52 protein-coding genes (1 of these 52 running past the window's edge) are annotated in these 56030 nt (G+C 59.9%); 22 read left to right on the top strand and 30 right to left on the bottom strand.

Going from position 1 to position 56030, the window contains the following annotated elements; genetic code table 11:
• Positions 1 to 340 precede the first annotated feature (340 nt).
• Together rpmB and rpmG are read left to right on the top strand one after the other, a co-directional pair.
• Positions 341 to 574: a 50S ribosomal protein L28 gene (gene rpmB, locus AC1Q6Y_RS01805; RefSeq protein WP_007975166.1), complete on the top strand. Its 234-nt coding sequence runs from the start codon at positions 341 to 343 to the stop codon at positions 572 to 574.
• An 11-nt stretch (positions 575 to 585) separates the two neighbouring features.
• Positions 586 to 741 (top strand): 50S ribosomal protein L33, encoded by a 156-nt coding sequence (gene rpmG, locus AC1Q6Y_RS01800; protein ID WP_003177274.1) that lies wholly within the window; start codon positions 586 to 588, stop codon positions 739 to 741.
• A gap of 142 nt (positions 742 to 883) precedes the next feature.
• Here the strand turns inward: rpmG and AC1Q6Y_RS01795 are convergent, their stop codons facing one another.
• Together AC1Q6Y_RS01795 and AC1Q6Y_RS01790 are read right to left on the bottom strand one after the other, a co-directional pair.
• Positions 884 to 1096: a hypothetical protein gene (locus AC1Q6Y_RS01795; RefSeq protein ID WP_057712749.1), complete on the bottom strand. Its 213-nt coding sequence runs from the start codon at positions 1094 to 1096 to the stop codon at positions 884 to 886.
• A gap of 189 nt (positions 1097 to 1285) precedes the next feature.
• Positions 1286 to 1648 (bottom strand): cupin domain-containing protein, encoded by a 363-nt coding sequence (locus tag AC1Q6Y_RS01790; protein WP_057712750.1) that lies wholly within the window; start codon positions 1646 to 1648, stop codon positions 1286 to 1288.
• Between the two features lie 257 nt (positions 1649 to 1905).
• Between AC1Q6Y_RS01790 and AC1Q6Y_RS01785 the strand changes: the two genes are divergently transcribed.
• Positions 1906 to 3399, top strand: a complete 1494-nt coding sequence (locus AC1Q6Y_RS01785) for an aldehyde dehydrogenase (RefSeq protein WP_429521721.1) — start codon at positions 1906 to 1908, stop codon at positions 3397 to 3399.
• A gap of 186 nt (positions 3400 to 3585) precedes the next feature.
• Positions 3586 to 4728 (top strand): MFS transporter, encoded by a 1143-nt coding sequence (locus AC1Q6Y_RS01780; protein WP_150815261.1) that lies wholly within the window; start codon positions 3586 to 3588, stop codon positions 4726 to 4728.
• Between the two features lie 141 nt (positions 4729 to 4869).
• On the opposite strand, the gene AC1Q6Y_RS01775 is transcribed toward AC1Q6Y_RS01780, so the two are convergent.
• The gene (locus tag AC1Q6Y_RS01775) at positions 4870 to 6303 is read right to left on the bottom strand and encodes an aminotransferase-like domain-containing protein (RefSeq protein WP_492623957.1); all 1434 of its coding nucleotides are present in this window, start codon (positions 6301 to 6303) and stop codon (positions 4870 to 4872) included.
• Between the two features lie 179 nt (positions 6304 to 6482).
• On the opposite strand from AC1Q6Y_RS01775, the gene AC1Q6Y_RS01770 reads away from it, so the two are divergent.
• The gene (locus tag AC1Q6Y_RS01770) at positions 6483 to 6728 is read left to right on the top strand and encodes a DUF1127 domain-containing protein (RefSeq protein ID WP_492623956.1); all 246 of its coding nucleotides are present in this window, start codon (positions 6483 to 6485) and stop codon (positions 6726 to 6728) included.
• 143 nt (positions 6729 to 6871) lie between these two features.
• Here AC1Q6Y_RS01770 and AC1Q6Y_RS01765 read toward each other — a convergent pair whose 3' ends face one another.
• Entirely contained in the window at positions 6872 to 8179 is a 1308-nt protein-coding gene (locus AC1Q6Y_RS01765) for an NAD(P)/FAD-dependent oxidoreductase (protein ID WP_492623955.1), read from the bottom strand.
• A gap of 147 nt (positions 8180 to 8326) precedes the next feature.
• Between AC1Q6Y_RS01765 and AC1Q6Y_RS01760 the strand changes: the two genes are divergently transcribed.
• The gene (locus AC1Q6Y_RS01760) at positions 8327 to 8680 is read left to right on the top strand and encodes a YkgJ family cysteine cluster protein (protein ID WP_007975156.1); all 354 of its coding nucleotides are present in this window, start codon (positions 8327 to 8329) and stop codon (positions 8678 to 8680) included.
• A 152-nt stretch (positions 8681 to 8832) separates the two neighbouring features.
• Here the strand turns inward: AC1Q6Y_RS01760 and AC1Q6Y_RS01755 are convergent, their stop codons facing one another.
• A complete protein-coding gene (locus tag AC1Q6Y_RS01755) occupies positions 8833 to 9321 on the bottom strand; it encodes an Lrp/AsnC ligand binding domain-containing protein (protein ID WP_007975155.1) in 489 nt (162 codons plus the stop codon).
• Positions 9322 to 9478: 157 nt separating this feature from the next.
• On the opposite strand from AC1Q6Y_RS01755, the gene dadA reads away from it, so the two are divergent.
• The 6 genes from dadA (at position 9479) to AC1Q6Y_RS01725 (ending at position 15757) form a co-directional block, all read left to right on the top strand.
• Positions 9479 to 10783 (top strand): D-amino acid dehydrogenase, encoded by a 1305-nt coding sequence (dadA, locus tag AC1Q6Y_RS01750; RefSeq protein WP_218494623.1) that lies wholly within the window; start codon positions 9479 to 9481, stop codon positions 10781 to 10783.
• Positions 10755 to 11108 carry a RidA family protein gene (locus AC1Q6Y_RS01745; protein WP_057712756.1) on the top strand — a complete coding sequence of 118 codons (354 nt, stop codon included), beginning with the start codon at positions 10755 to 10757 and terminating at the stop codon, positions 11106 to 11108. Before dadA ends, AC1Q6Y_RS01745 begins: the two co-directional genes overlap by 29 nt.
• Positions 11109 to 11207: 99 nt before the next feature.
• The gene (gene alr, locus AC1Q6Y_RS01740; protein ID WP_090452148.1) at positions 11208 to 12281 is read left to right on the top strand and encodes an alanine racemase; all 1074 of its coding nucleotides are present in this window, start codon (positions 11208 to 11210) and stop codon (positions 12279 to 12281) included.
• Positions 12282 to 12408: 127 nt separating this feature from the next.
• Positions 12409 to 12957, top strand: coding sequence for a cupin domain-containing protein (locus tag AC1Q6Y_RS01735; RefSeq protein ID WP_008023455.1), 549 nt, complete (start codon positions 12409 to 12411; stop codon positions 12955 to 12957).
• A gap of 183 nt (positions 12958 to 13140) precedes the next feature.
• The gene (locus AC1Q6Y_RS01730) at positions 13141 to 13563 is read left to right on the top strand and encodes a c-type cytochrome (protein ID WP_150815265.1); all 423 of its coding nucleotides are present in this window, start codon (positions 13141 to 13143) and stop codon (positions 13561 to 13563) included.
• Between the two features lie 271 nt (positions 13564 to 13834).
• Positions 13835 to 15757: an acetyl-CoA hydrolase/transferase C-terminal domain-containing protein gene (locus AC1Q6Y_RS01725; protein WP_492623954.1), complete on the top strand. Its 1923-nt coding sequence runs from the start codon at positions 13835 to 13837 to the stop codon at positions 15755 to 15757.
• A 129-nt stretch (positions 15758 to 15886) separates the two neighbouring features.
• Here AC1Q6Y_RS01725 and AC1Q6Y_RS01720 read toward each other — a convergent pair whose 3' ends face one another.
• Together AC1Q6Y_RS01720 and rep are read right to left on the bottom strand one after the other, a co-directional pair.
• Positions 15887 to 16459, bottom strand: a complete 573-nt coding sequence (locus AC1Q6Y_RS01720; protein ID WP_057712760.1) for a xanthine phosphoribosyltransferase — start codon at positions 16457 to 16459, stop codon at positions 15887 to 15889.
• 57 nt (positions 16460 to 16516) lie between these two features.
• The gene (rep, locus tag AC1Q6Y_RS01715) at positions 16517 to 18526 is read right to left on the bottom strand and encodes a DNA helicase Rep (RefSeq protein WP_349735818.1); all 2010 of its coding nucleotides are present in this window, start codon (positions 18524 to 18526) and stop codon (positions 16517 to 16519) included.
• 264 nt (positions 18527 to 18790) lie between these two features.
• On the opposite strand from rep, the gene AC1Q6Y_RS01710 reads away from it, so the two are divergent.
• Positions 18791 to 20464 carry a putative bifunctional diguanylate cyclase/phosphodiesterase gene (locus AC1Q6Y_RS01710; RefSeq protein ID WP_349735817.1) on the top strand — a complete coding sequence of 558 codons (1674 nt, stop codon included), beginning with the start codon at positions 18791 to 18793 and terminating at the stop codon, positions 20462 to 20464.
• A 122-nt stretch (positions 20465 to 20586) separates the two neighbouring features.
• Here the strand turns inward: AC1Q6Y_RS01710 and AC1Q6Y_RS01705 are convergent, their stop codons facing one another.
• The gene (locus tag AC1Q6Y_RS01705; RefSeq protein ID WP_057716538.1) at positions 20587 to 21984 is read right to left on the bottom strand and encodes a NorM family multidrug efflux MATE transporter; all 1398 of its coding nucleotides are present in this window, start codon (positions 21982 to 21984) and stop codon (positions 20587 to 20589) included.
• A gap of 158 nt (positions 21985 to 22142) precedes the next feature.
• On the opposite strand from AC1Q6Y_RS01705, the gene AC1Q6Y_RS01700 reads away from it, so the two are divergent.
• Entirely contained in the window at positions 22143 to 23063 is a 921-nt protein-coding gene (locus tag AC1Q6Y_RS01700; RefSeq protein WP_057712762.1) for a LysR substrate-binding domain-containing protein, read from the top strand.
• 32 nt (positions 23064 to 23095) lie between these two features.
• Here AC1Q6Y_RS01700 and AC1Q6Y_RS01695 read toward each other — a convergent pair whose 3' ends face one another.
• From AC1Q6Y_RS01695 to AC1Q6Y_RS01645, 11 genes are read right to left on the bottom strand one after another with little or no spacing between them, the layout of a single operon-like run.
• A complete protein-coding gene (locus AC1Q6Y_RS01695) occupies positions 23096 to 24559 on the bottom strand; it encodes a VWA domain-containing protein (protein ID WP_492623953.1) in 1464 nt (487 codons plus the stop codon).
• Between the two features lie 56 nt (positions 24560 to 24615).
• Positions 24616 to 25122, bottom strand: a complete 507-nt coding sequence (locus tag AC1Q6Y_RS01690) for a hypothetical protein (protein WP_492623952.1) — start codon at positions 25120 to 25122, stop codon at positions 24616 to 24618.
• 4 nt (positions 25123 to 25126) lie between these two features.
• Positions 25127 to 25864, bottom strand: a complete 738-nt coding sequence (locus tag AC1Q6Y_RS01685; protein ID WP_057712765.1) for a hypothetical protein — start codon at positions 25862 to 25864, stop codon at positions 25127 to 25129.
• A 34-nt stretch (positions 25865 to 25898) separates the two neighbouring features.
• Entirely contained in the window at positions 25899 to 27443 is a 1545-nt protein-coding gene (locus AC1Q6Y_RS01680) for an SUMF1/EgtB/PvdO family nonheme iron enzyme (protein WP_492623951.1), read from the bottom strand.
• Positions 27433 to 28656: an ABC transporter permease gene (locus tag AC1Q6Y_RS01675; protein ID WP_090452132.1), complete on the bottom strand. Its 1224-nt coding sequence runs from the start codon at positions 28654 to 28656 to the stop codon at positions 27433 to 27435. Before AC1Q6Y_RS01675 ends, AC1Q6Y_RS01680 begins: the two co-directional genes overlap by 11 nt.
• Positions 28640 to 29341, bottom strand: coding sequence for an ABC transporter ATP-binding protein (locus tag AC1Q6Y_RS01670; protein WP_057712768.1), 702 nt, complete (start codon positions 29339 to 29341; stop codon positions 28640 to 28642). The genes AC1Q6Y_RS01675 and AC1Q6Y_RS01670 overlap by 17 nt, the downstream gene beginning before the upstream one ends.
• Before the next feature lie 10 nt (positions 29342 to 29351).
• Entirely contained in the window at positions 29352 to 31331 is a 1980-nt protein-coding gene (locus AC1Q6Y_RS01665; RefSeq protein ID WP_057716539.1) for a vWA domain-containing protein, read from the bottom strand.
• An 11-nt stretch (positions 31332 to 31342) separates the two neighbouring features.
• Positions 31343 to 32365 carry a hypothetical protein gene (locus AC1Q6Y_RS01660; protein ID WP_154909803.1) on the bottom strand — a complete coding sequence of 341 codons (1023 nt, stop codon included), beginning with the start codon at positions 32363 to 32365 and terminating at the stop codon, positions 31343 to 31345.
• A gap of 3 nt (positions 32366 to 32368) precedes the next feature.
• Positions 32369 to 35080 carry a putative virulence factor gene (locus tag AC1Q6Y_RS01655; protein WP_492623950.1) on the bottom strand — a complete coding sequence of 904 codons (2712 nt, stop codon included), beginning with the start codon at positions 35078 to 35080 and terminating at the stop codon, positions 32369 to 32371.
• Positions 35077 to 38142 (bottom strand): virulence factor SrfB, encoded by a 3066-nt coding sequence (locus AC1Q6Y_RS01650; protein WP_492623949.1) that lies wholly within the window; start codon positions 38140 to 38142, stop codon positions 35077 to 35079. Before AC1Q6Y_RS01650 ends, AC1Q6Y_RS01655 begins: the two co-directional genes overlap by 4 nt.
• A gap of 17 nt (positions 38143 to 38159) precedes the next feature.
• Positions 38160 to 39548, bottom strand: coding sequence for an SrfA family protein (locus AC1Q6Y_RS01645; protein WP_429521730.1), 1389 nt, complete (start codon positions 39546 to 39548; stop codon positions 38160 to 38162).
• Between the two features lie 267 nt (positions 39549 to 39815).
• Between AC1Q6Y_RS01645 and AC1Q6Y_RS01640 the strand changes: the two genes are divergently transcribed.
• Positions 39816 to 41030, top strand: coding sequence for an aldose 1-epimerase family protein (locus AC1Q6Y_RS01640; RefSeq protein ID WP_492623948.1), 1215 nt, complete (start codon positions 39816 to 39818; stop codon positions 41028 to 41030).
• Positions 41031 to 41036: 6 nt separating this feature from the next.
• Here AC1Q6Y_RS01640 and AC1Q6Y_RS01635 read toward each other — a convergent pair whose 3' ends face one another.
• The 4 genes from AC1Q6Y_RS01635 to AC1Q6Y_RS01620 all read right to left on the bottom strand — a co-directional run bounded on the left by AC1Q6Y_RS01635 (position 41037) and on the right by AC1Q6Y_RS01620 (position 44821).
• Positions 41037 to 42530, bottom strand: coding sequence for a YifB family Mg chelatase-like AAA ATPase (locus AC1Q6Y_RS01635; RefSeq protein WP_057712774.1), 1494 nt, complete (start codon positions 42528 to 42530; stop codon positions 41037 to 41039).
• Between the two features lie 221 nt (positions 42531 to 42751).
• A complete protein-coding gene (locus AC1Q6Y_RS01630; protein WP_489339443.1) occupies positions 42752 to 43552 on the bottom strand; it encodes a hypothetical protein in 801 nt (266 codons plus the stop codon).
• Positions 43553 to 43652: 100 nt separating this feature from the next.
• Entirely contained in the window at positions 43653 to 44099 is a 447-nt protein-coding gene (locus AC1Q6Y_RS01625) for a hypothetical protein (protein ID WP_492623947.1), read from the bottom strand.
• 461 nt (positions 44100 to 44560) lie between these two features.
• Complete coding sequence (locus AC1Q6Y_RS01620; protein WP_046038993.1) at positions 44561 to 44821, bottom strand: accessory factor UbiK family protein; 261 nt, start codon at positions 44819 to 44821, stop codon at positions 44561 to 44563.
• Positions 44822 to 45242: 421 nt separating this feature from the next.
• Between AC1Q6Y_RS01620 and glnK the strand changes: the two genes are divergently transcribed.
• From glnK to sutA, 4 genes are all read left to right on the top strand, one after another.
• A complete protein-coding gene (gene glnK, locus AC1Q6Y_RS01615) occupies positions 45243 to 45581 on the top strand; it encodes a P-II family nitrogen regulator (protein ID WP_002555808.1) in 339 nt (112 codons plus the stop codon).
• Between the two features lie 35 nt (positions 45582 to 45616).
• Entirely contained in the window at positions 45617 to 46954 is a 1338-nt protein-coding gene (locus AC1Q6Y_RS01610) for an ammonium transporter (protein WP_057712776.1), read from the top strand.
• A 213-nt stretch (positions 46955 to 47167) separates the two neighbouring features.
• Entirely contained in the window at positions 47168 to 47593 is a 426-nt protein-coding gene (locus AC1Q6Y_RS01605) for a secondary thiamine-phosphate synthase enzyme YjbQ (RefSeq protein ID WP_150724915.1), read from the top strand.
• A gap of 101 nt (positions 47594 to 47694) precedes the next feature.
• On the top strand, positions 47695 to 48018 hold the full coding sequence (gene sutA / locus AC1Q6Y_RS01600) for a dormancy-specific transcriptional regulator SutA (protein WP_008050867.1): 324 nt from the start codon (positions 47695 to 47697) through the stop codon (positions 48016 to 48018).
• A 186-nt stretch (positions 48019 to 48204) separates the two neighbouring features.
• On the opposite strand, the gene AC1Q6Y_RS01595 is transcribed toward sutA, so the two are convergent.
• From AC1Q6Y_RS01595 to lptM, 6 genes are read right to left on the bottom strand one after another with little or no spacing between them, the layout of a single operon-like run.
• Positions 48205 to 48912: an HAD family hydrolase gene (locus AC1Q6Y_RS01595; RefSeq protein ID WP_492623946.1), complete on the bottom strand. Its 708-nt coding sequence runs from the start codon at positions 48910 to 48912 to the stop codon at positions 48205 to 48207.
• Positions 48909 to 49808 carry a tyrosine recombinase XerC gene (gene xerC / locus AC1Q6Y_RS01590; RefSeq protein ID WP_429521734.1) on the bottom strand — a complete coding sequence of 300 codons (900 nt, stop codon included), beginning with the start codon at positions 49806 to 49808 and terminating at the stop codon, positions 48909 to 48911. The genes AC1Q6Y_RS01595 and xerC overlap by 4 nt, the downstream gene beginning before the upstream one ends.
• A gap of 2 nt (positions 49809 to 49810) precedes the next feature.
• The gene (locus AC1Q6Y_RS01585; RefSeq protein ID WP_015097340.1) at positions 49811 to 50536 is read right to left on the bottom strand and encodes a DUF484 family protein; all 726 of its coding nucleotides are present in this window, start codon (positions 50534 to 50536) and stop codon (positions 49811 to 49813) included.
• A 13-nt stretch (positions 50537 to 50549) separates the two neighbouring features.
• On the bottom strand, positions 50550 to 51380 hold the full coding sequence (dapF, locus tag AC1Q6Y_RS01580; protein WP_008015513.1) for a diaminopimelate epimerase: 831 nt from the start codon (positions 51378 to 51380) through the stop codon (positions 50550 to 50552).
• A gap of 4 nt (positions 51381 to 51384) precedes the next feature.
• The gene (gene lysA / locus AC1Q6Y_RS01575) at positions 51385 to 52632 is read right to left on the bottom strand and encodes a diaminopimelate decarboxylase (protein WP_057712781.1); all 1248 of its coding nucleotides are present in this window, start codon (positions 52630 to 52632) and stop codon (positions 51385 to 51387) included.
• A gap of 12 nt (positions 52633 to 52644) precedes the next feature.
• Positions 52645 to 52821 carry an LPS translocon maturation chaperone LptM gene (gene lptM / locus AC1Q6Y_RS01570; protein WP_007980804.1) on the bottom strand — a complete coding sequence of 59 codons (177 nt, stop codon included), beginning with the start codon at positions 52819 to 52821 and terminating at the stop codon, positions 52645 to 52647.
• Between the two features lie 209 nt (positions 52822 to 53030).
• Here lptM and cyaY point away from each other — a divergent pair, with 209 nt between their 5' ends.
• The 3 genes from cyaY to rnk all read left to right on the top strand — a co-directional run bounded on the left by cyaY (position 53031) and on the right by rnk (position 54264).
• A complete protein-coding gene (gene cyaY, locus AC1Q6Y_RS01565; protein ID WP_057712782.1) occupies positions 53031 to 53363 on the top strand; it encodes an iron donor protein CyaY in 333 nt (110 codons plus the stop codon).
• Positions 53364 to 53367: 4 nt separating this feature from the next.
• Complete coding sequence (locus tag AC1Q6Y_RS01560; protein ID WP_079246817.1) at positions 53368 to 53586, top strand: DUF1289 domain-containing protein; 219 nt, start codon at positions 53368 to 53370, stop codon at positions 53584 to 53586.
• 267 nt (positions 53587 to 53853) lie between these two features.
• Positions 53854 to 54264, top strand: coding sequence for a nucleoside diphosphate kinase regulator (rnk, locus tag AC1Q6Y_RS01555; protein WP_057712783.1), 411 nt, complete (start codon positions 53854 to 53856; stop codon positions 54262 to 54264).
• A 7-nt stretch (positions 54265 to 54271) separates the two neighbouring features.
• Here rnk and AC1Q6Y_RS01550 read toward each other — a convergent pair whose 3' ends face one another.
• A protein-coding gene (locus tag AC1Q6Y_RS01550) for a class I adenylate cyclase (RefSeq protein WP_492623945.1) crosses the window boundary here: on the bottom strand, positions 54272 to 56030 show its 3' portion. Its footprint extends 1085 nt past the window's final position; 1759 of the gene's 2844 nt are visible here — the last part of the coding sequence; its start codon lies off the right edge, out of view — the gene reads right to left on this strand; its stop codon occupies positions 54272 to 54274.

Here is a 56030-nt window from a genome sequence, read left to right as displayed (position 1 = left end):
GGACTATAGGCGACTGATTTTGCTGTGCAGCGGTTGAGCAAACCCCCTGGATGGCTCGCTGAACGATTTTCTGCGACGAGCGGTCGCCATCGACGATAGCCTTTGTCCAAGGCGCTCGGAGCCAGAAAAACGGGGTTTTTGTGAATTCAACGCACACTGAATGTTGTTGCTCTCTAGTCTTTCTGGTATAAAGCAGCGCTCTTTTCTAGGGGCCCGGTTCCTTCACTGTAGGTGTAGCCGGTAAGACCTCTAAAGAAACGCGGCGCCTGGCGCCAAATGACTGAGAGATTAAGCGGCCAACCCATGCCGGGTTGGGCATGTGGTTTTAGAGGGCTGAGGCATGTCTAGAGTCTGTCAAGTTACCGGTAAGGGTCCGGTGACTGGGAATAACATTTCCCACGCAAACAACAAAACCCGTCGTCGTTTCCTGCCGAACCTGCAGCATCACCGCTTCTGGGTTGAAGAAGAGAAACGTTTTGTGCGTCTGCGCGTATCTGCCAAAGGCATGCGTATCATCGACAAGCGTGGCATCACTGTCGTGCTGGCCGAACTTCGCCGCGATGGCAAGGTTTAAGGGAGCTAATCATGCGTGAATTGATTCGTTTGATTTCGAGCGCCGGTACTGGTCACTTTTACACTACCGACAAGAACAAGCGTACTACTCCGGACAAAATCGAGATCAAGAAATATGATCCGGTTGTTCGCAAGCACGTGATCTACAAAGAAGGCAAAATCAAGTAATTGATTTTTCCCTCTTACGAAAAAGGCCCGTATCGCGAGATACGGGCCTTTTTTGTTGTGCTTGAAAAAACGGACAGCTTTTCAGCCTGATCAAGTCATTGCGCTTCAGTGCTGAGTAGAGCGATGCATGGTTTGGCGCAAATCAATTGCCCATGGTGACATGGGTGATGATTTCGTTTTCAACCAGCAGATTGATCCGTGCGGGATTGTAGTCTTTGGTCATGATGAACCCGATGCCCCTCGGACGTACCGCCAGCCCGGTCTTGTTGGCGAGCTCTCCACGCAGCTCTTCGGAGTATTGTCGGCCGATGTACTGAATGGCTGTATCCAGGTGTTGTTTCAAATCAATGGTCATTTACCGCTTCCTTGCAATTGGTGAGTGAGCGAAATTGCTCCCGTCATCCGTCTTGGATGCCGTGAAGAAATACTGGAGCAGCTCCGGTCATTTATCACCTGTTGTACTGTGTCGCGATGTTTGCCGGGGCCCGCCCGTGAAAAAGCCCGTCACCGGGGACGGGCTTTGGGGTATCTCGATGATCTTGCTTCAAGCCTTCTGTTCAAACGCCACATAGATCTTGCGGCATGGCTCCAGCACTTCCCAGGTGCCGCGAAAGCCTGCCGGGATCACGAAGCGATCACCCACACGCAGTGTCTTGGCGTTGCCGTCGAGGTCACGTATCACGGAAACCCCCTGCACGATTTCGCAGTATTCGTGTTCGGTGAAGTTTACCGTCCACTGGCCGACAGCCCCTTCCCACACGCCGGCGTTCAATTGGCCGCAAGGGCTGTTGTAGTGGTTGTACACCGCTTGCTCGGGATCACCCTTCAGTACTTTGGTCGGATCCGGGCGATAGCGTTCGGCGGCGGTGGTGGCCTGGCTGAAGTCGACGATATTCTGGATGCTCATTGTTGTATTCCCCCGTCATTGCGGTGCGAGTGGTGGGTGTCCGGTCATACCGGACACGGGTATCGCCAAAGTCTATGTTTATTAAAATGAACATCGCAAGGCCGTTTGCCGGTGTTATGTCAAATATATTGAAACTTCACCTGCCGCTGGTTTAGGGTGGTGGATGCCTTGGGCCGAAAAGCAGGCTGGCCGGGCAGAATTCCTGACAGCGCCCGCGAAGAACGCGGGTGTCGTATCAATAAGAGGAGGACACTCGCATGACCACCCTGACCCGTGCCGACTGGGAACAACGTGCCCGCGACCTGAAAATCGAAGGCCGCGCCTATATCAATGGCGAATACACCGACGCCGTTTCCGGCGAGACATTCGAGTGCATCAGCCCGGTCGATGGCCGTCTGCTCGGCAAGATTGCCAGTTGTGACGCCGCCGATGCCCAGCGCGCCGTGGAAAATGCTCGCGCCACGTTCAATTCCGGTGTCTGGTCGCGTCTGGCGCCGACCAAACGCAAGTCCACCATGATCCGTTTTGCCGGCCTGCTGAAACAGCACGCCGAAGAGCTGGCCCTGCTTGAAACCCTGGACATGGGCAAGCCGATCAGCGACTCCCTGTACATCGACGTTCCCGGCGCGGCGCAAGCCCTTAGCTGGAGCGGCGAAGCCATCGACAAGATCTACGACGAAGTGGCAGCCACTCCGCACGATCAGTTGGGTCTTGTGACCCGTGAGCCGGTGGGTGTTGTGGGCGCCATCGTGCCGTGGAACTTCCCGCTGATGATGGCGTGCTGGAAACTCGGTCCTGCGCTGTCCACTGGTAACTCGGTGATCCTCAAGCCGTCCGAAAAATCCCCGCTGACCGCCATCCGCATCGCTGAACTGGCTGTCGAAGCCGGCATCCCGAAAGGCGTGCTGAACGTGCTGCCGGGTTACGGTCACACCGTCGGCAAGGCCTTGGCCCTGCACAACGACGTCGACACCCTGGTATTCACCGGCTCGACCAAAATCGCCAAGCAATTGCTGATCTACTCCGGCGAGTCGAACATGAAGCGAGTCTGGCTCGAAGCCGGCGGCAAGAGCCCGAATATCGTGTTCGCCGATGCGCCGAACCTGCAGGATGCTGCCGAAGCCGCTGCTGGCGCCATCGCCTTCAACCAGGGCGAAGTCTGCACCGCCGGTTCGCGCCTGCTGGTGGAGCGTTCAATCAAGGATAAATTCCTGCCGCTGGTGATCGAGGCGCTGAAGGCCTGGAAGCCGGGCAATCCGCTGGATCCAGCGACCAATGTTGGCGCGCTGGTCGATACCCAACAGATGAATACCGTACTGTCTTACATCGAGTCCGGTCATGCCGACGGCGCCAAGCTGGTGGCCGGTGGCAAGCGTACGCTCCAGGAAACTGGCGGCACTTACGTTGAACCGACGATTTTCGATGGCGTAAGCAACGCGATGAAAATCGCCCAGGAAGAAATCTTCGGGCCGGTACTGTCGGTCATCGCATTCGACAGTGCCGAAGAAGCCATCGCGATTGCCAACGACACACCGTACGGCCTGGCCGCTGCGGTCTGGACGGCCGACATTTCCAAGGCCCACCTCACCGCCCGCGCACTGCGTGCCGGTAGCGTGTGGGTCAACCAGTACGATGGCGGCGACATGACCGCTCCGTTCGGTGGCTTCAAGCAGTCCGGCAACGGCCGCGACAAGTCCCTGCACGCGTTCGACAAATACACCGAGCTGAAGGCGACCTGGATCAAGTTGTAAGCCGTTAAGGGAGGTCTGTTGTAGAGCAGGCCTCCCGAACGACACAGATCCCTTGTGGGAGCGAGCTTGCTCGCGATAGCGGTGTAACAGTCGACTTCAATGTTGAATGTTGCTCCGTCATCGCAAGCAAGCTCGCTCCCACAATGTTTTGTGTTGTACATAAAAATATCCACAGGAGCGTGGAACATGCGTTGGGCGACTTATTTCGCCGTTTTGGCATCTGTCCTGAGTGTCGGCCTGGCCCTGGGTGTCAGCATGCCGCTGGTGTCGTTTCGCCTGGAAAGCTGGGGCTACGGCTCGTTTGCCATTGGCGTGATGGCCGCGATGCCAGCCATCGGCGTCCTGCTGGGGGCGAAAATCTCCAGCCATCTGGCGGCGCGATTCGGCACGGCCAATCTGATGCGCCTGTGCCTGTGGGCCGGGGCGGTTTCGATCGGTTTGCTGGCGCTGTTGCCGAGCTATCCGATCTGGTTGGTGCTGCGGCTGATGATCGGGGTGATCCTGACCCTTGTATTCATCATCGGTGAAAGCTGGATCAATCAACTGGTGGTCGAGCAATGGCGCGGGCGGCTGGTGGCGCTGTATGGCAGCAGCTACGCATTGAGTCAGCTGGCGGGGCCGGTGTTGTTGGGCTTCCTCGGTACCGAGCATGACTATGGCTTTTGGGTGGGCGTCGGCTTGCTGATGGGGGCTCCGTTCCTGTTGCTGGGCCGCAGTGGCGCGCCGAGCAGTGAAGCCAGCAGCGTGACCCTGCGTGATTTGCTTGAGTTTTGTCGTGGCCTGCCGGCGATTGCCTGGGCGGTGTCGCTGTTCGCCGCGTTCGAGGCGATGATTTTGACGCTGTTGCCGGTCTACTGCCTGCGCCAGGGCTTCACCACGGAGATCGCTCTGGCGATGGTCAGTACGGTGGTCGTCGGCGATGCGGTGCTGCAATTGCCGATTGGTGCGTTGGCCGATCGTTTGTCGCGCCGGGCGTTGTTTACCGGCTGCGCAGTCGTCTTGCTGGTGTCGAGCCTGGCGATTCCGATGCTGATCGACACACTGCTGATCTGGCCGCTGTGGGTCTTGTTTGGCGCCAGTGCCGGTGGCTTGTTCACCTTGTCACTGATCCTGATCGGCGAGCGTTATCGCGACGATGCACTGGTGCGGGCCAACGCGCATATTGCACAGCTGTGGGGGATTGGTTGCTTGGTCGGGCCGCTGCTGGCGGGTGCCGGCAGCCAGTGGATCAACGGCCATGCGTTGCCGTTGCTGATGGCAGTGGGGGCCTTGGGCGTGCTGATTGTGGTGTCGAGGCAAGGGGCGTTTGGCGCCGCTCAGCCAGCCTGATGAGCATCGCAGAACTGTGGCGGTCGAGTCTTACAACATCTTCCTCAGCCAACCGAATTGCTCAGCCAGGCATTGAAACGCCGCCGCCAACTCCGTTTGGCGGCGCAGATAGGCATATGGACGCTGATTCCCGAAGAAAGCTCAGTCGCTGAGCTGATCGTTTTCCGCCAGCAGTTTGATCGCTGTCGTACCGACCTTGCGTACTGCGTTTTCGATCTGCGGTGTTGGCTTGGCAGCGTAGTTCATGCGCAGGCAATTGCGGTACTTGCCCGAGGCGGAAAAAATACTGCCCACGGCAATCTGTACGCCCTGGTCGTGCAATGCACGATTCAGTTTCAGGGTGTCGAAACCTTCCGGTAATTCGACCCACAGCATGAAGCTACCCTGTGGGCGACTGGCGCGGGTGCCGGCCGGGAAGTAGCGGGTCACCCAATCAATCATCATGTCGCGATTGCGCTGGTATTGCGTACGCATCCGCCGCAAATGCGGTTCGAAGTGGCCACCTTTAAGGAATTCGGCGATGGCGATCTGCGGTTGTGGCGCGGTGGATCCGGTGCTGATGTATTTCATATGCAGTACCCGTTCCAGATAGCGACCGGGCGCGACCCAGCCGATGCGCAGGCCGGGTGCCAGGGTCTTGGAAAACGAACTGCACAATAGGACGCGACCGTCCTCGTCGAAGGACTTGATCGTGCGCGGACGCGGGTAGGTGTAGGCCAGTTCGCCATACACATCGTCCTCGATGATCGCCACGTCATAGCGCTGCGCAAGCGTCAACAACGCGCGTTTGCGCGACTCCGGCATGATGTAGCCCAACGGGTTGTTGCAGTTGGGGGTCAACTGTATGACCTTGATCGGCCACTGTTCCAAGGCCAGTTCCAGCGCTTCGAGGCTGATGCCGGTCAGTGGATCGGTGGGGATTTCCAGGGCCTTCATGCCCAGGCCCTTGAGGGTCTGCATCGCGCCGTGAAAGCTCGGCGAGTCCACCGCGACAATGTCGCCGGGCTCGCAGGTCGCGCGAATACTGGTGGACAGCGCTTCATGGCATCCAGTGGTCACCACCAGTTCGCTGGCACTCAACTGGCAGCCGGAATCGAGCATCAGGCGAGCGATCTGTTCGCGCAGTTCAAGGTTGCCGTGGATGTTGTCGTAATACAGGCCGGGCATGTCCTGCCGACGGCTGATTCGCGCCAGGTCACGCAGCAGCGGTTTCATGGTCGCACTGGTGATGTCCGGCATGCCGCGACCCAGTTGCACCACGTCTTTGCGCGGAACGGCGCGAATCAACTCCAGCACTTGATCCCATTGGGAAATGTCCACCGGCCGTTGGGCCGGGCGGCCGACTGCCGGCAAATCCGGCAGTTCGCGGCTGGCCGGGACGAAGTACCCGGACTTGGGCCGAGGCATGGCCAGCCCGCTGTCCTCCAGCACCCGATAGGCCTGCTGCACTGTGCTCAGGCTGACGCCGTGCTCGACGCTCAGCGCCCGAACCGAAGGCAGCCGGTCACCGGGGCGATAGAAGCCCTGCTCGATACGTGTGCCGAGCAATTCGGCGAGGTTGACGTAAAGGGTCATGGTGCAGCCTCGATAAGGGTGATTCGGTTAACCAGTACAGATCGGGCGAAAAATCGGGATTCAGTGGCGGAATCGGCAAAACTGTATGGAGTTAATACAGTTGTTTTGAATCTGTAATGCTCTTGCGCGCCCACGCATCATGGAACCTCTGGCTACCCAAGTAAACAGGAGCATCCAAGATGAACGGTTTGAGCGATGTGCGGCTGACGTTACACAGTCAGGAGCTGGCGACCGGGCAGAACAACGGCACGCGGGAGGGGGGCATGGGCAATGCGTCGTCCGGCCTGAGTCGCTGGGACCGGTTCTGGCGTCGCCTGCACACGCGCAAGGCGTTGCTGGCCCTGACGGCTGACCAGCTCAAGGACGTCGGGCTGACGCGGGAGCAGGCGCGAGAGGAGGGGCTGAAGCCTTTCTGGCGGATCTGAGTTTTGCTGTGTTCTTCAGGGCCTCATCGCGAGCAAGCTCGCTCCCACAAGGAACGGTGGTGAACACAAATTTTGTGAACACTGCCAAACACTGTGGGAGCGAGCTTGCTCGCGATGGCGTCGGTACAGGCCCAGCTAAACCTTCAGACCAACTCTTTAAACCGATGCCACAACATCCCCAATGCCAGCAACGGTGAACGCAAATGCTTGCCACCCGGGAATGTGATGTGCGGCACCTTGGCAAACAGATCGAAGCCGCCGCTGTGCTGGCCGCTGATGGCTTCGGCCAACAGCTTGCCGGCCAGGTGTGTGGCGTTCACGCCATGACCGGAATAGGCCTGGGCGTAATACACATTCGGCTGGTCCTTGAGTCGCCCGATCTGCGGCAGGCGGTTGGCGCCGATACCGATCATGCCGCCCCATTGGTAATCGATCTTCACGGCACTCAATTGCGGGAAGACCTCCAGCATTTTCGGACGCATGTACGCAGCGATGTCTTTCGGGTCGCGGCCGGAGTAATGGCAGGCACCGCCAAACAGCAGGCGCCGGTCCGCCGAGAGCCGGTAGTAGTCCAGCGCCACGCGCTGGTCACAGACCGCCATGTTCTGCGGCAGCAGGGCGTGGGCCTGTTCTTCGCTCAGTGGTTCGGTGGCGATGATGTAGCTGCCGGCGGGCAGGACTTTGCCGCTGAGTTCCGGGTTGAGGTCATTGAGGTAAGCATTGCAACCCAGTACCAGGGTCTTGGCGCGCACCGAGCCCTCGGCGGTATGGACCTTAATCTCTGGGCCATAGTCGATGCGGGTCACGGCCGAGTGCTCGAATAACTGGACCCCCAGTCGTTGTGCCGCGGATGCTTCGCCCAAGGCCAGGTTCAGTGGATGCAGGTGCCCCGAGCCCATGTCGATCAGGCCGCCGACGTAACGCGTAGAGCCAACCACGGTGTGCATCTCGTTGGCTTGCAGCAAACGGGTCTCGTAGCGATAACCGAGGCTGCGCAGTTCTTCGGCATCCTCGGCGAAACCTTCCAGGTCTCGGGGTTTGTTGGCGAGGTCGCAGTAACCCCAGGTCAGGTCACAGGGGATCTGGAAGTGCTCGACCCGTTGCCGGACGATTTCCACGGCTTCCAGGCCCATGAGTTTCATTTGCCGAACACCTTCGACACCGATGACGTTGGTGAACTGATCGAGGCCGTGGCCGACGCCGCGAATCAGTTGCCCGCCATTGCGTCCACTGGCGCCCCAGCCGATTCGATGGGCTTCAAGCAACACTACGCTGAGGCCGCGTTCGGCCAGCTCAAGCGCCGTGTTCAACCCCGAAAACCCACCGCCCACCACACAGACATCGGCCAGCACTTCGCCTTTGAGCGCCGGAAGTTCGGGCTGCGGCAGGCTGCTCGCGGCGTAGTAGGAGGCGATGTGGTCCGGAGCAGGCTGCTGAGCACGAGGGTTCATGTGCGTGATCCTGGTGTTGATGTTTAGAAAACTTGACGGAGCATAAGCCGGACCTTCCCGGACGGGCAACATTGGTCGGCTGGTGCTGTCTGGATCGGGGCTTTTGCGTCAGAATCGCGCTCTATTCCGCTATTGGTCACCGCTTCAATGAGCTGCAACAGTCAGACAATCCGCACATTGCGACAGCAGATTCCCTCGTTCGAGTGCGTTCCCGGCTGCCATGACTGCTGCGGCCCGGTGACCACCTCGCCGGAAGAAATGTCACGCCTGCCGCGCAAGACCCGCGCCGAGCAGGATGCCGCCATGGAAGAACTCAACTGTGTGCACCTGGGGCCCAATGGTTGCACGGTGTATGACGAACGGCCGCTGATCTGCCGGTTGTTCGGCACCACCAAGACCCTGCCGTGCCCCAATGGGCGGGGGCCAGTGGAGTTGATTCATCCGCGGGTGGAGAAGCAGGTGTTCGAGTACATGGCCAGTACCCGGCAGGTGTTGGTTTAAAACAGCGGGTCTTCAGGTGGACCGAGTTGCCTCAATCGCGAGCAAGCTCGCTCCCACAGGTATTTGAGTCTGCCTGAATTTTGTGTTCAAAACCGGTTCATTGTGGGAGCGAGCTTGCTCGCGATGGGGTCGGAACAGACACCGGAAAATCTTCAATCCGGAATCGGCAGAGTCAGGCTCTCTTTCACCTCTTCCATCACGATGTAACTCTTGGACTCGCGCACGTGGGGCAGCTTGAGCAGGATGTCGCCCAGCAATTTGCGGTACGAGGCCATCTCGGAAATCCGCGCCTTCACCAGGTAGTCGAAATCCCCTGACACCAGGTGGCACTCCAGCACATGGGGCAATTTCAGCACCGCACGCCGGAACTCTTCGAAAGTATCGCCGGATTTGTAGTCCAGGCTGATCTCGACGAACACCAGCAGACTACCCTTCAGATGCTGCGGATTGAGCCTGGCGTTGTAGCCCATGATGATCCCTTCGCGCTCCAGACGCCGGACCCGCTCGGTACAGGGCGTGGTCGAGAGCCCGACCTTCTCCCCAAGCTCGGTAAAGGAAATCCGCCCGTCCGCTTGCAGGATCCGCAGGATGTTGCGGTCGATCTTGTCCAGCTCACGTTTGGTCTGAGTGTTGGTACGCATAGGGGATGCGCCTCCGTGAAAAGGGTTTTTGCCGAGAATTGTCGCCAAATATAGGCGCTTATATAGTGAAATGCACTGGCAAATCTTTTTTACACTGCGCACATCTAAAGCTCTGAATAACAAACGTCAGCGGTTAGCCGCGATGAGGGATATGAAAATGCGCGTCATGGTCTTGGGTAGCGGCGTCATCGGTACCACCAGTGCTTATTATCTGGCCCGTGCCGGGTTTGAAGTGGTGGTTGTGGACCGGCAGCCAGCCGCTGCCATGGAGACCAGTTTCGCCAACGCCGGGCAAGTCTCGCCGGGTTATGCCTCGCCGTGGGCCGCGCCGGGCGTGCCGCTCAAGGCCATCAAGTGGCTGTTGCAGCGCCACGCGCCACTGGCGATCAAGGCCACGGCCGACATCGACCAGTACCTGTGGATGGCACAGATGCTGCGCAATTGCACTGCCAGCCGTTACGCGGTGAACAAGGAGCGCATGGTCCGTCTCTCCGAGTACAGCCGCGACTGCCTCGATGAACTGCGTGCCGAAACCGGCATTGCCTACGAAGGCCGTAGCCTCGGTACCACCCAACTGTTCCGCACCCAGGCTCAACTGGACGGCGCCGCGAAAGACATCGCCGTGCTGAAAGAGTCCGGCGTGCCGTTCGAGTTGCTCGACCGCGAAGGTATTGCCCGCGTTGAACCGGCGCTGGCCAGCGTCACTGACATTCTCGCCGGTGCCTTGCGCCTGCCGAACGACCAGACCGGCGACTGCCAGATGTTCACCACCAAGCTCGCCGAGATGGCCGCGAACCTCGGTGTGCAATTCCGTTTCGACCAGGACATTCAGCGCCTCGACTTCGCCGGTGACCGCATCAACGGCGTATGGATCGACGGCAAGCTGGAAACCGCCGACCGCTACGTCCTGGCGCTTGGCAGCTACTCGCCGCAACTGCTCAAACCATTGGGGATCAAGGCGCCGGTGTACCCGCTCAAGGGCTACTCCCTGACCGTGCCGATCACCAACCCGGCAATGGCCCCGACTTCGACCATTCTCGACGAGACCTACAAGGTCGCGATCACCCGTTTCGACAACCGCATCCGCGTTGGCGGCATGGCGGAGATCGCCGGTTTTGACCTGTCGCTGAATCCGCGCCGGCGCGAAACCCTGGAGATGATCGTCAACGACCTTTATCCTCAGGGCGGCAATCTGGCCGAAGCGAGCTTTTGGACCGGCCTGCGCCCGACCACTCCAGATGGCACGCCAATCGTAGGCGCCACACCGTTCAAGAACCTGTTCCTGAACACCGGTCACGGCACGCTGGGCTGGACCATGGCCTGTGGCTCCGGTCGCTTGCTGGCTGACCTGATGGCCAAGAGAAAGCCGCAGATCAGCGCCGAAGGCCTCGATATTTCCCGTTACGGCAACAAAACCCAGGAGTCTGCAAAGCATGTCAGTCCAGCGCCAGCTCACCAATGAGCGCATGAGTCAGATCGTCACCCATAACGGCACGGTTTACCTGGCCGGACAGGTGGGCGACGACATGAACGCCGGGATTGAACAGCAGACCCGTGAAACTCTCGCCAACATCGAGCGGTTGCTCGATCTGGCCGGCACCGACAAGCACAATCTGCTGTCGGTGACGATTTACCTGAAGGACATCGACGCGCATTTCGAAGGCATGAACGCGGTGTGGGACAAGTGGCTGCCAAAAGGCGTCGCTCCCGCCCGAGCCACCGTTGAAGCGAAATTGTGCGAACCGGAAATCCTGGTCGAGCTGTCGGTTGTCGCCGCTCTGCCATAAGCCTGTCAGAAAAGATCCCTCTCCCGGCGCTGTTGGCGGTTCACGCTACCAGCCAGCGCCGGTTTTTCTTCCCGATAACCCGACCAGAAGTCTGCCGCCATGCGTCCTGCCCGTGCCCTGATCGACCTTCAAGCCCTGCGTCACAACTACCGGATCGCCCGTGAACTCACGGGGGCTCGTGCCCTCGCGGTGATCAAGGCCGATGCCTATGGCCATGGCGCGGTGCGTTGCGCCCAGGCGCTGGAAGCCGAGGCGGACGGGTTTGCCGTGGCCTGCATCGAAGAGGCGTTGGAGCTGCGGGCGGCGGGCATTCGTGCGCCGGTCCTGCTGTTGGAAGGCTTTTTCGAAGCCGACGAGCTGGCGCTGATCGTCGAGCATGATTTCTGGTGCGTGGTGCATTCGCTGTGGCAGCTCGAAGCCATCGAGAAAGCAGCGTTGAGCAAACCGATCACCGTGTGGCTGAAGCTCGATTCGGGCATGCATCGCGTGGGGCTGCACCCGACGGATTATCAAGCGGCCTATCGACGGCTGCTTGCCAGCGGCAAGGTCGCGAAAGTGGTGCTGATGAGCCACTTTGCGCGTGCCGATGAACTGCACGAACAGGCCAGCGCCGAACAGGTGGCGGTATTTGAAGCGGCGCGCAAAGGCTTGTCCGCCGAGGTCAGCCTGCGTAACTCGCCGGCGGTGCTCGGTTGGCCGCAGATACCGAGTGACTGGGTGCGCCCAGGCATCATGCTCTATGGCGCCACGCCGTTCGAAGAGGCCAACGAAGTAGCATCGCGGCTGCAACCGGTCATGACCCTGGAATCGAAGGTGATCAGTGTGCGCGAGTTGCCGGCCGGCGAGCCCGTCGGTTACGGCGCCAAATTCATCACCCCCAAACCGATGCGCATTGGCGTGGTGGCCATGGGTTACGCCGACGGCTACCCACGACTGGCACCGACCGGCACGCCAGTGCTGGTTGCCGGGCAGCGCAGCCAGTTGATCGGCCGGGTATCGATGGACATGCTCTGTATCGACCTGACCGATGTGCCGCAGGCCGGTCTCGGTTCGACCGTCGAGTTGTGGGGCAAAAACATCCTCGCCAGTGATGTGGCCATGGCTGCCGGCACGATTCCTTACCAGATCTTCTGCAACCTGCGCCGAGTGCCACTGCTCTATTCCGGGGCTTAGTGAGCAGGGCTCCAGACCGGAAGTCGCCTCGCTGAGCAGGATTCAGGTCAAGGTGTTGTAAATACTGAACGCTGTCGCCATGATAACGCTCAATATTCCAACAATCTGAATCCTGGAGGCGCAAGCTTTGGACGTCGGTGAACGACTGCAATCCATCCGTAGGCTCAAAGGCCTTTCCCAGCGTGAGCTCGCCAAACGGGCGGGGGTCACCAACAGCACGATTTCGATGATCGAGAAGAACAGCGTTAGCCCTTCGATCAGTTCGCTGCGCAAGGTGTTGGGCGGGATTCCCATGTCCATGGTCGAGTTCTTTTCCGAAGAAATCCTGCAGGAAAAACCGACCCAGATCGTCTACAAGGCCAACGAGCTGATCGATATTTCCGATGGTGCCGTGACCATGAAGCTGGTCGGTCGGGCGCACCCGAGCCGGGCCATCGCATTCCTCAATGAAATCTATCCGCCAGGCGCCGATACCGGTGACGAGATGCTCACCCATGAGGGCGAGGAAACCGGCATCCTGGTCGAAGGAAAACTGGAACTGGTGGTCGGTCTCGAAACTTTTGTCCTCGAAGCCGGCGATAGCTACTACTTTGAAAGTACCAAGCCACACCGTTTCCGTAATCCGTTCGATGTGCCGGCGCGACTAATCAGCGCAGCCACACCAGCGAATTTCTAAGAAAAGAGGCGTCCTGCCAGCATCGCAGAGGTGCCCCGGGCTGTTTTTCCGTCGCGGCCTAAGACCCCTCCGACTTTGGGGTTGTTTCAGTGCGGCGGGCTTACCGCTATACTTGCGCCCGCCTGCGAACCGTGGCCGTAGGCGTGACTAGCCACCATTGAGGGTGAACGCGTGAACCTAATTATGAAAATGCTGGCTGCACCAGCAACCGTATTGGCCCTATGGGCTGTCAGTGTCAGCGCTCAGGCTGCGACCAACGACGATATTGCCAAACGCCTTGAGCCAGTCGGCCAGGTTTGTGTTCAGGGTAAAGAGTGCAAGGGCATGGAAGTGGCCGCTTCCGCTGGCGGCGGTGGTGGTGCGAAAACCCCGGATGAAGTGATTGCAAAACATTGCAACGCTTGCCACGGTTCAGGCCTGTTGGGTGCGCCGAAAATCGGTGATGCCGCTGCTTGGGGCGAACGTGCCAAGAAAGAAGGTGGTGTTGACGGCTTGCTCGCCAAGGCGATCTCCGGCATCAACGCGATGCCGCCAAAAGGCACCTGCGCCGATTGTGCAGACGCCGAGCTCAAAGGCGCCATCCAGAAGATGTCCGGCCTGAAATAAGGCGCCGCATCGTTTGCAAAAAACCGTCCCAGGACGGTTTTTTTGTGCCTGCAATTCCGCGCTGACCCTTGTAGGAGCGAGCTCGCTCGCGATGGTCGTCAACGATAACGCTGGAAACCTGGCACCCCGCGGTGCTCTCAGGTTCTTCGCGAGCGAGCTCGCTCCTACAAGGTTTTTGTGGCAGCCGATTGGCATTAACGGGCTGTTCATTGCAGCGAATCCCCGGCAAGCTCGGTCTAACCCCACGTCATGGAATGTAAGGGAGGACCTGATGGTGCAGCTGTGTTCAATCGGGCAAGCGGTCGATGACGTCTTGGCACGGTTGCCGACGCATATCCACATGGGCCTGCCTCTGGGGTTGGGCAAACCTAATCACTTCGTCAACGCGCTGTATCGACGAATCGCACAGTCGCCCGAGCGACGACTGACGATCTACACCGCGTTGTGTCTGGGGCGCCCACCCTTGGGCGATGGTTTGCAAAAGCGATTTCTCGAACCCTTTGTCGAACGGGTGTTCGGCGATTATCCGGAGCTGGAATTTCTCGCCGACCTGCGTCGCGACGGTTTACCGGGCAACATCCACATCCAGCAGTTCTTCATGCAGCCTGGCAGCCTGCTCAACAGTGCTACGGCGCAACAGGATTACGTCAGCAGCAACTACAGCCATGCGGCCCGGGACATCAACACCGCCGGGTTGAATCTGGTGGCGCAACTGGTGGCCAGCCATGCCGAGCATCCCGACCGCTTGAGTCTGAGCTGCAACCCGGACATCACCCTCGACCTATTGCCGATGATCGCCAAGCGCCGCGCCGCCGGAGAAACCATCCTGATGGTCGGCCAAGTACACAACGATCTGCCTTACATGCCCGGCGATGCGGAACTGGGCATCGACACCTTTGACCTGCTGATCGATGAGAAGGACAACACCACGCTGTTTTCCACGCCAAACATGCCGGTGGGCTTTCAGGACCATTTCATCGGCCTGCACGCCAGCACTCTGGTGCGTGACGGCGGCACCTTGCAGATCGGCATCGGTTCCATGGGTGATGCGCTGACGGCGGCGCTGCTGGCGCGGCAAGCCGACAACGACGGATACAGGGCATTGCTGGCAGACGTAAACCTCAGCCACTGGGCGCAACTGATTGAGCGCGAAGGCGGCATCGAGCCCTTCGCCAGAGGCCTGTATGGCTGCAGCGAAATGTTCGTCAACGGCTTGTTGGTGCTGGCCGATGCCGGGATCGTGCGGCGTAAGGTTTATCCGGACGCGGCGACCCAACAGCAGGCGAATGTCGGCACCCTCGACGAGGCTGCGCAAGCCGATGGCATCTCGGTGCATGGCGGATTCTTCCTCGGGCCGCGCAGCTTCTATGAACGCTTGCGTGAGTTGCCGCAGAGCAAGCGGCTTGAATTCAACATGACCCGCATCAGCTACATCAACGAGCTCTACGGCCAGGAAGAACTCAAGCGCTTTCAACGTCTCGATGCGAGGTTCATCAACACCGCGTTCACCGTGACCTTGCTCGGTGCCGCGGTGGCGGATCAGCTCGAAGACGGACGTGTGCTCAGCGGCGTAGGCGGGCAATACAACTTCGTGGTGCAGGGGCATGCGTTGCAAGACGCGCGTTCGGTGTTGCTGCTGCGCAGTTGGCGAGAGTCTGGAGGCGACGTCAGCTCGAACATCGTCTGGGAGTATGGTCACTGCACGATTCCGCGGCATCTGCGGGACATCGTGGTCACCGAGTACGGCATTGCCGATCTGCGGGGCAAGACCGATGCGGCGGTGATTGAAGCACTGTTAAATATCAGCGACTCACGTTTTCAGTCGGGGCTGATCGCGCAGGCACAGAAAGTCGGCAAACTGCCCAAGGACTTCCGTCTCGATCCGCGCTTTACCGATAACAGCCCGCAGCGTTTGCAGGAGATTCAGGCGCGGCATCCGCAGTTGTTTCCAGAGTATCCGCTGGGTTGTGATTTCACCGAGGTCGAGCGGGATGTGTTGCGGGCGCTGAACTGGCTCAAGAGCAAATTCAAGCTGAGCGAGGTGCTGGAGTTGGGCAAGGCAGCATTGGATGCGCCGGAGCCTGCGTTGTTTCCAGAACATCTGGAGCGCATGCAGTTGGCCAGTCCGGAAGGGCTGAAGGAAGACTTGTATCAGCGCTTGCTGCTCACTGGCCTCAAGGCGACTGCGCAGTAACTGCCCCCCCAAAACAACTGTGGGAGCGAGCTTGCTCGCGATAGCGGTGTATCAGTCAACGAAGATGTCGACTGACGCTATGCAATCGCGAGCAAGCTCGCTCCCACAGGGGGATGTGCAGTGTGGCCTTTATTCGATGAAGGTTACGACGCCACCGGCCAGCGACTTCACACGCGCCAGGGACTCTACGCGATAACCCTGCGAATCCAGCTCTGCACGGCCGCCCTGGAACGATTTCTCGATCACGATACCCAGGCCTGCCACGGTGGCGCCGGCCTGCTTGATGATCGAAATCAGTGCCTGGGACGCCTTACCGTTGGCCAGGAAGTCATCGATGATCAGCACGCGGTCGCTGCTGGTCAGGTGGCGCGGAGAGATGGCCACGGTGCTTTCGGTCTGCTTGGTGAACGAGTACACGGTCGCCGACAGCAGGTTTTCGGTCAGGGTCAGGGACTGGTGCTTGCGAGCGAAGATCACCGGCACGCCCAGGTTCAGACCGGTCATGATCGCCGGAGCGATGCCCGAGGCTTCGATGGTGACGATCTTGGTGATGCCCGAATCCTTGAACAGTGTGGCGAATTCGTCGCCGATCAGCTTCATCAGGGCCGGGTCGATCTGGTGGTTCAGAAAGGCGTCGACTTTCAGGACCTGGTCGGAAAGCACGATGCCTTCTTCGCGAATTTTCTTGTGCAGGGCTTCCATGAAGCTGTCCTCTGTTGGCGCCTTGTGCGCCCTAAGGTTTTAAAAAAGTGGTCAATTCTAGCGCTTTAACATCGCGCGTATATCCGCCAATGCGTTGTTGCCTCGCACGGCTTTGACTTCGGTCGGTGTGTCGTCGTTGCCTTCCCAGGCCAGGTCGTCCGGCGGCAACTCATCGAGGAAGCGGCTCGGCGCGCAATCGATGATCTCGCCGTACTGCTTGCGCTTGGCGGCGAAGGTGAAGGCCAGGGTCTGGCGCGCACGGGTAATGCCCACATAGGCCAGGCGACGTTCTTCTTCGATGGTGTCGGCTTCGATGCTTGAGCGGTGCGGGAGGATTTCCTCCTCCATGCCCATGATGAACACGTAGGGGAATTCCAGGCCCTTGGACGCATGCAAAGTCATCATCTGCACGCCTTCGGCGCCGTCTTCCTCTTCCTGCTGGCGCTCGAGCATGTCGCGCAGGACGAGTTTGCCGATGGCGTCCTCGACGGTCATCTCGCCTTCTTCGTCTTTTTCCAGGGTGTTCTTCAGCGCCTCGATCAGGAACCAGACGTTACCCATGCGGTAATCTGCGGCCTTGTCGCTGGAGCTGTTGGTGCGCAGCCAGTTCTCGTAGTCGATGTCCATGACCATACTGCGCAGGGCCGAGATCGGGTCTTCGCCGGCGCACTGCTCGCGCACCCTGTCCATGAAGCGCTTGAAGCGCGACAGGCGATCGGTGAAGCGGCTGTCGAGATGCTCGCCCAGGCCGATTTCGTCGGTGGCGGCGTACATCGAGACCTTGCGCTCGGTGGCGTAGTTGCCCAGCTTCTCCAGCGTGGTCGAGCCGATCTCGCGGCGCGGCACGTTGATTACCCGCAGGAAGGCGTTGTCGTCGTCCGGGTTCACGATCAGGCGGAAGTAGGCCATCAGGTCCTTTACTTCCTGGCGACCGAAAAAGCTGTTGCCGCCGGACAGGCGATACGGCACCTGGTGGTGCTGCAATTTCAGCTCGATCAGCTTGGCCTGGTAGTTGCCGCGATACAGGATCGCGAAATCGCTGTACGGGCGGTCGGTGCGCAAGTGCAGGCTGAGGATTTCCATGGCCACGCGCTCGGCCTCGGCGTCCTCGTTGCGGCACCGGATCACGCGGATCTCGTCGCCGTGGCCCATTTCACTCCACAACTGTTTTTCGAATTCGTGGGGGTTGTTCGAGATCAGCACGTTGGCGCAGCGCAGGATGCGGCTGGTGGAGCGATAGTTCTGCTCCAGCATCACCACTTTCAAGGAGGGGTAGTCGTCCTTGAGCAGCATCAGGTTTTCCGGGCGCGCGCCGCGCCAGGCGTAGATCGACTGGTCGTCGTCGCCCACCACGGTGAACTGGTTGCGTTTGCCGATGAGCATTTTCACCAGCAAATACTGGCTGGCGTTGGTGTCCTGGTATTCATCGACCAGCAGGTAGCGCACTTTGTTCTGCCACTTTTCCAGGATGTCGGCGTGTTCTTCGAACAGCTTCACCGGGAGCAGGATCAGGTCGTCGAAATCCACCGCGTTGAACGCCTTGAGCGTGCGCTGGTAGTGGGTGTAGACGATGGCAGCGGTCTGCTCCTTGGGGTTGCGCGCATTTTCCAGGGCCTGGGCCGGCAGGATCAGGTCGTTTTTCCAGGCGCCGATCATGTTCTTGATCTCGTCGACGCCGTCGTCGCCCGAGTATTCCTTCTGCATGATGTCGGTCATCAGGGCCTTGACGTCGGTCTCGTCGAAGATCGAGAAGCCCGGTTTGTAGCCCAGCCGCACGTGTTCCTTGCGGATGATGTTCAGGCCCAGGTTGTGGAAGGTGCAGACCGTCAGGCCACGGCCTTCGCCGGCGCGCAGCAGGGTGCCAACCCGTTCCTTCATCTCGCGGGCGGCCTTGTTGGTAAAGGTCATGGCGACGATGTACTGGGCGCGGATGCCGCAGTTCTGGATCAGGTGCGCGATTTTGCGAGTGATCACGCTGGTCTTGCCGGAGCCAGCACCGGCGAGCACCAAAAGAGGGCCGCCGACGTAGCTCACGGCTTCTTGCTGCCGGGGATTGAGTCGGGACATAGGTAAATTCAGGAGTCAGTCACGAAATGGGCCGGCATTTTAACAGGCTCAGCGAATTGTGCTGCTCTGTCCGACTTGTGACGTACCACGCTATCTGTAATTGCCGGTTTTGTTACTTTCACGCAGGATGCGCAACGAATTTGCGGCTAATGTTCGTAATTCCGGATACAAAGGTCTCGTTTTGCTCACCGATGTCATTGTCATTGGTCATCGGAACGGCATAATGCCCGTCGCCTACATCTTTGCAGAGTCTAGGGAGCTAGCTTGTCTACGCCTGTCGAACCCTTGCGTTTGCTGCTACTGGCCGAAGAGCCAGCGTGGGCAGCGTTGTTGCGCGAGTGTCTGGCTCCTATGGGGAGCTCGGTCGTGCTCATCAGCGCGCCGAGTTGGGAGTCGGTCAGCAGCCTGTTCGATGACAACCGCAGCGCGGTGTTATTGACCATCCCGCAACTTCAGCCGGCGCCGGGCCGTTGCAGCCTGCCGACGGTGTTGTTGCTCGACCATGAGCCGCTGATCCCGCCCGACGGTGTGAGTGACTGGTTGGTGCGCGATCATCTCGATCCCGGCATGTTGCGCCGTTGCCTACGCCATGTGCGCGAACGTGGCGTTCTGGAAAACACCCTTCAACGTCTGGCCGAGCAAGATCCGCTGACCGGCATCGCTAACCGCCAGGGCTTCCAGACTCTGCTGACGGCGCGCCTGGCGGAAAACGACGGTCGCGGCCTGGCCCTCGGTCATCTCGACCTCGACAACTTTCGTTATGCCAACGACGCCCTCGGCCATCAGGCCGGTGATCGCCTGATCCTGCAAGTGGTGGCGCGGCTCAAGAGTCAGCTTGAGGCCGGCGATCAACTGGCGCGCCTGGGCAGTGATGAATTCGCTCTGCTGATCGACACCCGTCGTGCTCCCCAGCGTGCCGAGTGGATGGCCGAGCGCATCAGCGAAGTACTGGCCGAGCCTTATTGGGTCGATGGCGAAAGCCTGTTGATCGGTTCCAGCCTGGGCATTGCCTACGCCCGGGCCCAGGCTGGTGCGGATCCGCTGATGTGGCATGCGCACATCGCCATGCAGCAGGCCAAAAGCACCCAAGGCTGCACCTTTCACATTTTCAACGAGCGCATCAACCGCAATGCCCGCAGCATCGCCGACCTCGAAACCGAGCTGCGTCGGGCACTGCGCCGCGATGAGCTGGAGCTGCATTACCAGCCACGGCTGAACCTCGAAGACGGGCAGATCGTCGGCCTCGAAGCTTTGGTGCGCTGGCGGCATGCCGAGCGCGGCTTGCTTCCACCGAGTGAATTCGTGCCGCTGGCCGAGCAAAGTGGTCTGATCGTGCCGCTGGGCTACTGGGTAATTTCCCGGGCCTTGCGCGACATGCAGGCGCTGCTCGAGCTGGGATTGCCACCGTTGCACATGGCGATCAACCTGTCATTCCGGCAGTTCCAGGACAGCCAGTTGCTTTCGACCCTCAGTCGCCTGATTGCCGAGCGCGGTGTCGAGGCGCAGTGGCTGGAGTTCGAACTGACCGAAACCGCTGTGATGCGTCGCAGTGATCTGGTCAAGCAGACCATGGACGCCCTCGGGCGCCTCGGTGTGCGCTTCTCCCTCGACGACTTCGGCACCGGGTTCTCGTCGTTCGTGCACCTCAACAGCCTGCCGATCACCTTGCTGAAGATCGACAAGAGCTTTGTCGGCGGCATGGAGCAGCGTGAGGAAAACCGAAAGCTGGTCCACGCGATGATCAACCTGGCGCACAACCTCAACCTCGAGGTGGTCGCAGAAGGCGTGGAAACGCTGGAGCAACTGGAGCTGCTGCGTGGGTTTGAATGCGATCAGGTGCAGGGGTATTTGATCAGCAGGCCATTGCCGCTGGCCGAACTGGTGGAGTATCTGACGTTTGGCAGCAATCAGCAGCCGATGCTGGAAATCGTGGGCTGAGGTTGCCACAGAGCCCTGTAGGAGCGAGCTTGCTCGCGATAAACCTGAGAACCCCGCGGGGCACCTGCCAACCAGCGTTATCGTTGACGACCATCGCGAGCGAGCTCGCTCCTACAGGGGGCTCAGTCAGGCTGAGCAACCTCGAAACGCTGCACTGACGTCGTGTCGCGCTTGATCATCCGCTTCATCTTCCACTCAAATCCCAGCGTCAGGCTCACCGCCGCACACGCCAGCCCCAGCGCCAGGCCCCACCAGACGCCCGTTGGCCCCCAGTCCAGGTGGAACGCCATCCACCACGCCGCCGGTGCGCCAATCAGCCAATAGCAACCCAGGCCGACCAGGAAAGTGGTCTTGGCATCCTTGAGTCCGCGGATACAGCCCATGGCAATGGTTTGCGTGCCGTCGAACAGTTCGAACCATGCCGCCACCGCCAACAGGCTCACGGCAAGGTTGATGACATCGCGAAACGCCGGGTCGTTGTGGTCGAGGAACAGGCCGACCAACTGGTTTGGCAATAGCCAGAAGACCATGGCGAAACACAGCATCGCCGCCGCCCCGAAGGCAATGCCGACCCGCCCGGCCAGCCGCGCATCCAGCAATTGCCCGGCGCCGTAGTGCTGGCCGATGCGCATGGTGATCGCATAAGAAATCCCCGCCGGGACCATGAACGCCACCGAAACGATTTGCAGGGCAATCTGATGAGCCCCCAGCTGTGTGCTGCCCATGGTGCCCATGCACAGCGCGGCGAAGGCAAACAGCCCGACTTCCACCGCGTAGGTGCCGCCAATCGGCAGGCCCAGACGCCACAGCTCCTTCAGGTACTGGCGGTTCAGCCGCGACAGGCCCTGGCGCAGCGGATAGGCCTCATAAGCCGGATGCCGACGAATGTGCCACGCCAGCGCAAGTGCCATCAGGTTGGCGACAATCGCCGTGACCAGCCCGATGCCCGTCAGCCCCAGTTTCGGCAGGCCGAACATGCCGGTAATCAGCGCATAGTTGAGCAGGAAGTTGGCGACCGTACCGCCAACACTGATGACCATCACTGGCGTTGCACGGCCAATGGCGCTGGTGAACCCGCGCAGGGCCATGAAGCTCAGGTAGCCGGGCAGGGCGAACGGCAGGAAGATCAAAAACTGCCCGGCTGCGTTGACGTTGCTTTCAGTCTGGCCGAACAGCAGCAGCACCGGTTTGAGGTTCCACAACAGCAAACCGGCGACCAGCGCCATCAGCCACGCCAGCCACAACCCGGCCTGGGTCAGTCGAGTGGCCCCGACAATATCGCCGGCACCCTGACGGATCGCCACCAGGGTGCCGACCGCCGCAATCACGCCGATGCAGAAAATCGACACGAACGAATAGGTCGCCGCACCGAGCCCGCCACCGGCCAGGGCCTCGGGACTCAGGCGTGCCATCATCAGGGTGTCGGTGAGGACCATCAGCATGTGCGCCAACTGCGAGGCAATCAACGGCCCCGCCAGCCGCAGGATGGCCCAGAGTTCAGTACGTGCTGGATGCTGCATGGTCATCACGCTCGATTATCAAAGGGAACAGGAAAGCACCGATTCTCGGCGCTCTGCACGGTTTTCACAAAGGGATAAAAAGGATGGATGGCATGATTCAAACTCATGCTGGAGAGTTTCTGCTAGGGTAGGCGAACCCCGCAGTAGGAGCTTTCCCAATGTCCCGTCGTCTTCCTCCCTTGTATGCCCTGCGCGCATTCGAAGCGGCGGCGCGGCACAGTTCGTTTACCCGCGCGGCCGAAGAGCTGTCGATTACCCAAAGTGCGGTCAGCCGGCATATTCGTACGCTCGAAGAGCATTTTGCCTGCCGCTTGTTTCATCGCAGTGGCCGCAACCTGCAACTGACCGAGTCGGCCCGGTTGCTGTTGCCGGGCATTCGCGAAGGCTTCACCGCGCTTGAACGTGCCTGCAATACCTTGCGCGCCGAAGACGACATCCTGCGCATGAAAGCCCCGTCGACCCTGACCATGCGTTGGTTGCTGGCGCGCCTCAGCCGCTTCCGTCATCTGCAGCCGGGCAACGAAGTGCAATTGACCAGTGCGTGGATGGACGTCGATTCAGTGGATTTCAATGACGAACCGTTCGACTGCGCCGTCATCCTCAGCAATGGGCATTTTCCACCGGACTGGGAGGCGACTCTCCTGTTCCCCGAAGAGCTGATTCCGGTGGGCGCGCCGAATCTTCTGAAGGATCAACCATGGGACGTCGCGCGCCTGGCCAGTACCGAGCTGCTGCACCCGACACCGGACCGCCGTGACTGGCGCAACTGGCTGGAGCGCATGGGCCTGACCGATCAGGTCTCGCTCAAGGGCGGTCAGGTGTTCGACACGCTGGAACTGGGCATGATTGCAGCCGCCCGTGGCTACGGCGTGTCCATGGGCGATTTGCTGATGGTCGCGGAGGATGTCGCGCAGGGACGTCTGAGTTTGCCGTGGCCGACAGCCGTCGCCAGCGGTGAGAATTATTTCCTGGTCTGGCCGAAAACCCGCCCCGGAGGCGAGCGTTTGCGCCGCCTCAGCGATTTTCTTTTGGGTGAGGTTCGGGCCATGGAGTTACCGGCGGTCGAGCACTTGAGATGAATCATCGCAGGCAAGTCGGATCAGTCCCCAAGCTAATCGCACTTGGCATTGCTGGATACTTCCTTGCTCGCCTGTTTCAACAGGTTACCCAACTCAGCCGCATTGGTGCTGTTGTAAACCCGACCTCCGGTGTTTTCAGCGATACAGCGTGACGGGCCGCCAGCACCGATTTTCACCACGTTGACCCGCAGGCGCGGTTGTTCCCTGGCGATTTGACGGGATACCGCGCAAACGTCCTGCCCGCAACCGTCTTCTCCGTCGACGAACATCACGATAACCGCATCGTTATTGCGCCCGTCGACGGTACTCGCCGCGTGGGCCAGGCTGTCGGCCAGCGGTGTGCCGTCGTCGGGAACCAGGCCTCGAATCCCGTTGATCAGCCGCGGGCGGTCGCCGAACTTGAACAAACCCTGGTCCGGTGTTCTTTCGCAGCCGGCGAAGGTGATCAGGCGTGTGTCGATCTTCGGGTCCAGCCCGTTGATCATGCCGGCCAGCGAGTCCTTGGCGACGTCCATGCGGCTGGGTTTGGCGGTAAGCCGCATGGTGCGGTTCGGGTCCAGGAGCTTGTTGATGTCAGGACCGAAGAACCAGTCCTCGTCGGATTTCACTGACTTGATGTTCAAATCCATCGAACCCGAGGTGTCGAGCACCACCACGAACTGCGGGACCTCTGACTTCGGCGCTGTTTTGCGGCATGCGAAGTTGTCCAGCGTCGGGGCGGGTGGCGGGGCAGCCACTACCGGTTTTGGTGGTGGAACCGGTTTGGGTGGCGGGGTCGGCTTGGGTTCCGGTGCCGGTGCCGGCTTTGGTGGCGGGACCGGCTTGGGTTCCGCTACCGGCTCTGGCGTTGGTTCTGGTGCCGGAACAGGTTTCGGTTCCGGTTCCACGACAGGTTCGGGGACAGGTTCAACCGGTTTCTCAACAGGCGTCACTACCGGTGCCACAGGCGCTACAGGCGGAACCACGACAACCGGCTCACGGTGCAGGAACCACCAGAGCCAGAGCGCCAGAAGCAGCAACAGCAGCGCGAGCAAGGCTGCCGCGATCCACCAGCCACGACGCGACGGCGGTAGGACGGGCACCACTGGCGGCACGATCGGTTTGGGCGGACGCTGGTTCCACCGCACCACCAAAGGCTCACCGTTGAGGCTGTAGAGTTTGTCCAGCTCAGGCGTACCGAGCAGGCTGCGCAGGTCATTCGCTTCCGTCGGTTGACCGCGTTTTTGCAGTTCATCCGCCAGCTGTCCGAGGGACGTCTGACGCACTTCATAGGTCTCCAGCAAACGTCGTTGCGCGTCCTCGTTGAGATCGGCATAAGGCGTGGGTTGACCACCCAGTTCGGTCCACCATTCCAGCACGTCGCCGCTGCCCATCCGCGGGATAGCAAACAGACTGGCGACGGTCGGCGGAAAGTGTTTCTGGATGAGGGCGACTTTGGCTTGCAGCGCACTCATCCCCTCCGATGTGGCTTGCGCATCCCTGATGACCCGCTGCATGACGACGATTCCTGAAAAAGTGCAGGCATCCATCGGGACGCTTGCGGGGTGAAAAGTTACTCTTCGTAGCCGAGGCTGAATTGCAGTTGATTGACCTTCTTCTGCAACGTTTTCAGCTCTTGCTGCTTGGCCGCGAGTGTTGCGGGTGTTGATTTGGCCGTTGGCGCCGATTGCGAAGCCTTGAGCTGCTTCTCGAGGTCGGCAATCTGCTTCTGCACCTGGGCCTCATTGCCACGCCGAGCCTTGAGCGAGGTCAGCAGTTGCGCCAGCGACTGATTCAGCGCCGCCTGGGATTTCTGCTGGCTGGCCAGATCGGTCTTGGTGCTGAGCTGCTGGGCCTGAATGTTCTCGTACACCTGACGGAACATTGCGTTTTGCTGTCGGGACTCGCTCAGTGCCGTTTCCTTCTGCTTGACCTGATCGCTGTAACCACCGGAGTAGTCGCAGTTCATCTTGGTCAGCATGCTGCTGTCGCGATTGGTCGCATCGCATTCGCCGGGCTGGCTCGCGCAACCGCTCAGGGCCAGGACGGCAGTGATGACCATTAGTTGTCGTAGCGTCATGTGCTTAACCCAGGGTGATTGCGGAGCGTTGGCTGTACAGAGCGTCGACTTCCTTCTGCAGGCTGACGACTTTCTGGTTCATTCTCTGAATGTTCATGTCCACCTGTCGGATCTCGGCGCTGGTGCCTTGCGAACGCTCGGCGTCTGCCACTTTTCTGTACTCGGTGACCTTGGTACGCATGTTGGCAAGGTCTTTGCGCAGGCGTGCGATGTCCGAGTCGATCCCGGCGATTTGCGCCTGAGCCCTGCTCTTGTCGACTTTCTTGTTGGCGATGTCCTTTTTGATCTGGGCAATTTGCGCATTGTCATCATTGATCACTTGCTGAGCGGTCGCAGTCCGGGCGATCACGTTCTGCGTGTCTTGTTCGACGTCGCTGTTCATCTTCGCCAAGCGGGTGGTGGTGTCGGCGTATTGGGCGCGACGTTGATCCAGGTAATAGTTCGCACCCATGGCCACGCCACACGCGGTAATACCGGCGGCGATGACGCACACGGTTTTGTTGCTGCTGTTGGACAGCGCGCAAGCGAGGATGCCGACACCGGCGCCGACGGCGCAGGCCTGGTAACCGGACTTGCTGAAGAACTCTGCGTCATTGCCCTGGGTCAGGCGCGGGTCGGCACCGTCGCCTTCGCCTTCGCCCAACATGGAGCTGCCGGTGTTGGCGCAACCGCTCATTAGCAGGCTGCCGGCGACTACGAAAGCGATCTGTAGCTTGAAGCGAGTCCAAAGGCTGCGCGACATGGTGAAACTCCTACGTAACGGTGTTGACGCGTTGTTATTGAGTGACGGTTTTGCAGCTGGTCAGCCAGGCTTCAGTGTCGATTTTCTGCTTTTGCAGGAACGCCTTCTGATTGGCCCAGTGGGTGCGCAAGTAAGGTTTGAGGTCTTGCAGCTGTTTGTTGCGGGTGATGATTTCTTCCATCACCGGGACTTGCGATTCAAGCAGTGGCTGGCCGTACAAGGTAGCCGATTCCACCAGGCTGCTGGCGTAGTAGCGGCTGAGTTTGTGCAGGCGATCCTTTTGCTCGTTGAGCTTGCCTTTACGCATGTCGCAACTGGCATCTATGTCTGCGCTTTCGCAGTTGAGCTTGTAGTTCTTTTGCAGGAAGTCGACGTACTGGCCGTCGTCGAGCATCTTGGTGCACAGGAACGCACCCAGGTTGAGGCTGGCGCGGATCGCTTGGTCGCGGGTTTCTTCCTGCTGCTGGTTGCTGGCGCGCAGCTGGTTCTCCAGGGCCTGGAGCTTTTCCTTGAGCGCTTTGTCTTCGACACCCGAGGCGAGGCTGTTCAGCGATTGTACGGTGCCTTTGTCGGCGGATTCGGTTTCCTTGCTGCCGGTGCCGAGTTTCTTCCAGCTGCTTTCGATGCTGGCGACCCGTTCGCGAGAGGTTAGGGTCGGGGAGACCAGCACCAGTCGCAGGCCGGTGGTCTTGTTTTTCACCTGGCCTTCGGCGTTGTAATACGGCTCTTCCTTACGCAATGCCGTACGCAGGTCGGCCTGGGCGGTCAGGTAGTTGCCGCCACGGACGACATAGCCGCCGGCCTGACCGTGCTGGCGGTCGAGTTTGTTCAGGCGAAACGGCTCGAACATCATTTCGTCGACGTTACCGAGCATGTCATGCAGGCCCAGCGGGTTGGGCTTTTGCAGGCCGGTCAATTGCACTTTGCCGTTGGACGATTGCGCCCCGGCGAACCACTCGTAGGCGTTGATGCCTTCTGGCATCGGGTAGTGCGTGTCGCGGAATTCAGCAGCACCGACTTCCAGCCCGCCGCGCGCGGCGAACTCCCACTCGACCTCGGTCGGCAGGCGCAGGAATCCTAGGGCGCCGTCTTCCTTTGGCAGCTTGCCGGCGGCGTTTTTGCGCAGCCACAGGTTGTACTTGTCGGCGGCGTCGATGGCTTGCACCCAGCTCACCGCCGTTTGCGGCAAGCGCATTTTGGTGGCAGCGGTGGGGCAGGTCGCTTCGGTCAGCGCGGCGTATTGCAACTGACTCATCTCGTACTTGGCCATCAGGTAGTAGCGGGACTTGTCGTTCCTGGCCCCGGTAAAACTGCCGGCGATAAAGGTCGGGCGGGTCTGCTCGACATAGCCGTATTCCGCGCCGTCCTGACCGATGTTGATCGGGTAGTCATCCAAGGGACCTGCGACCGGAATGAACACTTTGCGAAACACCATCGAACCTTCGCAGGGCATCGGCAGCACGACGTCGCCAGCATCGGGCATCGGGTTGTAATACTTCTCTTCCCAGCCCGCCGCCGAGGCGTCGAGCAAGTAGCCGAGGCTCAGGGGTAACAGCAAGCCAAAACGTTTATAGCTCACGCAGACTCTCCGCAGGTTGGATGTTGATGGCTCTCAGCGCGCCGATCATGGCCACCAGGGCAGCGACCAGAAAGGTCAGGAGCAGGGCGGCAACGCCGTGCCAGACCGTGATGTGGCAAACGAAGGTACCGGTGGCCTGGCTGCTGCCGAGCAGGGAGTCGAACAAATGACTGCCCACGGTATAAAACCCCAGCCCGCCCACGTAGCCGGCCAAACTCAGCACCAGCGCTTGCAGGACCACGAAACCGCCGACGGACCTGCGCTTGAAGCCCAGCAGACGCAGGACCGCCAGGCTTTTGCGTTTACGATCGATGTTGGCCAGGAACGCGCCAACCATGGACGCCACGCAGCCGATCAGTGCCGCCATGGCGATCACACCGAAGATCAACCCCAGCACATGGTTGATGGCTTTGACGTTGTCGATGTCGGCCAGTCGGCTCGACGTTTCGATGTGTTGTTCGTTGAGCCAGTGTTCCAGCGGCGCGACCTGGTCGATGTCGCGCGCATACACGCGGGCGCGGGCATACAGCGGTTGTAGATTCCCCTGAGGCTTGCCGGTGGTAACGCCGAACTCACTGACCTGATAACCGTCGCGAAAGCGCTCCAGATCCAGTAACAGCGGCGGGGCGACGAACCCGGCCGCGCGACCGAAGCGGGCACCGTCGAGCACGGCCAGTACCGTCAGCGTCATCTCGCCGCGTTCATTGACACCTTCCAGGCGGCGCAAGGCCCGTAGCTGCACGCTGTCGCCGGCCTTGGCCTGCAAGCGTTGCGCTGCGCTGGCGCTGAGGATCACCTGATTGCCGACGGGGTTGAGGGACGCCAGATTCAGCTGTGGGTCGCCGGGCTCGGTGGCGATGATTTCCGCGCCTTCGACAAAGCGTTGCATGCCGATCAGCAGGTCCGCCTGGGTATTGAGCGAGCGGGTCTGGCCGAGGGCAAAGCCGGTCTCGGGGCGCAGGCGCAAACGCTCGATCCAGGCTGCGTCGTAGTTACCGTTGCTGAGCATCTTCACTTCAAGGTTGCGCGGGTCGCGCAGCAGTTCGTCCTGCAGCTGGCTGACCACCCCGTGTTTGAGCCCGAACAGCAACAACAACGGCGCGATCACCGCCACCAGGGAAGCGGCGATACACAGCGAGACCTTGCGGTCGTGCCAGAGGTCTTGCAGTGCCAGTGAGCCCAGCAGGCGCAAGCGATCAGTCCATCGGTTCAAACAGAGTCTCTCCCAGATGGTTGATAGCACCGAGTCGCGGCAACCCGAAATCCTTCAGCAGGGCCCAGTCATGGGATACAACGAGCGCACTCAGGCCCATGCTCGACACCAGGCTCAGGAGTAACTCAAACAATCGCCGGGCACTGTGAGGGTCGAGCGCGGCGGTCGGCTCGTCGGCCAACAGCAGCAGCGGTTCATGGGCAATTGCCCGAACGCAGGCGACGCGCTGGCGCTCGCCAATCGACAAGGCCTGGGGTTGTTTGTCCAACAAGCCTTGCAGGCGCAATACGTCAACGGCGTGGTCGATGTGATCGCTCTTCGCCTGCATCCCGAGCAAACGGCGCGGCAGGCTGATGTTGTCTCTCACGCTCAGGAACGGCAGCAAGCCGCCGCTCTGCAAAATGAATCCCAAGTGCCGTGAACGCACCGCTGCAAGCGCAGGCTGATCGTCAGTGGCCAGCAGTTGGGCGATATCCTGAGCGTGCGTCGGGCCCAGCCGGAAGCGCTCGAGTTCTACCGGTGCGAGCAACAGACCGATGGCTTCGAGTAACGTGCTTTTGCCGCTGCCGCTCTCACCCGTGACGGCGAGGATTTCTCCGGCGCCGATCCGCAGGTGCGGCAGTCGCACGTGATGAGCCTGTGCGCCTTCTCCACGGCGCACCAGCAGATTCTTGATTTCGAGCATCGGCGTCTCGTCAGGGCATCATTTCCAGCGGGACGGGGTAGACGTTGTCCCGCGCATCGCTGTCTTTGGCTAAGGCTACCCAACGGTCGACATCGGCGTTGTAACGCTGGTAATGCCGCAGTTTGGTGTTCAGCGTGCGGATGAATTTTTCTTGTGCCAGACCATCCCAGCTCTTCCAGGTCTCTTCATCCAGGTTCAGCACTTCACTCTGATAAGGCAGGTCTTCAAGGTATTCACCGAGCACGCCCATGTCCGCCAGTTTGGCGTTGCTGTTCTGTTTGAGCTGATTGGGATCGGCGCCCATGGTCGCCGCCACCGAGCGCAGGCGATTGAACATGTCCGTTGGCGAAATCAGGCCCTCGTTGGCGGCATCGAGAATCTGCTTCATCACGTCGCTCAAGTCGCTGAGCTGTGACTTGGTCAACAGCACCCGCACGTCGGTGGTCGGAATGTTCTGCTTGATCAGGTCGCGGTCGGTGATCCATGCCTTGAACACTGGCGGGGCCTTGCTGTTGGTCCTCTCGCCGAGATAGGCGAGTTGCATGGCGTGGCCGATCAGCGCCGCGTCTTCGAGCATTTTTTTCTCGGCCGGGTCCTGCTTGGCGTTCGCCGCGCTGCCGATGGCGTCTTCGCCCATGTAGGCGGCTTTGACTTGTGTAGTGATCGCTGCGGCCAGTGTGTCGACCTTGCGCCCGAATTCTTGCACATCGCCTGCGTTTACCGGGTAGTACAGCGAAGTGTTGGTACCCGGGTAGGTCGACAGATTCCGGTATTGCGCCTCGGCCTTGGCATGGTCCTTGGCACCGGCCGGGGTTTTCAGGTGCAGCGTGTAAATCGCCACACCCGGGTTAGCGGCTTCGATACGTACCTGTGCAGCGCTCAAGCCGGTCTTCGACAGCTTGTCGTCGCCTTCGATGGCGCCCGCATCGGTGATCAGCACCACGTAGCGTGCGCCGAACTGGCTCCAGTCGACCTTGTCGATGCTCTCCATGACCCCGGCAAACGAGTCTTCATCGAAGCTGCTGCTCGACACGTTAGCCTGTTTGAGGTCTTTGATCCTGGCGAAAAAGTCGGCGCTGTCTTTCACCTTAGTAGGGTCGGCGTACATCTTGGTGGTGTATTCCAGCCCCGGTACTGCCTGGGTGTTGGAGCGGAAAGCCACCAGGCCGAACTTGACCTGCTTGCCGAGGTTCTGCGCTTCGATCTTCTGGTAAACCTTGCGGATCGCCTCGCGGGTGCGGTCGATATAGGGGTCCATCGAGATCGTCGAGTCGATGACAAATACCACGGCCGCGCTGAATTCCTTCAGCTGGTTGGCCTTTTTCTCTTCGGCTTCCTTGCTGCCGGCAGGGCTGTTTGCAGCCCCGCCCTTGGCGTTCTTGTCATCCGGCTTGCTGACGGAGGCCACATTGAGCAGGCGCGTGCGGAAACCGCTTTCGGTCATGACTTCTTCGCCACTGAGCACCGGCAGCAGGTAGAACTGCTTTTGCAGGTCGACGAAGTATTCAGGTTCTTCAGCCAGTACGCCCGGTGCTTGCAGGCCCTTTTTCAGCGTGGCCCGCAGCGGCGCGACTTTGCTGACCGGGTCCGGTGCATCGAGGATGCCTTCGACGGTGGCGCGGTCCTTGAAGAACAGCAGCCGGTCGCGGTTGGCCGGGTTAGTGAAGGCCAGCGTCAGCTGCATCTTCCAGTCGGTGGTGCAGCTGGCAGGCAGCCAGCCAATGGTTTTGCCATAACTGTCGGGACCGACTTTCAGCCATTCGGCATTGTTCGCTTGCGCACGTTCGTACACATAGAAGCGGCTGAAGACCGGTTGTGCTTCACCTTCGGCACCGCCCGCCGTCGAGCTGATTTTGCAGCCCGGTGTGGTCAGCACGCGTTGGAACAGGGTCTTTTTACCGGCCTGGATCAGCGGTTTGTCATCGGCCTGGGACAGCGGGCTGATGCACAGCGCGAGCAAGGCGGCACCGCTCAGCAGGAGTCGACTCATGGGTGAACGCATCACTTCTGCAACTCCTCGAAACGCTGCTTGGCTTCGGCATTGTTCGGGTCCTGGGTGAGGATGGTTTCATACCAGTAGGCGGCGGTGGCGTTGTCCGCAGCCGGGAAGCACTCGCTGGCCTTCAGGTATTTAGGGTCGTATTCACGGGCATAGGCGTTGGCGATCAGCACGTCACCAGCCTGGGCACGGTTGGCGTACAGGCGCTGGGCGACGCCGCAATGTTTACTGGCCTTGGCCTGGTCGATGATCTCCAACAACCTGGCACTGTCAGGTGCCGCCTTGATGCAGGTCTGGACGAAGGTCAACTCGGGCAGGCTGTTCATACTGTCGAGGGTGCAGGCTTGAGCATTGGCGCCGGCAGGTGCGCTGGCAGTGGCTGCAACCGCAGGCGCTGGGGTGCGTTTGTAGAACCAGAATCCGGCGCCCGCCGCCAGCAACAACACCACAATCAACAGGCCGATCAGACCTTTGTTGCTTTTCTTCACCGGTGCGGGAGGCGGCGTATAGGCGCGCTCGGTGAGTACCGATTCCAACTCCACTTCTGGCTCGGCGGTGGACAGGGTCAGTTCAGGCAAATCCGGGATCTCCGGGATCTCCGGTGCCGGTGCGCTCGGCGCCGTCAGTTCGGCACCGCCGTAAGTCGAGCGTGTCTGGCCGCCGGCCGTGGACGGCAGCAAGCCGACGCCTGGCCGAACCACGCCTTTGTCGGCGTGGCCTTGGCTCTGTTCACGCAGTTCGATCTGGAATTGCGAGTTGGCGCCGCCTTCCAGCAGTGGGTCAACCACGTCCGGTCCGACCTGGGTTTCCAAAGCTTCGCCGTTGGCCGCGAGGTTGAAACGCGAGACCTTGAACCAGAATGGATTGTTGCTCCAGGCCTTGTGGTCCTGAAGGTAAAAACCGTCCTGGTTGCGCTGAATGGAAAACTCCAGCTGTTCCTCGTCACCCTGCCATTTCTTCACAGTGAGGCGAGCCTGGCCAGGCACATTGGGCTCTAACGCGAGCAGGTCGACACGAATTGGCATTGCTTATCTCGCTGCGAAGGCTGTGAGCACTTGGCCCAGCCGTTCGTTCTGTTCAGGGGTGATTTCACGTCCAGCACCATGGCCAGCATTGTCCTGCGTGATGTAGGCCAGGCCCGAAAGCCAGTCGCCTAGATACCGTTGCGCCTGATTCGCCGGTTGCGCCGGCAGTACAGGCACTTGTCCAGGGCCAATGTCGGTGTAGAACGAAAACAAGGGTTCCTTGGCACCGGCGCGGCTGTTCGGACGCTCGCTCACCGGTTTCTGGAGGTAGCCGAACCAGGACACGAAATCGCGCAGCACGCGCTGCACTTCCAGCACCTGGCGCTCAACCAGTTGATCGCGCCGCGCGCCACTTTGTGCGCGCTTGAGGACGGCGCGGCTCAGTTGCCCCGGCAAATCCTGGCGATAGCCGGCGGTGATCAGTTCATCGACCACCGCTTCCAGCAAGGCCTTTTCCAGCCCCAGCAGGTTGAGCAGGCTTTGCCGGGTGGTCAGTTCACGCAAGTGCGCGATCCAGGCCTTGAACGCTGCTTTGGCGAAACGGTGCTCGTTGCTTTGCGGTTCGGGCGCCGGGGTGCCGGTTTTGCTGCTGACTGGCGCGTCGTGGCCCGGGTCGTCACTGAAATCGAAATTGAAACCGGTGTCATTGCCGTAGAGGCTCTGGCTCGGTGTCGGGGTGACCGGCTCGTCGTTCACGGCCGGCTCGTCATCGGTTTCGTACACGCCGCTGAGGTACAGGTCGCGCACCTCTTCGCTCGGTATGTCGAGTTGATCGATCAATTCGCCAAGTACCGCCGGGCGACGGCCCAAGCTCGTCAGAATCATTTGCGCTTTGGCTTTCTTGGCGGCTGCGGCGCCGTCGTCGTCAGCGTGGTACCAGGTGCTCAGGCCGTGAGTGGTCAGGCCTTCGAGGCATTCGCTCAACTGCTCGCGGATACGCTGCAATTTAAATTCTATATTGGCCACGCCTTTGAAACTGCCGCTGAAGTGGCTGATGCCACCGTCATCGTTGCGCAGCATTTCTGTCCAGGCGTTGACCGGATTCTTGATGTGTTTGCACACCAGAGCGTTGCTGGCGAAGCTGGTGCCCAGCGCGCTGACACGTTCCTGATAAATGGCATTGAGGCCGGTTTCCGCACCGGTCGCGTCTTGCCCGATGAACGCCGCATCCATACGCGGCTTGCGCACCAGGTAGGTGTTCTGGAACGGTGTACCGGCCCAGTCGTTCATCCAGCTCAGGCTACCGAAACGCTCCAGCATGGTCAGCTTGACCATGCCGTTCCAGCTCTCGTCGTACTGATCGGGTGTCAGACTCAGGGAGTTGGTAATGCGCAGGTCGAGCATGGTCAGCGCCCAGATCAGGCCGGTATCGCGCTTGCTGCGAGCAGCCGAGTCGGCGCCCTGGGTTTTTTCGATCCAGCGGGTCAGCACCGGACCCACGTCGTTGACGTCGCTCTGCTTGGTCGAACTGGTGCAGACCACCAGTGCGTTCATTTCCTGGTTGTCGGTGTAACGTTCGAACAGGTAGGCGACCTTGCCGCGCAGGATCAGCTGGGAAACGGAGTTGTCCTTGGTACTGGATTGCGGGTCGTTGGAATCGGCGATCTCGTGCAGTTTCTGGCGCCCGCGATAACCGGGGAAATCCAGCAGGTCGACCTGATTGACGATGTCATCCACCGGCGCTTCGATCAGGCGGAAGGTCATTTCGGCGGTCAGTGCCGCCAGTTGCGCGACCGCAATCGCCTGACTGTTTTGCAGGCGATCGCCAACCAGCGGTCGAACCTCGATCGGTAAGTCCAGCGGGCTGCCGAAGCGTTCGAGGATGTCGACGTTCATGATGCTGTCGCGCTGGCTGTAGGTGTCGTTGTCGAAACTCACCAAGGCCTTCAACGGTGCGAACACGGTCTCGGGCAGCCCCAGCTTGTGCAGCGCGCCGGCCAGTTTCTGGTACACGCGTGTCAACTCGCTTTGTTCACCCCAGAGGATCGAAAACAGCTCGGCCCGTTCCTGGAAATTCAGGCGTGGCGCCAGCTGCAACGCTTTGGGCCAGAACAGGTGCTCAAGCTTCTTCACCGAGTTGCGAAAATTGTCGCGCAGGTAATCCCACAGCGACACTAGATCGTCGGCGTTGACGCCCGTTTGCAGCGGCCCGGTTTCGCGACCTTCGAACGGTTTGAGCACGCGCTGGATGCGCTCCTCGTCGATCTCGTAGGAAATCCGCTCAAGGTCGAAATCCTTGAACCAGGCGTTGGCGAGAATCTTCGCCAGCTCGATTTCCTTGAACAACGTAAGTTCTACCGGGAAGTCCTTGTCCTGACTTTCCGTCGCCCGACGGCTGAAGCGCGTTACCAGGCCGGTGGCTTCCTTGCCACCACCCACCGGGTTGATGTGCTTGATGAAGTCCAGGCGATGATCGCCGAACTCGGTTTCCAGCTTACCGTTCTGACCGGCGGCGAGTGCCGAAATCAGGTAGGACTTGCCGGCCTGGGACAAGCCGAAAAAGCCAATGGTCATCGGCGTGCAGGCCACGCGACCGAGGCTTTGAGCCAGGTTGCGGGCGCGGTGCAGGCGGATGTTCAGGTTGTCGGCTTCGCTGTCCAGGCGCGGCGCATTGCCGCGCGTCTGGTCAATCCAGTCCAGCGCCTGACCGGCGCCTTCATAAACAGCGGCCCAACTGGCAGAGAGCTGAGTTTGATCGGGGGTCAGGTCTTTCATTTGCGTTTCACACTTCCACTGTCGAGCCAGTACTTGGTCTCGCTCAGGCCGGCGTCGAGCATGGTGTTGAGTTCCAGCTCGAGGTCGCTGCGCGGGTTGAAGTTGACGTTGTTACTGTTGGATTCGATGTCGCGAACCGAGAGGCGGTCGCTGACCAGATCCTGCTTGCGCGTGTATTTGTCCGCCGGTTTGACCTCGAACCGCACCTTGAGCAGCGGGGCGCTGCCGTTTTCACCGGTTGCCCGGGAAAACTTCTCCCGACCCGCCTTGGTGAACCGCAAGATATACAACGGCGAAGCGGCCCAGCGGTCAGCGGCCAACTGGCGAAAACCGAGGCGCAGGTCGCCGCGCATTTCCAGCTGCGGTGTGTCGGCGGCGTCGCCAACGCCAATTTCCGGTAGCTTGATTTTGTAGTCTTCGGACTGGATGTCGCGGTACAGCACGTCGGCATCCTTGATCACGTTGTTCAGATCGATGACGCCGATGTGCTTGACCGTTGAATACGGCTTGAGCGCCGATGCCCGGAAGTAGAAGTTCGGCACGCTGTGGTTGGCGCACAACAGGCAGAGCATGGCGCCGACCGAGGCGGTGCTTTTCGGGTCGTCGATCCGGCCGTTCTTGTGAAACGGATACCAGCCGCCGGTGCGGTAGTTTTGCAGCGCCAGAATACGCCCCGGTGGCAGCGGCAACAGCTTGCGAATGAACGCCTGGATGCCGGGCAGGCGCGAAGGGCGGCCGGTCAGCAGCAAGACATCACAGGGGTAATGCGCGACCACTTCACACAGCGCACCAAGGATCTTGGTGATGTTGATCTGGTCGTTGAGAAACGCGGCATGGAGCTTTTGCAGGTCGAAGCTGATCGGCGCGTCATACAGGTCGAAACCGCTCTGAGCGCCGACATCGCGACGCACGGCGACATTGACGTAGTCGAGCACGGTCTGGCTGATGGCATTGTCACCGAGCAATTGGCGGTAGCTTTGCGGGATGACTTCTTGCGGGACCTGCGGATCGTAATGCTCATACGCCTTGAGCAGCGCCAGGCCCAGCGGGGCGAACACCTGGAGGTTCAATTGTTGACGCAAGATCATGTCCTGGGCGCTGACCGATTCATCGCCACACAGCCGTGACATCAGTGAGTTCGGTGCCTTTACGCCGGCGTTCTGCAAGGCTTTTTCGAAACTCGGCAGGATGAAGTCCTGGATCACGTCCAGCAGGATGTCGTCGCCGGCAACTTTGAAGCCATCGCGAAAACGCTGTTCCGGCACGATGTGCACGTTGCTGCCGCTGCCGGTATTGCCCGCACGGTCGAGGCGATAGTCGGTGATCACCAGGTCGGTGGTGCCACCGCCGATGTCGATGGTCGCGAGGGTGATGCGTTGGCGGTCGACTTTGTCCGGCCGGGCGATGGTGTCAAAAAACTCTTCCGGGTGACCGGCGAAGTTCTCGTTGACCTCAGTGTACAGGTACACCAACTGGCCGCAGGACGCTTCGTCCCATTCCACGCGGATACTCGGGATCGGCGTGCGCGGGCTGACGGCCTGATCCTGATGTGGATCTTCCTCGCCGGCATGCCAGCCGAGGCTTTTCCACACCAGGCCGATGGCTTGCAGCATGCGTTCGTTGAGGATGCTGCGCTCGGCCTGTGGCATGCCCGGTGGCACAGTCAGGGTAATGCTGTTGAGCTGGCGCGGCACGCGGGTGTGACCCTGGCGCGAACGCTGGGCCGGGCTGTTGATTTGCGACAGCGCCTGGGCCAGTACTTCGGCGAGCATGAAGGTCATTAGCGAGCTGCGTGAGTAACGCGGCATGAACACCGGCAGACGATCGTCTTCTTCGAGGCTGTAAAGCGCCTCGCCGGTTTCGTTGATCAGGTGCGAGAACGGCGCGGCGGTGGCGTACGGCTCATTGTCGGTCTTTATATACGAGCAGTTGAAACGCCAGCCGTGGCCATAGGCGTTTTCGTCCCACAGATAGCGTTTCGGGCTGGACAGGCCAGTGGAGCCTTCGGTGCCGCGACGACGACTGGCCAGACGACTGGCCTCATTGCCGACACGGGCAATCGTCGCCCATTGGAACGCGTCGTGGCGACCGCTCTTGACCGAGCAGTGGTCCTTGCCGAAGTACGCCTGGGAGAACTCCACGCGGCTTTCAAACGGCAGGTTATAGGTGTGTTCCGGGGTGATCAGGTCACGCAGTTCCAGCACATAATTCTGCTTCAGTCCGGAGCCGGCCTGACCGTGATTTTCGATCAGGATGCCGCAGGTGCGCGAGTTGCCGACGTCCAGCACCAGGTCCACCGGTATGGGTTTGACCAGGCCATTGCTGTCGTTGGCGACCACTTTCAGCTCGGGGATTTCAACTTTCGCCCGGGCCTTCGACTCCTGGGCGGCTGACGGTTTGCTCAACAGGCTGAGCAAGTTGAGGTAGTGCGCCAGGTGATGGTTGGCGCGAATATCGATGTCCAGCTCTGCGCGCGAACGGTGGGCATTGCCCTCATTGAACACTTCCAGCAACCACTCGTTGACCCACGGCTGCGCCAGGAACCAGCGGGTTTCGCTAGCCTTGGTCGCCAGTTTGAAAGACACGCCGGAGCTGATGTCTTCATCGTTCGGCGCCAGATAGGCAGTGCCGTCACGTTTGGGCATCACACGGCTGTCGAACGCCATCGTCAGGCGGTGGGTATTACCGTCGATGTCAGGAGTTGCCAATTTCACCAAACGCATGCGCGACCAGTTGGTCGGACCTTCGTCGAAGCGATGCGGCGGCATGAAGCGGAAAAACGGGATCGGCAGCCAGATACCGTCGAGCAAATCGAGGCTGCTTTTCATGTCGACGCTGAACGCAGGTTTGGCTTTTTCGACCTTTTCCGGTTCGGGTTCGTAGAAAAAGAAGTCTTTCTCTTCGTTGTACGCCAGGCGGCAGATCAGCCCGCTGATCATCGGTGCGAACTCGCCCGCCGGTTCCTTGCGGGGATCCAGGCGCAGGGCGAAATCCATGAACTGGATGCCGGTGTCGCTGACCAGTGTGACGGTGTCTTCGAATTGAGTGACTTCAGGCAACATGTCGGGTTATTCCGTTTTTATTCGGCCACTTGCCGCATGGACATGGGGAATTGTTCTTTTCCGTAACCACCGGTGCAGTCTGCGATCGTGGTCGCCCCTGGGCGGCAGCTGACCTTGGGCATGTCGTAAGTGCTGCCATCGCCGCAAACGGCCTGGCCCTGGCTGTCGATGGCCAGGCTGCCACCCTTCATAGTAGCGCTCACCGGCCCGCTGCATTTCGAGCCGTCGGCCTGATGTACGGTGACTTGGCCCTTACCGTCCTTGAGTTGGTACTCCAGACGTAGCGGTTTGCCGGTTCGGCGATCCTGAATCCCGGCGCCTGCGCTGTACTGTCCATCGAGAAACTTGGCGGCACCGTCGGCGGCGTCTGGCGGGATGCTCAGGGGCGGGCCGGGTTTGGCAGCGGCGGGTTTTTCTGCCTCGGGCGATGTGACATCCGGCGGCGCGGTTTTGTTTTCTGGTGGCTCAGTTTTGTTTTCGGGTGGCGCAGTTTTGTTTTCAGCTGCCGGGTCTATGGCCGGGTCTTTGGTCAAGTCGGCGGGTGCCATGTCAGCCTCGTTACCCTCGACGGCCGGCGTTTCCACACCATGCGTTCCAGTCACGGCGGTGCCGGTTCCAGTGGTCGAGCCTATAACGGTGCCTGTCACCGGAACGTTGTTGAGTGTCGTGACATTTCCGGTCAGTGGCGGCTCTTCCAGTTGTTTTTCTACTGGCACAACGCCGTCAGGCAGCAAATCTACCGCCACCAACGGAATCGGTACGCACCCTCGCAGGCCGAGCAACAGCCACAAAAGCAGCAGCAGGAGCGGCAGCAGCAACAGCCACCACCAACGACGCCACCACGGACGAGCAACCACCGGCACAACGGGCGGAACAACAGGCGCTGCGACCTCGGGTGGCAGCGTGAACGCGGGTGGTACCTGATAGAGGCAGTGCAGGGGATCGCCATTGCCGGTGCCGGCATGCTCGAAACCCCAGAAAGTCAGCACCGGTTTGCCTTGCACCAGGTAGACGAAGTTTTCGTCCGGGAAATGAATCACGCGCTTAAGTAGCTTACCGAACACGGCTTTGTCGCCTTGCGGCTGTTCGGCGGAGTCCGTACCCAGGAAACGCTGGCTCAATTCTTCGAGCGCGGTCTTCAGCGCTTCAAGCTGGCGGCGGGCAGGGGCACGTTCTTCTTCGGTCGCGCTGCTCCACGGAATCACATCGCCGTCGAGAGCGCTGTACCAATCGATCTGGTTCCCGAGTTCATCGCTTTGAGGGATGGCCAGATGATCGACCAACTCGGGGTTCTTGCGGCGAATGGCTTCGCGCAATTGCAGGGCTGCTCGGTAGACCGGTTGACCTGTTTCGCCGAGGGCAGTGAATGACCCGCTCTTACCGCTGCGTAATAGTGCCCCGCGCATTCAAACTCCATACGATCCGTTGCGCAAAAATGACAGACAAATGTGTCTGTACTTGCTCCTGCATTTAGCGGGCGACATTAGTGTCATAATGATATCGCCGTCAATCTGCCGGAGGTTTTAACCTTATGAGACTAACGTAAGCGTGCGGAGGTTGCATAAGGTCAAATTTAATTAGCTTGGGAAGGCTCTGGCGTAAGCTTTTTTATGCTTGCTGAATCGTTTCATCAGCGCTATAAAAAATGCACAACTCCAAGAAAGGCTTTCCCCATGTCCCCGCTCAAACTCTTCGTTGCCCTCAGCGCGCTGTCCGCTGCCTCCCACGCCATGGCCTGGGATTACGTCCTGCTCGACACCGACAAAGCCGCCCAGAGCTGGCAGATCACCAGCCAGCAACTCGGGGTGAAAACCGACAAACCCTTCTCCGTGACCCTGCGCACCTTGCACGGCGGTCGGCAGGAGGGCGTCAGCATCGTCGACATCGATAACGGCACGATGAAACTCTCGGTGGTGCCGACTCGCGGCATGAACGTCTTGCAGGCCTCGGTCGGCAATGTGCGCATGGGCTGGGATTCGCCGGTCAAGGAAGTGGTCAACCCGTCCTTCATCGAACTCAATGGCCGCGGTGGCTTGGGCTGGCTGGAAGGTTTCAATGAGCTGGTCACCCGCTGCGGCTACGAATGGGTCGGCCATCCCGGCATGGACAACGGTGAACTGCTGACCCTGCACGGCCGCGCCGCCAACATTCCGGCCAACAAAGTCACCCTGCACATCGATGAAAAACCGCCATACGCCATCAGCCTGCGTGGCGAGCTGAAAGAGCAGGCGTTCAAGAAAGTCGACTTCTCCGTGGCGACCGAATTGGTCACCGAACCCGGCAGCGTAACGTTCGCCCTCAACGACACCCTGACCAACAACGGTGACTATCCGAAGGAATACCAGGCGCTGTATCACAGCAACTTCAGCACGCCGTTCCTGGAACAGGGCGCCCGCTTCGCCGCGCCGGTGAAACAGGTCTCACCGTTCAACGACAAAGCCAAAGGCGATCTGCCGGACTGGCAAACCTACCGTGCACCGACCAAGGACTACGACGAGACGGTTTACAACGTGGTGCCGTATGCCGATGCCAAGGGCGATACGTTGACCGTGTTACATAACAAGGCCGGCAGCCTGGGGGTTTCGGTCGGCTTCAATACTCAAACACTGCCCGTGTTCTCCCTGTGGAAAAACACCGATACCCAGGGGCAGGGCTATGTCACGGGGCTGGAACCGGGGACGAGTTTTTCCTACAACCGCCGGTATCAGCGCCCATTGAACCTGGTGCCGACGATTGGGCCGAAGGAACACAAGCAGTTCCGCATCAGCTACAGCTTGTTGGCGGATAAGGCAGCTGTGGATAAGGCCTTGAAGCAGATGAGCGAGATTCAGGGTGGGCGGGAGACTGAGGTGCGGCAGACGCCGTTGGTTGACCTCAACAAGGGGTGATGCTGACTAGAGTGTTGTCGGCCGATATTGCAGCGCCTCGGCCAAGTGTTCACGGGTGATGCCATCGACTTGCTCAAGGTCCGCCAAGGTGCGAGCAACCTTGAGCAGTCGATGGGCCGCTCGCAGCGACAAGGTCAGCCGTTCACACGCCGTTTCCAGCCAGGTTTCGTCAACTGTGGATAACTTGCAGTGTCTGCGCAGGCCCGGCAAATCGAGGAATGCATTGGCACAGCCTTGGCGCTTTTGTTGCCGTTCTCTTGCATCGGCAACCAGCTCGGCGGCGGTGGCAGTATCGTCGCCGGGTTTCAACGCAGGATTTAACGCCGTGGCTTCGCGAGCAACCGTAAGGTGCAGATCGATACGATCCAGCAGCGGCCCCGACAATTTGTTGCGATAGCGCTGAACCATGTCCGGCGTACAGGAGCAACGGCCGCTCGGCTCGCCAAGATATCCACAGGGGCAGGGATTCATCGCTGCGACCAGTTGAAAGCGCGCCGGGAAGCGTACGCGGTCCTTGGCACGGGAGATCACGATGTGGCCGGATTCCAGTGGCTCCCGGAGCACCTCCAAAACCTTGCGATCAAACTCCGGTAGTTCGTCCAGAAACAGGACGCCGTGGTGGGCGAGGGTGATTTCACCGGGCTGCGGTTTCGAGCCGCCCCCCACCAGCGCGGGGCCGGACGCCGAGTGATGCGGTTGGCGAAACGGCCGCTGCGGCCAATGGCTCAACGGCGAGCAACTGACGACCGACTGAATCGCCGCCACTTCCAGCGCTTCATTTTCGGCCAGGGGCGGCAGCAATCCCGGCAAGCGGCTCGCCAACAGGGTTTTCCCCGTTCCCGGCGGCCCGCTGAACAACAGGTTGTGAGCACCAGCGGCAGCGATCAGCAGCGCACGCTTGGCCGCGAGTTGCCCCTGCACTTCATTCAAGTCGGGGTAGGGTTTGCTGGCGTAGAGCAGGCCATTGGAGACATAAGGCTCAATCGGTGTATGCCCATTGAAATGCGCAACGGCCTCAAGCAGATGATCCACCGCAATTACTTTCAGTCCCGAGGCCAGGCACGCCTCTTCAGCGTTAGCTCGCGGCACCATCAACCAGCGCCCGGCCTTGCGCGCTGCCAGCGCCGCTGGCAAGACCCCACGAACCGCCCGCACGGCACCTGATAACGCCAACTCCCCAAGGCATTCCGCATCATCGAGCGTCAACGTAGGCACCTGCACACTGGCCGAGAGAATCCCTAGGGCAATCGCCAGATCGAACCGCCCTCCATCCTTGGGTAAATCGGCTGGCGCCAGATTCAACGTGATCCGCCGCGCCGGAAATTGCAGCCCCGAATTGATGATCGCGCTGCGCACCCGGTCCTTGCTTTCCTTTACCGCCGCCTCGGGCAGGCCGACCATCGTCAGCGACGGCAAACCATTGGCCAGGTGGACTTCAACGGTGACAGCGGGCGCATCCACGCCAATCTGGGCGCGGCTGTGGACGATGGAGAGGGACATGGTCGTTCCTTGAGATGACGGGAGCCGCTTCCTGCGGGTTTTTGAAGGGTAGTCGTGGAGTCCGGTCGGAGAGGAGGGAAACTTTCGCAGAATGTTGCTGAAAGCCACGCTATGTAACAGCAGCCAAACGCTGAGTTTGGCTGCACAGCTGTCGTAAAACCTGCTGACAAAGCCAGCCTGACACGCCCCTGCGCATTTATTTCGCGTGTAAATCAAGCAACTTATGTTGAGGCAGCTTGTTTGGAAGAAGTTGTGTCGTCAAACAAGCTATTATCGCCGTTCAGGATTTTGCCGGCGAAGCTCTCGGCATCCATCTTCTTTTTACCTTCTGCGACATTCGTAAAATAGTTGAAGTCTAAATCTATCCAGTGCTTAAGTTTGGCTTCGTAGTTGTTTGGATACTGTGCTTGCTGAACTGGGGGCAAGCCCTTGTAATGGTCAAGGACACTTTTGGAGAAGTTTGTGAGTTTTCCAGTGTTGTTGTATTCAAACTCTGCTTCGGCCACCACTTTCTGTCGCCATGCAAATTCTTGTTTGGCTGACTCTTCCAGTGCTGCCCGTCTTTCATTGATGGTAAAGGTGCCGCTGTCATCGTAAGTAATTAAGGCAAGCTGATCCATGGGCATCCCCGAAAACGGATTTTTGCCGAGTCCGTTTGTATACTGTGTCGCACTTTTGGCGCGCGCTAGTAATGTGGCATTATCTGTGTCAGGAACTTCAGAGTCGTATGTTGATTTATTGGCAGTATAATTAGCACTCACTAACTCGTTGAATGTGTTATTAGCCATCGAGCTCAGTTCCGTTCTAGTTAGGCGTGCATCCCGGGCCTGTGCGCGTACTGAGGCTTCGCTCAATTGGCTCGCTAGTGTGGAAACGGTACTGCTATCTCGTGCGTTGCCAAATGGGACTTGGGGTGTGCTTTGGTTGACGCCTGGGTTTTTGCCGGGAGTCGCTGTCAATTTTTTTGTTTCAGCCAGCGCTTGGCCGCTGTTAGCTGCAAAATTGTTTAGTGAGTTAACCATTTTTTGCCACTCCCTGTTCGATGACTAAAATATAATATGTTGCCTAATAAATGTTGATGTTTTGGCAAGATCTTATAAGCCGACTAAGGCGCTACATGCTTTATTTCATGGTGATTACTATTGACCAGGCATAGGTGGACGGATTTGCTTTGGTTACCTTGATGGTGCAGGTGGCCCCACCACTAGGCGTGGCCGTATTATTCCATTTTGGAGTTTTACTCGCACCAAAGCCAGGAGTCGTCACAAATGTAGCTAAATAAATACATTTCTTGTTGCCAATTTGATATCGCAAATTAGCATGATTGTAATCAGGTGATATCTGGCTTTGTATGACGTACGTATCTGAGCCATTTGCAATCACGGACGCTTGTGGAGTAGGTGATGCGTTTGCTTTCGTTATAGCTTCGTTGTTTGTTATGGGGGTATACGTAGCAGTCTGTGTTCCAAGGTTCTTGAATGTGACTGTAACAGACGGCCCAGCGACCGCTGAACTTATGTGAAATGCAGTCAATGCGAAAGCGGCAATTAAAGACTTGGATATTTTCATGGATGTTGCTCCTTGTGGTGTTGCTAACAGTATTCCATTTAAAAAGTTGTGCTCATCACAAACTATTATCTAAGCCATGTAACATGGGCTTAAACTTTTTCGAGCGAATTGGCGAACCGAAGCCTGCGGAAATACTGGCAGGCCCGAAGGTCTTCCATGCACGGCCGTAATTCGAGAAAGGAATAAATCTCTGGTTCGAACGTGGTCACGGTGCGTCGGGTGCTGTTCGAGTCGCTAAACCCATTGCTGGCTAATCAGTTGGGAGTGAGCTTAGGAACCGGAGCTTTGCTGCGCAATCGGAAGGGGAGTGAGATCTTCGTAGGAAGTTGCCGGGATTCTTGCGGGCTTGAAGAGCGCAGGTTGCGGCAATTCCTACAGGTGAGTCTGAAGGTCGTGGCGACCATTTCGCGAGCAGGCTCGCTCCCACAGTGGATTGGGTTCCACAGTGAGCATTTGCGGTGTTATTCGGTTGGTGGGTTCAGTTTCGCTTCCAGCTCGGCGACTTTCGCTTCGAGGCTTTCGAGGCGGGCGCGGGTGCGTGCCAGTACGACCATCTGGCTATCGAACTCTTCCCGACTCACCAGATCCAGTTTACTGAAGCCGCTCTGCAGCAACATTTTGAACTGGCTTTCGATTTCAGCTTTCGGCAGTGGCGTGTCACCGCTGAAAAGGCGGGAGGCGGTGCCGGTGAGGGCGTCGAGGAAGTCTTTTGGCGCGAGCATGGGCAATGTCCTGGAAACAATGACGGGCAGTGTATCACGCAGTGTCTATAGTCATTTGCGCGGGCAAGGGATGCACGCTTTTCGCGCATTGGGACAGGCGGCGTTGCACCGTTGTTGTGCGTAACGTGCGGGGTCTTGTCGCGAAGTATCCACCATCCACCTGTAATGGCTTGAAAACAGTCGGTTTTGTGGAGATGGCAAGCTTTCTGCTTAGATGCTGGTGACCCATGCACTGATGCAGTCGCTGTGACGAATGCAGTGCGCCAAACGGAACGCGGGGGAGTGTTTCGTGAGGAGCGGTTAGCTGGCGTCGGACGGGCAGGTAAGGCCGACGATGCGTTACAAAGCCAGGCACTGCGCTTAGACTTGAGACGGGTTTGTTTTCCTGGGGCAAGTCCACCAAATTCGGGAGAGAGTTTTCATGAAGCTAGTCACTGCCATCATCAAGCCGTTCAAGCTGGACGACGTACGCGAGTCGCTGTCCGAGATCGGCGTGCAGGGCATTACCGTCACCGAAGTCAAAGGCTTTGGTCGGCAGAAGGGTCACACCGAGCTGTATCGCGGCGCGGAATACGTGGTCGATTTCCTGCCCAAGGTGAAGATCGACGTCGCCATCGACGACAAGGATCTGGACCGGGTAATCGAGGCCATCACCAAGGCTGCCAACACCGGCAAGATCGGTGACGGCAAGATCTTCGTGGTCAATCTGGAACAGGCGATTCGCATCCGTACCGGCGAAACCGATACCGACGCTATCTAAGCCGCCACAAACCCAACGCCCCAGGAGAAAACAATATGACTCTGCGTAAATTCGCAGGGCTAGGAGCCCTGTTGTCCATCGTAATGCCCAGCCTTGCTCTGGCGGCAGACGAAGTGGCGGCCCCAGTCCTCAACTCCGGCGACACCGCCTGGATGTTGACCTCGACAGCTCTCGTGCTGTTCATGACCATTCCCGGCCTCGCGCTGTTCTACGGCGGCATGGTTCGGTCGAAAAACATTCTTTCCGTGATGATGCAGTGCTTCGCCATTACCGGTCTGATCAGCGTCCTGTGGGTCATTTATGGCTACAGCATCGCGTTCGACACCACGGGCATGGAGCAGGGCGTCGTCAACTTCAACTCGTTCTTCGGCGGCATGGGCAAGGCGTTCCTGGCGGGTGTCACGCCAGCGAGTCTGACCGGCCCGGCAGCGCTGTTCCCCGAGGCGGTGTTCATCACCTTCCAGATGACCTTCGCGATCATCACCCCGGCGCTGATCGTCGGTGCGTTCGCCGAGCGGATGAAGTTCTCCGCGATGCTGATTTTCATGGGCATCTGGTTCACCCTGGTGTATGCGCCGATTGCGCACATGGTCTGGTCCGGCAACGGTGGCCTGATGTGGGACTGGGGCGTGCTCGATTTCGCCGGCGGCACCGTGGTGCACATCAACGCCGGTGTAGCAGGCCTGGTTGCTTGCCTGGTGCTGGGCAAGCGCAAGGGTTTCCCGACCACGCCGATGGCGCCGCACAACCTCGGTTACACCCTGATGGGCGCGGCCATGCTGTGGGTTGGCTGGTTCGGTTTCAACGCCGGTTCCGCCGCTGCGGCCAACGGCACCGCCGGCATGGCGATGCTGGTGACGCAAATCGCTACCGCTGCTGCTGCACTGGGCTGGATGTTTGCCGAGTGGCTCACCCACGGCAAGCCTAGCGCACTGGGCATCGCTTCGGGCGTGGTTGCCGGTCTGGTGGCAATCACCCCGGCTGCCGGCACCGTTGGCCCGATGGGCGCCTTGGTAATCGGTCTAGCGGCTGGCGTGGTGTGCTTCTTCTGCGCTACCACCCTCAAGCGCAAGCTCGGCTATGACGATTCCCTGGACGCCTTCGGCGTGCACGGTATCGGCGGTATCCTCGGCGCAATCCTGACCGGTGTGTTCGCTGCTCCGTCCCTGGGTGGCTTCGGCACCGTGACCGACATCGCCGCACAAGTGTGGATTCAGTGCAAAGGCGTGGGCTTCACGGTGATCTACACCGCGATCGCTACATACATCATCCTCAAGGTGCTGGATGCGGTCATGGGCCTGCGTATCAACGAAGAAGAAGAAGCGGTCGGCATCGATCTGGCGCTTCACAACGAACGCGGCTACAACTTGTAAGCAGGCGCGTAAAAAACTGCCCGGCTTGCCGGGCATTTTTTTGTCTGGAATTTGTCGTTGAAGGCCGAGCTGAAAGGTTTTTTCCTACAGGTTTTATGATGTTTACGTCGGGTGTTTTTGTGCAGCCAAAGGCTTACAGGATTGAAGGAATATTAGGGCCTTTGTTTTTTCACAGAGCGCGCTAGAATGCGCCCCGAACGTGCGGAGAACTGTATGTGGCAACAGACTCTGATTACCTTGCGGGCGAGGCCCCGGGGCTTTCATCTGGTAACGGACGAGTTACTCGCCGGCCTGCCTGAACTCAAGGCGTGTCGGGTCGGTCTGTTGCACTTGTGGCTGCAGCATACCTCGGCGTCGTTGACCATCAACGAGAACGCCGATCCGGCGGTACGTCGCGACTTCGAACGATTTTTCAATCGTCTGATCCCACAAGGAACAGACGGCTATGAGCATAACGACGAAGGCCTGGACGACCTCCCGGCGCACTTCAAGGCCAGCGTGCTTGGCTGTCAGCTCAGTTTGCCGATTGCGGCAGGCCGGTTGGCGTTGGGGACCTGGCAAGGCGTTTATCTGGGCGAGCACCGTGATCATGGCGGTGCCCGTAAAGTCCTCGCCACCGTGCACGGTGAAGAGGCATAACCGCTGGTCAGCAGCGGCTGTTGATTTTTTTCCGGCAGCCTTCGACAGAGGGTAAAGCTGGGCTATAACTAATCTGCTTTTCGCAAGTCATGAGGTAGAACATGAGCGACGATGATCTGGAAAACGACGACCTCGAAGTAGGCGACGACGACGAAACCGAAGAAGGTCTGGAAGCAGCGGCGGAAGACGTCGCTGAAGACGACGGTGGTGATGCGCCGGTTCCGACTGCCAAAGGCAAGGCCAAGGCAGCGGTATCGGTCGATGAGCTGCCGAGTGTCGAAGCCAAGAACAAGGAACGCGATGCTCTCGCGCGGGCCATGGAGGAGTTTTTGGCCAAGGGTGGCAAGGTGCAGGAAGTGGAGGCCAATGTGGTCGCCGATCCGCCCAAGAAGCCGGACAACAAGTACGGCAGCCGGCCTATTTGAGCCTGCTACCCGCTTACTGAAAAAGCCCGCCGTCGCTGCGGGCTTTTTCATGCCTGAAACAAAAAACATGAAACCTGTGGTGATCCCTGTGGGAGCGAGCTTGCTCGCGATGGCGGAGTGTCAGGCAACATTTATTTTGAATGTTAAGCCCTCATCGCGAGCAAGCTCGCTCCCACGGTTTTTTTGTCAGTTCGATACCGAATTCCACCGCGCCAGCAATGCCGGCAAATCGCTAAGGCTGCGAATCTCCGCATCCGGCAACCGTTCGGCTTCCCAGACCTTGCCCGCCGGGTTGAACCAGATCGCCCGCATTCCCGCCTGCTGCGCACCGGCAATGTCATCACCTGGATGATCGCCAATGTGCACCGCCGATTCAGCGGTCGCGCCACCGCGTTGCAAGGCCTCCTGGAACAATCGCGCATCGGGTTTGGCAATGCCGATGTCTTCGGCGCAAAGCGCAAACTTGAAGTAATCCGCCAGGCCCAGCCGGCGCACATCGGCGTTGCCATTGGTGACCACGCCGAGGGCGTAATGATTGGCGAGGATTTCCAGGGTCGGTTCGACCTCCGGAAACACTTCGATCTGATGCCGGGCATGCAGGAATACTTCAAAACTCTTGTCCGCCAGGTCCGAGGCTTCGTCATGCCCATAACCGGACTCTTCCAGTGCGTGGAACAGCACTCGCCGACGCAGGGCGCTGATGCGGTGCTTGAGGCTGGGCTCGTTGCTCAATACGCGCTCACGAATGGCCCACAAATGTTCCACCGGCACTGCCCCCAGGTTGGGCGCGTGCTCGGTCAGCCATTCACGCAAAACGGCTTCGGCGCTGACGATCACCGGGGCGGTGTCCCACAGGGTGTCGTCGAGGTCGAAGGTGATCAACTGAATACTCATGAATCGTCGCCTTTCATGCGTTTGGCCCGTGGGTGGGCGCTGTCGTAGACGACTGCCAGATGCTGGAAGTCCAGGTGGGTGTAGATCTGTGTGGTCTTGATGTCCGAGTGTCCGAGCAGTTCCTGCACCGCGCGCAGGTCCTGGGACGATTCCAGCAAATGGCTGGCGAAGGAGTGTCGCAACATGTGCGGATGCAGGTTCTGCCCCAGTTCACGCTCGCCGGCAGCCTTGACCCGCACCTGGATCGCCCGGGGGCCGAGGCGGCGGCCTTGCTGGCTGACGAACACCGCATCGTCCGTCGGGTTGGCCATGGCTCGCAATGGCAGCCACTGCTCCAGCGCTTCGCGGGCCTTTTTTCCTACAGGCAGCAGGCGGGTCTTGCTGCCTTTGCCGAGCACCTGGACCATGCCGTCAGCCAGATCGAGCTGATCGAGATTGAGCCCCGTCAGCTCCGAAAGCCGCAAGCCGGAGGAATAGAACAGCTCGAGAATCGCTTGGTCCCGACGTGCCAGAAAGTCATCCTCGACCCCGCCTTCCAGCAGTTGCAGGGCGCGGTCGGTGTCGAGGGTTTTCGGCAGGCGGCGTTCGCCTTTGGGCGGTGCGAGGCCATTGGCCGGATCGTGGTCGCACAGGCCTTCGCGGTTCAGGTAGTGATAGAGCCCGCGAACGGCTGACAGTAATCGCGCCAGGCTGCGGGACGATTGGCCTTGGGCGTGCAGACGGGCAACCAGGCTACGCAGGCGCTGGATGTCCAGCGCCGTCCAGCTGCCGATATTCTGTTTGACGCACCAGCCCAGCACTTTATCGAGGTCGCGGCGGTAGGCCGACAGTGTGTGCGGCGACACCTGCCGCTCACTGCGCAGGTGTTCGCAGTAAGCGTCCAGTTGTCGTTCCATGTTCAGCGTACCGAGCGCAGGGAATTGTTGACCCGTGGCAGCACGCGACCCATGACTTCAGCGATGTAGCTCAGGAACAAGGTGCCCACCGAGCTTTTGTAGTGCTGCGGATCACGGCTGGCGATGGCCAGGATGCCGTGGATGCCCTGGTGGCTGATGGCGACAACCGCGGTGGAGCCGATCTGCTTGCGCTGTTCTTCGCCGAACAGGAAGTCCAGTTCATGCTCGCGCAGGCTGCCGCTGACGCTTTTGTCTTCCGAGAGCAAACCGCCGATGGCCACTTGAGCTTCGGCGTGGGTGACCCAGCGGCCCACCGGCATGGCGTTGTCGCCGAGCAGGATGAGGCTGACGAAGGGCACCTGGAATTCCTGGCGCAGGCTGTCTTCGACGCACATCACCACGTCTTCCAGGCTGGCAGCATCCATCAATGCCAGGATCAGGCGACGGGTCTTTTCGAACAGGCGGTCGTTGTCCCGGGCCACGTCCATCAAATGCGACAGGCGATGACGCAGTTCAATGTTGCGGTCGCGCAGGATGGTCATCTGACGCTCAACCAGCGACACGGTATCGCCGCGCCGATGGGGGATACGCAGGGACGGGAGCAGTTCTTCGTGCTCGACGAAGAAGTCCGGATGAGCCTCCAGGTACGCGGCTACAGCCGCCGCCTCGAGGCTTTCGGACGGTGATTCGTCAGCTTGTCGTGCGGGTACCTGAGGCTTGTCGGTCATGGATTTCGCTCACTCAAAGACGCACTTGTCCTTCATATACGCGCACTGCCGGGCCGGTCATCATCACCGGTTGGCCAGGGCCTGCCCATTCGATGGACAAGCGCCCGCCAGGCAGGTCGATCAATAGCGGCGAATCCATCCACCCCTGGCTGATCGCGGCCACTGCGGCGGCACAGGCGCCGGTTCCGCAAGCCTGGGTTTCCCCGGCCCCACGCTCCCAGACGCGCAATTGCGCGCGGCTCCGGTCGATGACCTGGAGAAAGCCGACATTGACCCGTGCCGGGAAGCGCGGGTGATGTTCGATTTTCGGGCCCAGTTCATGCACCGGCGCGTTGTTGATGTCGCTGACCCGTACCACCGCATGGGGGTTGCCCATGGACACGGCAGCCAGATCGACCGGGGTGCCGTCGACGTCGACCTGATAACTCTTGGCCTGCTCCGGCGCCTGGAACGGAATATCCGCTGGCACCAGGCGCGGGGCGCCCATGTTGACGCTGATCTGCCCGTCGTTACGCACGTCCAGCTCAATGATGCCGCTTTTGGTCTCGACGCGAATCACACGTTTTGCAGTCAGGCGCTTGTCGAGCACGAAACGGGCGAAGCAGCGCGCACCGTTGCCGCACTGTTCCACTTCGGAACCGTCGGAGTTGAAGATCCGATAGCGGAAATCCACGTCCGGGTTGCTCGGCGCTTCAACGATCAGCAACTGGTCGAAACCGATGCCGGTGTGCCGGTCACCCCATTGCTTGGCATGCTTGGGCAGAATGTGCGCGTGCTGGCTGACCAGGTCGAGGACCATGAAATCATTGCCCAGGCCGTGCATCTTGGTAAAACGCAGCAGCATGGTTTTACTCCGGCAGCAGGCTTTCGCCAGCATACAACTCGGCTACCGTTTCACGGCGACGCACTTCAAATGCCTGATCACCGTCCACCAACACTTCTGCGGCACGGCCGCGGGTGTTGTAGTTGGAACTCATGACAAACCCGTAGGCACCGGCCGAATGCACGGCCAGCAGGTCGCCTTCCTCCAGCGCCAGCTGACGATCCTTGGCCAGGAAGTCGCCGGTCTCGCAGATCGGGCCGACGATGTCGTAGGCGCGGGCAGCGGAGGTGCGCGGGCTCACGGCGGTGACGTCCATCCAGGCCTGATACAGCGCCGGGCGGATCAGGTCGTTCATGGCGGCGTCGACAATGGCGAAGTCTTTGTGTTCGGTGTGCTTGAGGTACTCGACCTGAGTCAGCAGCACGCCGGCGTTGGCGACGATGAAGCGGCCCGGCTCGAACACCAGCGCCAGGTCACGACCGTCGAGACGTTCGCGCACGGCCTTGATGTAGTCGGCAGCCAGTGGCGGCTCCTCGTCCTTGTATCGCACGCCCAGGCCACCACCGAGATCGATGTGGCGCAGGTAGATGCCGCAATCGCCAAGGCGATCGACCAGGCCCAGCAGGCGGTCGAGAGCGTCGATGAACGGCGGCAGGGTGGTCAGTTGCGAGCCGATGTGGCAATCGACGCCGACCACTTCCAGGTTCGGCAGCTGCGCGGCACGCACGTACACGTCTTCGGCGTCGGCGATGGCGATGCCGAACTTGTTCTCTTTGAGACCGGTGGAAATGTACGGGTGGGTGCCGGCATCGACGTCCGGGTTCACGCGCAGCGAAATCGGCGCGCGAACGCCCAGTTCGGCGGCGACCACCTGCAGGCGTTCCAGCTCGTCGGTGGATTCGACGTTGAAGCAGTGCACGCCGACTTCCAGGGCGCGACGCATGTCGTCGCGGGTCTTGCCGACGCCGGAGAACACAATCTTGTCGGCGCTGCCGCCAGCGGCCAGTACGCGTTCCAGCTCGCCACGGGAGACGATGTCGAAACCGGCGCCAAGACGCGCCAGGACATTCAGGACACCCAGGTTGGAGTTGGCCTTGACCGCGTAGCACACCAGGTGCGGTGTGCCGACCAGCGCATCGGCGTAAGCCAGGTATTGGGCTTCGATGTGCGCGCGCGAGTAAACGTAGGTGGGTGTACCAAAGCGCTCGGCGATGGCAGACAGGGCAACACCTTCCGCGAACAGTTCACCGTCACGGTAGTTAAAAGCGTCCATGAGGTTCCCTTATTATTGGTAGACGTCGTGCTTGTGTGCTTTGGAGGCAGGCTGCTGCTGCGACGACTTGGCTTGCTCCACAGGGTCCTGGTCTTCATCGGGCAGGTACAGCGGGCCTTTTTGACCGCAGGCCGACACAAGGCAGGCAACCGCGAGGAGCGCAGCAAGGGAAGAGATCAGGCGCTTCATGGCGAAATCCTTGAAAATGCATTAATTGCGCCGGAGTATACCGGCCACCCGGCAGCTTGCCTATGCAACGGACCGCCCGTCCGGCGGGGCTCGGCCCGATGCCGGTCGGTATCATGCAATCCCACAGGTCGTTATCCTTTGCAATCGACGGAGCTCGGTCGTATCTTGCGGCGCTTGAGCCTGATCAGACACTTTTTGAGGTTGCCGTAATGAGTTTGTCCGAAGCGCGTTTCCATGACCTGGTCGATGCCACCCAGCAATCCCTGGAGGACATCTTTGACGAGAGCGACCTGGATATCGACCTCGAAAGCTCGGCCGGTGTGCTGACGGTCAAGTTCGAGAACGGCAGCCAGTTGATCTTCAGTCGCCAGGAGCCGCTGCGCCAGCTGTGGCTGGCAGCGGTATCCGGTGGTTTCCACTTCGACTACGACGAAGAAAGCGAGCGCTGGATGTGCGACAAGAGCGAAGAGCAGTTGGGTGAAATGCTTGAGCGTATCGTCCAGCAGCAGGCCGGTGTCGAACTCGATTTCGAAGGCCTGTGAGATCGTGACCCAGCCTGCGCCTGTCCGTGCGCCCAAACCGCTCTACAGCAATGTCAGCCCGGCGGTACCGTCGCCCTGCAGCGGTGTGTGCCGGCTGGACGAGCAGAAAGTGTGTCTGGGCTGCTTCCGCCATGTCGAAGATATTCGTGAGTGGCGCTCGGCTGATGACGAGCGTAGGCGGGTGATTTGTGCGCAGGCTGCCCACCGCAAAGCTTCAGTCTAGTGAGTCATTGTGGCGAGGGGGCTTGCCCCCGTTGGGTCGCGTAGCGGCCCCAAGTTTTTACGGCTGCTGCGCAGCCGAACGGGGGCAAGCCCCCTCGCCACAGGAGTTCTCTACAAGTCCATAGCGTCGGTTTGGCCATGACTTGTATATTTTTTGAGCTGTGATAGTGTCCAGAAACGCCTCAACCCATCGAGGCTTGTGAAAACCCCGCCTTTTTCTGGCGGGGTTTTGCTTTTTTCGTGCAGAAGAAAGGAGTCTGCCCAGATCATGACCTCACCTTCCATCACCCTTACCCGTCTGGACGTCCAGCGTCTGGAGCGTCTGATCGACAGCCTGGACGACACGCTGCCGGGCGTTATTGCGCTGCAAACCGAACTGGATCGCGCCGATACCGTGGTCGGCCACGATGAAGTGCCGGCGGATGTCGTGACCATGAATTCCCGAGTGCATTGCCGCGAAGAAGGCAGTGGCAAGGACTACCACCTGACCCTGGTGTACCCCAAGGATGCGAATGCCGACGAAGGCAAGGTCTCGATCCTGGCGCCGGTGGGCAGTGCGCTGCTCGGCCTGAAGGTTGGCCAGCACATCGATTGGCCGGCTCCGGGCGGCAAGACCCTGAAGCTGACACTGCTGGAAGTCGAATCGCAGCCGGCCAATGGCGGCGCGTTCCCGGAGTGACTTCCCCTCAGACTTGATCGAGCGCCTCGTTCAATGCGTGCTCCAGGTCGGCTTTGTAGCGCAGGTACAGATGGGTGGAACTCTGACCTTCACCGAGCAGGCCTGACAGGTCGAGGTCGGTGATGTAGCAGCGGTAGCGTTCGGTTTCCCGGCGCTGCCCGACGATTTCCCGGGCGACCACGCGGAACAACTGGTCGCCATGTTCCAGCTCGGAAAATTCCCGTTGATTGCAATACAGCGTCACGTGCACCTGACCCGGTGCGGCTTTGCCGACGATCGCCTGCACGTCGTAGAACGGCTTGTTCACTGGCGTCTGCGGCACCGGCCGGGCTTCGATGCGGCGTGCGCGGCCAGGGCCTGACGATAGCAACTGGCAGTACAGGGTGTCGAGGTTCAGCGGGTGGGCTGCGTCCATCGGCAACAAGGCATCGCGACGGTACTGGATCGATTGCAGGAAACGCTGCAGCGGCACCAGCAGGCTTTGCTCATCGTGCCAGGGCAGGCGTTGCTGCCACAGGGCGTTGAACTCATCGAGCACGTACAGATCAGCCTGATCTTCGTTGACCCTATAGAACACTTGAATGCAGTCCGGTTGGCCCGTTGGCAGGAACAGCGCAAGGTCGTGGTCTTCCAGTGCCTTCGGATCGAGGTGCAACGGGCTGTAGCTCGCCATTTCTTCGCCCAGGTAATCGATCAGCGCCGGCAGAGTGGCCAGCGCGATGTGCTGGACCTGGCCCGGCACCAACTCCAGCACGTGGTAGTGCTGCTGGACCTGGATCAGGTAGCGATGATTGAGCCGGCTGAGCAGAAGGTTCTGCGCGGTATCGAGGATTTCTTCCACCCGTTGGGCAATGAACTGCGCGCGGTTATGGCAGAAGCAACGCACCCGCAGCTTCGGCTGTTGTGGTCCGGCCGGCAGGTTGTTGAGGTAGTCGCGGATGCAGTCGAGCAGGGCGTGGGGGCCGTCGTAGCGGCCGACCAACACTTCGTTCCAGCTATTGAGCGTGACCTGGTCCAGAGTCAGCACCAGATTTTCCCGGACACCGGCGTAGCTCAGGGAGTCGGTGCGCTCGGTGGTCATGAGGATGTTAAGGTCGCGATGGTGCTTGAGCGGATCGATGCCGACATTCACCAGGATCAGCACTTCACTCGGCACGCTGGCGCGCAACAGAGGTTCCTCGGCGACGGTGGGCAAGGGCAGGGCGATGGTCTGTTGCAGGCTGCCGAGCAGGTTGAACAGTTCGAATTCGCTCAAGTCGCTGGTGCCGGGGTGCAAGGCCAGGCGGGTACTGCTGTCGATCACGCCATTGCGGTGGCACCAGGTCAGCAGTTCGAGCAAGTGACGGCTGCGTTTGATCGGCGCGAAATGCTCCCACTCCAGTGCCGTCAGGCTGCCGTTGTACAAGCCCCACTGGCTTTGCCCCGGCTCTTTCTTGTTCGGTGCGTGCACCAGCGTCAGGGTGTCTTCAGCCAGGTCCGGGGCGATGCCGGGATTGATGAATTCGACTTTACCGGCCTTGCGCTCGAAAGCGGCGTACAGGCGACGGCCGAGGACACTCAGGTCGCGCTTGTTGATGCGGCTGACCGTTTGTTCGTGACGGGCAAACTGGGTGAGGAAGCGGTAGCTGTAGTTCAGCTCGTTGACCAGTGCCCGCCGCTCGGAGCTGACCTGGCGGACTTTCCACTGGCTGCGGCTGTCGAGCAGGGTCAGTTGACGCTGGTCCCAGTGCCATTCATGGGCCAGGCGTTCGAGCAAGGAGCGCTGC

The organism is Pseudomonas sp. GW823-FHT06E10 (assembly GCF_058794995.1).
This window is presented reverse-complemented; position numbering and strand designations above follow the sequence as displayed.

What these genes read in the sequence shown, in the direction of transcription:
- rpmB (WP_007975166.1), top strand. Translation starts at nt 341, where the DNA reads ATGTCTAGAGTCTGTCAAGTTACCGGTAAGGGTCCGGTGACTGGGAAT.
- rpmG (WP_003177274.1), top strand. Translation starts at nt 586, where the DNA reads ATGCGTGAATTGATTCGTTTGATTTCGAGCGCCGGTACTGGTCACTTT.
- AC1Q6Y_RS01795 (WP_057712749.1), bottom strand. Translation starts at nt 1,096, where the DNA reads ATGACCATTGATTTGAAACAACACCTGGATACAGCCATTCAGTACATC.
- AC1Q6Y_RS01790 (WP_057712750.1), bottom strand. Translation starts at nt 1,648, where the DNA reads ATGAGCATCCAGAATATCGTCGACTTCAGCCAGGCCACCACCGCCGCC.
- AC1Q6Y_RS01785 (WP_429521721.1), top strand. Translation starts at nt 1,906, where the DNA reads ATGACCACCCTGACCCGTGCCGACTGGGAACAACGTGCCCGCGACCTG.
- AC1Q6Y_RS01780 (WP_150815261.1), top strand. Translation starts at nt 3,586, where the DNA reads ATGCGTTGGGCGACTTATTTCGCCGTTTTGGCATCTGTCCTGAGTGTC.
- AC1Q6Y_RS01775 (WP_492623957.1), bottom strand. Translation starts at nt 6,303, where the DNA reads ATGACCCTTTACGTCAACCTCGCCGAATTGCTCGGCACACGTATCGAG.
- AC1Q6Y_RS01770 (WP_492623956.1), top strand. Translation starts at nt 6,483, where the DNA reads ATGAACGGTTTGAGCGATGTGCGGCTGACGTTACACAGTCAGGAGCTG.
- AC1Q6Y_RS01765 (WP_492623955.1), bottom strand. Translation starts at nt 8,179, where the DNA reads ATGAACCCTCGTGCTCAGCAGCCTGCTCCGGACCACATCGCCTCCTAC.
- AC1Q6Y_RS01760 (WP_007975156.1), top strand. Translation starts at nt 8,327, where the DNA reads ATGAGCTGCAACAGTCAGACAATCCGCACATTGCGACAGCAGATTCCC.
- AC1Q6Y_RS01755 (WP_007975155.1), bottom strand. Translation starts at nt 9,321, where the DNA reads ATGCGTACCAACACTCAGACCAAACGTGAGCTGGACAAGATCGACCGC.
- dadA (WP_218494623.1), top strand. Translation starts at nt 9,479, where the DNA reads ATGCGCGTCATGGTCTTGGGTAGCGGCGTCATCGGTACCACCAGTGCT.
- AC1Q6Y_RS01745 (WP_057712756.1), top strand. Translation starts at nt 10,755, where the DNA reads ATGTCAGTCCAGCGCCAGCTCACCAATGAGCGCATGAGTCAGATCGTC.
- alr (WP_090452148.1), top strand. Translation starts at nt 11,208, where the DNA reads ATGCGTCCTGCCCGTGCCCTGATCGACCTTCAAGCCCTGCGTCACAAC.
- AC1Q6Y_RS01730 (WP_150815265.1), top strand. Translation starts at nt 13,141, where the DNA reads ATGAAAATGCTGGCTGCACCAGCAACCGTATTGGCCCTATGGGCTGTC.
- AC1Q6Y_RS01725 (WP_492623954.1), top strand. Translation starts at nt 13,835, where the DNA reads ATGGTGCAGCTGTGTTCAATCGGGCAAGCGGTCGATGACGTCTTGGCA.
- AC1Q6Y_RS01720 (WP_057712760.1), bottom strand. Translation starts at nt 16,459, where the DNA reads ATGGAAGCCCTGCACAAGAAAATTCGCGAAGAAGGCATCGTGCTTTCC.
- rep (WP_349735818.1), bottom strand. Translation starts at nt 18,526, where the DNA reads ATGTCCCGACTCAATCCCCGGCAGCAAGAAGCCGTGAGCTACGTCGGC.
- AC1Q6Y_RS01705 (WP_057716538.1), bottom strand. Translation starts at nt 21,984, where the DNA reads ATGCAGCATCCAGCACGTACTGAACTCTGGGCCATCCTGCGGCTGGCG.
- AC1Q6Y_RS01700 (WP_057712762.1), top strand. Translation starts at nt 22,143, where the DNA reads ATGTCCCGTCGTCTTCCTCCCTTGTATGCCCTGCGCGCATTCGAAGCG.
- AC1Q6Y_RS01695 (WP_492623953.1), bottom strand. Translation starts at nt 24,559, where the DNA reads ATGCAGCGGGTCATCAGGGATGCGCAAGCCACATCGGAGGGGATGAGT.
- AC1Q6Y_RS01690 (WP_492623952.1), bottom strand. Translation starts at nt 25,122, where the DNA reads ATGACGCTACGACAACTAATGGTCATCACTGCCGTCCTGGCCCTGAGC.
- AC1Q6Y_RS01685 (WP_057712765.1), bottom strand. Translation starts at nt 25,864, where the DNA reads ATGTCGCGCAGCCTTTGGACTCGCTTCAAGCTACAGATCGCTTTCGTA.
- AC1Q6Y_RS01670 (WP_057712768.1), bottom strand. Translation starts at nt 29,341, where the DNA reads ATGCTCGAAATCAAGAATCTGCTGGTGCGCCGTGGAGAAGGCGCACAG.
- AC1Q6Y_RS01665 (WP_057716539.1), bottom strand. Translation starts at nt 31,331, where the DNA reads ATGAGTCGACTCCTGCTGAGCGGTGCCGCCTTGCTCGCGCTGTGCATC.
- AC1Q6Y_RS01660 (WP_154909803.1), bottom strand. Translation starts at nt 32,365, where the DNA reads ATGCCAATTCGTGTCGACCTGCTCGCGTTAGAGCCCAATGTGCCTGGC.
- AC1Q6Y_RS01655 (WP_492623950.1), bottom strand. Translation starts at nt 35,080, where the DNA reads ATGAAAGACCTGACCCCCGATCAAACTCAGCTCTCTGCCAGTTGGGCC.
- AC1Q6Y_RS01650 (WP_492623949.1), bottom strand. Translation starts at nt 38,142, where the DNA reads ATGTTGCCTGAAGTCACTCAATTCGAAGACACCGTCACACTGGTCAGC.
- AC1Q6Y_RS01645 (WP_429521730.1), bottom strand. Translation starts at nt 39,548, where the DNA reads ATGCGCGGGGCACTATTACGCAGCGGTAAGAGCGGGTCATTCACTGCC.
- AC1Q6Y_RS01640 (WP_492623948.1), top strand. Translation starts at nt 39,816, where the DNA reads ATGTCCCCGCTCAAACTCTTCGTTGCCCTCAGCGCGCTGTCCGCTGCC.
- AC1Q6Y_RS01635 (WP_057712774.1), bottom strand. Translation starts at nt 42,530, where the DNA reads ATGTCCCTCTCCATCGTCCACAGCCGCGCCCAGATTGGCGTGGATGCG.
- AC1Q6Y_RS01630 (WP_489339443.1), bottom strand. Translation starts at nt 43,552, where the DNA reads ATGGTTAACTCACTAAACAATTTTGCAGCTAACAGCGGCCAAGCGCTG.
- AC1Q6Y_RS01625 (WP_492623947.1), bottom strand. Translation starts at nt 44,099, where the DNA reads ATGAAAATATCCAAGTCTTTAATTGCCGCTTTCGCATTGACTGCATTT.
- AC1Q6Y_RS01620 (WP_046038993.1), bottom strand. Translation starts at nt 44,821, where the DNA reads ATGCTCGCGCCAAAAGACTTCCTCGACGCCCTCACCGGCACCGCCTCC.
- glnK (WP_002555808.1), top strand. Translation starts at nt 45,243, where the DNA reads ATGAAGCTAGTCACTGCCATCATCAAGCCGTTCAAGCTGGACGACGTA.
- AC1Q6Y_RS01610 (WP_057712776.1), top strand. Translation starts at nt 45,617, where the DNA reads ATGACTCTGCGTAAATTCGCAGGGCTAGGAGCCCTGTTGTCCATCGTA.
- AC1Q6Y_RS01605 (WP_150724915.1), top strand. Translation starts at nt 47,168, where the DNA reads ATGTGGCAACAGACTCTGATTACCTTGCGGGCGAGGCCCCGGGGCTTT.
- sutA (WP_008050867.1), top strand. Translation starts at nt 47,695, where the DNA reads ATGAGCGACGATGATCTGGAAAACGACGACCTCGAAGTAGGCGACGAC.
- AC1Q6Y_RS01595 (WP_492623946.1), bottom strand. Translation starts at nt 48,912, where the DNA reads ATGAGTATTCAGTTGATCACCTTCGACCTCGACGACACCCTGTGGGAC.
- xerC (WP_429521734.1), bottom strand. Translation starts at nt 49,808, where the DNA reads ATGGAACGACAACTGGACGCTTACTGCGAACACCTGCGCAGTGAGCGG.
- AC1Q6Y_RS01585 (WP_015097340.1), bottom strand. Translation starts at nt 50,536, where the DNA reads ATGACCGACAAGCCTCAGGTACCCGCACGACAAGCTGACGAATCACCG.
- dapF (WP_008015513.1), bottom strand. Translation starts at nt 51,380, where the DNA reads ATGCTGCTGCGTTTTACCAAGATGCACGGCCTGGGCAATGATTTCATG.
- lysA (WP_057712781.1), bottom strand. Translation starts at nt 52,632, where the DNA reads ATGGACGCTTTTAACTACCGTGACGGTGAACTGTTCGCGGAAGGTGTT.
- lptM (WP_007980804.1), bottom strand. Translation starts at nt 52,821, where the DNA reads ATGAAGCGCCTGATCTCTTCCCTTGCTGCGCTCCTCGCGGTTGCCTGC.
- cyaY (WP_057712782.1), top strand. Translation starts at nt 53,031, where the DNA reads ATGAGTTTGTCCGAAGCGCGTTTCCATGACCTGGTCGATGCCACCCAG.
- rnk (WP_057712783.1), top strand. Translation starts at nt 53,854, where the DNA reads ATGACCTCACCTTCCATCACCCTTACCCGTCTGGACGTCCAGCGTCTG.